Below are 46224 nucleotides of genomic sequence, written 5' to 3' on the forward strand. Positions count from 1 at the left end.
GTCGGGGAAGTCGGGGGGGGGAGAAAGAATTTTCCCAATGACAACTGACAACTGACAACTGACCAATGACCAATGACTAAGAACCTGTGAGCATCATATAAGCGCCCCAAACTTGGGCAACGACGGCGATGACAGTAGACCAAATAGGATGAGGGCTATGAATTTTTTGGCCGCTTTGGGTTTCTAGGGTTTGGAGATCAATCCAGGGAGTTGCCCCACGTCGTAACCAACCTGTGACAGTGATTTGTCTGCCAATCAAGTCTTGAGGATTGAATGACCTTCCTAACCAGGGAATATGATGTAATTTCATTAAACCTTGGCTAGTTTGTAGAATTAGGTCTTGTGCTAAACAATTACCAATTCCAGGACGACCTAACAGTTTACCAGTAAACCGGATTTTAGCACTATCAATTGGTAAAATTGCCGGATCTGCTAATAGGCTGGTGAAGTTTTCGTCTTTTTGAGCATTTGCAGGTGTAATGTCGGGAAATAAGGCATTGATGCGGATGACTATGCCAATGCTAAAACCAATTAACATACAACCTGTTACAAAAGACCAATCGTCATAAATCCATTTTAAGTTTAATAAATGTAGGGTGTATGCTGTTTGCCAAACTAACCAAATCAGACCAGCGAAGACAATACTAAGGGGGATGCCCAACCAAGGGGCTATTTGTAAACAGAAGGTTTGGGGTTTGATGAGGATGGGTTGTGATGGGGTTGTTTGATACAGTTCAGTGTCTAAATGCCAATGGCGGGCTATGTCACAAAGACGTTCGAGGCGATCGCCTATGGCTGGATGACAACTGTTGATTGTTAACCATTGACGGTAGGGATGAAAATTTTCCCATTTTAAGAATGATTCAAAAGGTAGATGACCAGCGGTGCTACCCAAAACCATGCTGTGCTGGTATGCGACGGGCGAAAGCAGATTTAGACTTTCTAACTGCCAGCAGGTCTGTTCTTTTAGTCCAATATCATGGGCTACACCAATGGATATTTTTAGCAAGGCGCGAATTAGTCCATTGGGATTACCAGTAATTTCTGCAGATAGGCGATCGCTATGGTAAAGTCGTAAGCGAGAATTAAGTAAGGCTGTGCCTGTGAACAGACACCAAATTCCGTAGTTAATGGCGGCTAAAACTGTACCTGGCCAACGCCAAATTTTACTCTGATGTTGATTTCCCCAAACTGACACTTGCTGATATATGCCATAAAATGGCATGGTTACAAGTAGCACTAGAGACATCACTGCAAAGTCCCAACGCCCAATTTGCCCCAAGGATAAAGCATAAATGGCGGCTATTTCATCATCTGCCAATTGTTCTAATAAGCCTTGACTAACAGTTATTCTGGCTGTGCGGGGCAGGTTGCCATAACTGATAATCATGGGGGCAGCAATTGGTAAAATTCTCAGTTGGGGGATAGTCCAGCGTCTCTGTTGACAAGCCCTTTGTAATACTCTGAGTGTTTCCCGACTGTAGGAGTTTAATTTCTCTTTGGGTAACTCTTCTTGACCGGAAAATCTCGTTAGCGCCCAGTCGAGTAACCAAGGGGACGATACCATTAAGATTATAAATAACCCTAGAATCAAGTTACTAGAATCATGATATAAAATCTGAATGGGTTCTAAGTATGGCAGTTGATATAGAATTTGATTAATTGAATCCAGGACGAATTTCAGCACTTCTCGGCACGTCCAAAATAGTGCCATGAATGTGAAGAGGGCAAGCAGTCGGGAGGGGATAATATTAGGCTTGCGTAGAGGTTGCCAAACTTTAGCGCGTCTAGCATTTCGCCAATAAATACTAACGGGTTGAATATTATTATTACCATCAGCCCCAACATAGGCGGTTTGTGGCTGTTGTGAGGAATTGGTTAAACCGGAGATAAGTCCAGTCTTAGGTTTGCGGGGTTTTTTCTGCTGGTTTTTGCGTTTGTGCAGGTGTTCAAGAGCAAGTTTTGACCACTCTTGAACTTGAGGATTACTATTGGCAATCAAATTGTGGCACAGGGCGATCGCTTTGGAGACTTCGCCAGTGCGAGCATAGGACATAACTAACCCCACTCGTGCCTGTAAACAAATCTTTTCTTCGCTTTGATTTTTGGCTAGTGGTTCAAGGTTAGCGATCGCTGTATAGTAATTCCCCTGCTTGAGGGCAGCTAAACCAGCCTCTAAACATGATTCAGCATAGGAAGGCATACAAACTTTGATAATTTGTCAGTTGTTGGTTGTTAGTTGTCAGTTGTTAGTTGTCAGTTGTCAGTTGTCAGTTGTCAGTGGGAAGAAATATTCCCCCTGCCTGTTGCCTATTGCCTGTTGCCTATTGCCTCTTGCCTCTTGCCTCTAACTCTCTACTGATGGTTGATGGGAAAAGACGGGGGCGATCGCACTTAATTTCAACTCTGGATGATCACCTTCTAATTGTTGGCAATTCCATTCATTGCGGAATAACAACACAGGTCGTCCCATGCTATCTTTAACAGTGGTGGTATTAAATAAACGTCCCACCTGTTTTAAAGCTTCCCAACCACCAGAAACCCAACGGGCGACACTGTAGGGTAATAAATCAAGAATGGTTTCCACACCATACTCATTTTGTAAACGGAACTGGACCACCTCAAATTGCAACTGACCAACCGCTGCTAAAATTGGCTCACGCTTGGCTTCATCAGTTGAATACATAATTTGTACAGCCCCTTCCTCTCGTAATTCGGAAACACCTTTTTGGAACTGCTTAAATTTCGATGGGTTAGGGTTTCTTAAAGTAGCAAAAAGTTCCGGTGAGAAATAAGGAATTCCCTCATATTCTAGTTTCTGCCCTGTATAAATAGTATCGCCAATTGCGAAAACACCCGGATTATTTAAACCAATCACGTCCCCTGGATAAGCGACATCAATAGATTCTCTTTCTTGGGCAAATAGTTTTTGCGGACGAGAGAGACGAACAACTTTACCAGTTCGAGCATGATTTACTGTCATATCTTTTTCAAACTTACCTGTGCAAACCCGGACGAAAGCCACTCTATCCCGATGTTTGGGATCCATGTTGGCTTGGAGTTTGAAAATAAATCCGGTAAACTCTGGATAGGTAGGGGGAATATCGCCGACGCTGCTGCTATGTGTACCTGGTTTGAGGGCAAAGTCGAGGAAGTTTTTCAGGAATAATTCCACCCCAAAGTTGGTCATGGCGCTACCAAAAAACACTGGGGTCATTTTGCCGGCGTGTACCAGGTCTAAATCCAGTTCTGGACAAACTCCTTCTAAGAGTTCTAATTCGTCTTGTAGTTGGTGGTAAAGTTCTTTTTCTAGTAAGGTTTCCAGTTGGCGATCGCCTATATCGAGGATAGTATTTCGCGCTTCTTTGCTACCATGAGAACTGCGTTCAAATAAATGAACTTGCTGTTGTTGGCGGTCAAAAACTCCTTTAAAGCGATCGCCCATACCAATAGGCCAATTCACTGCATAAGTCTGTAATCCCAGTTCTTTCTCAATTTCATCCAACAAATCTATGGGTTCTCTACCTGGACGGTCAAGTTTATTCACAAAGGTGAAAATGGGAATCCCCCGCATTTTACAAACTTCAAACAATTTCCGGGTTTGCGGTTCTAAACCTTTAGCCGCATCAATCAGCATAACTGCATTATCTGCTGCTGCTAAAGTCCTATAGGTGTCTTCACTAAAATCTTGGTGTCCAGGAGTGTCGAGTAAATTAATTTGACAGTTACGATAGGCAAATTGTAACACGGTTGAAGTGACGGAAATTCCCCGTTGTTGTTCCATTGCCATCCAGTCAGAGGTTACTTTTCGCTGGTCTCTACGGGCTTTGACTGCTCCAGCTTCGTGGATAGCACCCCCGTATAATAGTAGTTTTTCGGTTAAGGTAGTTTTACCAGCATCAGGATGAGAAATAATCGCAAAGTTGCGACGCTGTTCCACTGCTTGACCTAGTTCTGTTTGCAGTTCAATGGACATATTTGTTATTTGTTTTTAACTTCATTCAATGTAATCTTTTTCAGGAGCAGGGAATAGGGAATAGGGAACAGGGAATAGGGAATAGGGAATAGGGAATAGGGAACAGGGAATAGGGAACAGGGAATAGGGAATAGGGAACAGGGAACAGGGAACAGGGAATAGGGAACAGGGAACAGGGAACAGGGAATAGGGAATAGGGAACAGGGAACAGGGAACAGGGAACAGGGAATAGGGAATAGGTAATTGGTGAAAACAATTCTTCTTTCTTCTTTCTTCTTTCTTCTTCCTCCTGAACTCCTGACTCGGTGACTCCTAAATTAATTAAAGTTTTCCCAATAGTTTGTAAGTTCTCAGTAACTTGGCATTTTCATCTGTTAGTAATTCCTGTAAGCTACTTATCTCATTTAATATCTCAATTTCTCGTTTACATTCTTCCTGTAATATCAATAAATATTTTTCTCTATCTTTTTCGTTATCAACCTGTTTGAGCATACAAATTGCCATGTTGATATTAGAAAGTGGATTGCGTAAGTCTTGAGAGACTTTATCGAGGAGACTCCCTCGCATTTGCGCTAGTTGCTGACAGTCTTGCAGTTCAGACCGATTTTTTTTGATTTCCTGTTCGAGTATTTCTAATTTTTGGGACTCTTGTAAATATGCTTGATTGGAAATTGAATGTCGTTTTAAACGAGAGTTAACTGCTTCTAATATCTCATGAGGCTGAAAAGGTTTGGTAATATAATCATCCGCACCTAATCCCATGCTTTGACGGAAATCATAGCGTTCTGCTTTAGCGGTGAGAAAAATGAAGGGGATATCAGCTAAGTTAGGATCACCTCTTAAATAGGGTGTGGTGAAAAATCAGGAGTCAGGAGAAATAAGAAAGAATAAGAAGGAGTAAAAAGGAGAATCATCAGACCTTGCGGTAAGTGGGAAACTCAGTTTACTTAATGCAAATGTAGTAAATTACACTTTTCATTAAAATAATTGTAGTATATCAAATTTAGTGTATACTGAGTAAAGTAAATGAACAAAAAAATTAACTACGGGGACATAGTGGCTCTAGAAGTATCTCTAGGGGAAGTATTACAGGCTTAATTGTTTATTAACCGCGATCGCTATGATTTTGCTCTCTCAGTATATACTGATTTTATCAAAAAATCATAAGTTAATATCCGACAGAATTTAACTGGATTGAGTTAGGGGATAAGGAAAAAATTTTGGAAAAATTGCCTAAGTGTACCACAATTTTAGTAATTGATGATGATCCGACCAATTTAGAAATTCTGGATTATACCCTGAGCGCGGCAGGTTACAATGTGCATACTGCAACCAACGGAGCAAATATAGTCCAGCAAATTCATTTCAGTATTCCTGATTTAATACTGTTGGATATTTTGTTGCCTGATATCAATGGATTTAAGCTGTGCCAGGGACTTAAATCCGACCCTGTAACTGAGTCAATTCCGATAATTTTCATGACAGCCTTAGCTGATACTGTAGATAAGGTTAAGGGGTTACATCTAGGCGCAGTAGATTATATTACTAAGCCATTTCAGAAAAAAGAATTGCTGGCTCGTGTACAAACCCATTTGCATTTACGGGAATTAAGTAAAACTTTAGAAATCAAGAATCAACAACTCACAGAACTGATAGAGGATTTAGAGCATAGAGTTATAGAACGAACAATAGAATTAAAACAAGCACTAGAAAAAGAAAAGGAATTAAACCAATTAAAATCCCGGTTTATTACAATGGCATCCCATCAGTTTCGCACACCTTTAGCTATTATTTCTTCATCTTCAGGGATTTTACAAGAATTTAGCGATCGCCTCAATGAAGAAAGAAAACAAGAACATCTACAAACAATCCAACACACCATTAAGCATATTACCCAAATCCTTGATGACGTTTTAATGATCAACCGTGCTGAAGCTGATAAAATAGAATTACATTTAGAAGCAGCAGATATTGTTGATTTTTGCCATCATCTCCAATCAGCAATAGCAGAGAGTAACAACCAACATACTATTAATTTTTCTGTAGATTTAGGCCAAGAAACAATTACCAATTCTCTAATTATCCAGTTTGATAAAAAACTCTTACAGCAAATTATTACTAATCTGCTAAATAACGCGATTAAATATTCGCCCAATCACAACTTAATTAAGTTTAGTTTAACTAAAGCAGATGATAAAATTATATTTAAAATTAGTGATCATGGCATCGGTATTCCAGAAGCCGATCAAGATAACTTATTTGCATCTTTTCACCGCGGCTCTAATGTCGGTAATATTGCTGGAACTGGCTTAGGACTTTCCATCGTGAAAAAATGTGTAGATTTGCACCAAGGGGAAATTAATATAGATAGTCAAATAGGTAAAGGAACAATAGTTACAATTACCATTCCTTATTTAATTGCCTAGAAATCTGTAATTTATTTTAAGTAGGTGAACACAATAAAACCAATCTGTGTAAAGAAAAGTAAAATCGCCCAAACCCTGTTCACTCTTGCCTCTTGCCTTTTGCCTTGCCATAACAACGATTTTCAATGCTAACCTACTTAGATGAAACTTATTAATCACAAGGAAGAAAATTTGAATACTTTACCTAATGGTGCCACAATTTTAGTAGTTGATGATAATCCAGTGAATTTAAAACTTTTGAACCATACCTTAAGCAGTGCTGGTTACAAGGTCAAAATAGAGGTAAATGGGCTAAATGTTATCCCACAAGTGAAGACTAGTATTCCTGATTTAATCGTACTAGATATTATGTTACCTGACCTTAGCGGATTTGAAATTTGCAAGCAACTTCAAGCTGATCCTCTGACTCGGAGTATTCCGATAATTTTTATAACAGCTTTAGCTGATACTGTGGATAAAGTCAAAGGTTTAAGTTTAGGTGCTGTAGATTATATTACCAAACCTTTTCAAAAAGAGGAATTACTGGCGCGTGTGCGAACTCATTTACATTTAAAGAGGTTAATTAAATCTTTAGAAATCCAGAACCAGGAACTTAGACAACTCACACAACAGAATGAGGATTTAGAACATAGAGTAGCAGAACGAACAGCAGAACTAAAGCAAGCACTAGAAAAAGAGAAGGAATTAAACCAATTAAAATCCCGGTTTATTACAATAGCATCTCACGAGTTTCGCACACCTTTAGCCATTATTGCTTCATCTTCGGGCATTTTACAAAAATTTAGCGATCGCCTCAATGAAGAAAGAAAACAAGAACATCTACAAACAATCCAACACACCATTAAGCATATTACCCAAATCCTTGATGACGTTTTAATGATCAACCGTGCTGAAGCTGATAAAATAGAATTACATTTAGAAGCAGCAGATATTGTTGATTTTTGCCATCATCTCCAATCAGCAATAGCAGAGAGCAACAACCAACATACTATTAATTTTTCTGTAGATTTAGGACAAGAAACAATTACCAATTCTCTAATTATCCAGTTTGATAAAAAACTCTTACAGCAAATTATTACTAATCTGCTAAATAACGCGATTAAATATTCGCCTAATCACAACTTAGTTAATTTTAGTTTAACTAAAGCAGATGATAAAATTATATTTAAAATTAGTGATCATGGCATCGGTATTCCAGAAGCCGATCAAGATAACTTATTTGCATCTTTTCACCGCGGCTCTAATGTCGGTAATATTGCTGGAACTGGCTTAGGACTTTCCATCGTGAAAAAATGTGTAGATTTGCACCAAGGGGAAATTAATATAGATAGTCAAATAGGCAAAGGAACAACAGTTACAATTACCATTCCTTATTTACAGCCAATTGCAGATCAATGAGGTACAGGATATAACTGCAAAGCCAGATACCAGGCCAGTTTTACTCTTGACTCGGTGACTTAGTTAAATAATTATCAGCACCAAGTTCCATCCTTCGACGTAAATCAGACTAATCTAGCAGTTAAGAAAATTATTAGCTAGTAAAAAAAATTTCAACTCTTCTATTGGTAAAGGATGACTGAAAAAATATCCTTGAATAACTTCACAATTATTTTGTTTCAACCAATTTACCTCTTCATTTGTTTCTACTCCTTCAGCAATAATATCAACCTTCAAAGTATTTGCTAACTGAATAATACTTTTTAGAATAGACTGTTTATTTTCAACCTTATCAACATTGATAATAAAATACCGATCTATTTTTAAATGACTAAAGGAAAATTCGTGCAAATATTTAAACGATGAATACCCTGTACCAAAGTCATCAATTGATACTTGAACTCCATAATTCTTTAAGGCATTTATTTTGTCTTTCACAAGTTCAATATCTTGAATAAACACCGTTTCTGTGAGTTCTAACTCTAATAGTTCTGGGTTAAAATTTTCCTCGCTAAGGATATCATTAATTTTTTGAACGAAATTTTCTTGTCTAAACTGAAAAGGGGATATATTTATGGCCAATTTAAAATTAGCTAATCCTTCTGCTTGTAAATTTTTTAATTGCTGACAAGCTCTTCTTAAAATCCATTTCCCCAGAGGAATAATGAAACCTGATTGTTCAGCAATAGGAATAAATTCTGCTGGATAAATCATACCATATTCTGGATGTTGCCAACGGATCAATGCTTCAATACCAACCACTTTTTTAGTTGTAACATTGATTTGTGGCTGATAATAAAGTTGAAATTCTTTGTTCTCGATTGCCTGCAAAAAATCAGATTCTAAAATAAGTCTTCTAAAAACAATATCCAGAATTTCTTGATTATAAAAACGACAGAAATTACCATTTTCTAATTTACAATGCTCCAAGGTGACTTCTGCATAAGTTAGCAATTCTCCTAATTGCAGCGCATCATTTGGATAACAAGCAATTCCAATTTTAGCTTGCACAGATATTTCCTGCTCATTAACAATTAAAGGTTGTGACAACCTATCTAAAATTTGTTGAGAAATATCACCAGCAATACTCCCATCTTCTACTGGCTTTAACAACAATGCTAATTGGTCATTTTCTAAATAAGCCATGAAACCAATAATCTGATTGGAAGAGTTTAGCTTATGTAATTGTGCAGCTACATCCTTCATTAACAAGTGTTTAAAACTTGAGTTGAATAATAATTTACTATGATAAACCAAGTTTATATCAATTAGTAACAACGGCAAAAATTGATTTTGATTGTCAGCTTGAAGACGGTTCTGATTAAAATACTCTTCTAAAAAAATTTGATTGGGTAAACCAGTTGAATTATCATGACGCATTAGATTATATATCTCAGTTTCCATTTGCTGAATCTGAGTTTTATAACGTTGGGTTAATAGTTGACGTTTTTCTAATCGTGTAGAAATAGCCTCAAGTAGTTCATTAACCTCAAAAGGCTTAGTTAAATAGTCATCTGCACCCAGTAGCATACCTTGACGCCGATCACGGTGTTCTGCTTTAGCAGTCAGAAAAATAAAAGGAATTTCTGCTGTCAGCGGCTTTCGACGTAGTGCTTCAATAAATCCATATCCATCTAATTTAGGCATCATCACATCGCAAAGAATTATGTCTGGGTGATGTTTATCTACCATGCGTAGTCCTTCTAATCCATCTGCTGCGGTGACGGTAATAAACCCATTTAGCTCAAGAATCTCCTGAATATTTTCTCTGATTTGACGCTCATCTTCAATAATCAAAATCATACTCATATAAGTAAATGGACATTAAAAATTATTGTTATGAGAAGGGAATAGAAAGGAACAGGGAACAGAGAAGAGGTTTTGGGTAACTTTACTTTTCGTTATCTGTCGGGATAGCTAAAACCCGATTTTAACATTTGCCAGTAATTTTTGCATCCTTACAAGTCAGAAATTATTCTATTTATGTAGCTTAGTTAATACTACTATTGCATAGCTCAGAAATTATATTTAATCTATGTATTTTCCAAAAATTAACCGTATAAAATATATAGTATGGGGATTCCTATATAGAGCTTGCTGATAGCGTAGCGTGGCGTTAGTCATATAAAGCCAAAACCGCTTATTAATAAAGGTTTTACAGATTTTTATCTCCAAAAAGTGCCAGGTTTTGGCCGATGGTGTCTCAAAATAGGTGCATTTTTCCTTGTCGGATTTAGAAAATTGAGGATATCCAGATAGTTGAAACTGTCACCTGTCCCTGTGGCGTAGCACCTGTCACCTCCCCTCACAGACAACTTATTCAGCAAACCCTATGTAAGAGCCAAAATTCTGAAAGACAACCATTCTCTGCAACCGTGATCTAAAATAGAGTCTTGTACACAATATTTTTAAAGTTGTCAAAAGTCTGCAACTACAAATACTGTGTGAACAAAAAATAAGTTTATTCTACACATTTCAATTCTATGAAAGCAGAAGTAATTGAATTAATAACAACGGTTTTCCATGTTTTAAAAGTTAATCTGCGCTGGATGACTTGGAATTTATTTTTGGCTTTTATCCCTTTGGCTTTAAGTGTTTGGCTATTTCGCAAAAACCGCGGAGGTTCATGGATTTGGTGGCTAGGATTTTTGAGTTTCTATGCTTTTCTACCAAACGCACCTTATTTATTAACTGATGTTATTCATTTAATAGATGATATTCGGCGAGTTCAGTCAGTATGGATGATTACATTAGTGTTAATACCTGTGTATTTTGTCGTCATTTTTGGCGGATTTGAAGCCTATGTTATATCTTTGATAAATTTAGGTTACTATTTACACCGAACGGGTAAAAGCAAATGGATTTTTTCTGTGGAATTGATGACTCATGCTCTTTCTGCTGTTGGTATTTATTGGGGAAGATTTTTACGGTTCAACAGTTGGGACTTTATTACTCAACCAGATGCGATAATCACCAAAGGTATAGAGGAAATACTTGGTAAACAGCCGTTGGTCATTATTATGATTACTTTTGTAATTCTTTGGGGTCTGTATTGGTTTATGAAACGAATTACTTTGGGTTTTGTTAACAATGGTGCTAACTCACAACTAAATGATCATCATATTCACAATACTAACTAATGACATACAGCAGAATTCAGGAGTCAGGAGTGAAATTGGTTTGCTGTTCCAATACTTGTCAGTTAAGCTCAGAAAATAGAATTACCTAGGTTGGGTTGTGGAACGTAAACGTTTGCGGAGCAATCGGAACGTTCACGAAGTGTGGCGATAGCTTGCGTGGCGATGTAGGAGCCATAGCCATAACCCAACATTTACCAGTATTTGTTGGGTTGCTGTCCGACTTTGAATTTAGATTCTGTAACTTATTAATCTACTGTAAATTGAATATCCCTGATTTCTTAAAGAAGTTGGGGATATCAACAAAAAATTCCTATTTAGATTTAAAATAGAAAAGCAAATATAAAAAACTATAAAAAGTGAAATTGGTGAAACAGCGATTAGATACATTATTAGTAGATTTGGGATTATGTGCTTCCCGTCAACAAGCACAGCGGCTAATTCAAGCTGGAGAAGTAACTGTCAATCAACATAAAATTGATAAAGTCGGGACAGAAGTGGATATTACCGCCCAAATTCAAGTTAAAGAACGTCCTCCTTTTGTGTCTCGTGGTGGGGAAAAACTGGTCAAAGCTTTAGAATGTTTTGGAATTTCTGTAACTGACAGAATTTGTTTAGACGGGGGAATTTCTACAGGTGGATTTACAGATTGTTTATTACAAGCCGGCGCAAAACAAGTTTATGGTGTAGATGTTGGTTATGGACAAGTTGACTGGAAAATCAGAAACAATGAACGAGTAATTTTAAAAGAACGGACGAATTTACGCCAACTACAACCAGCAGAATTATATGCTGAAAATGCCATATTTCCTGATTTGATAGTTGTGGATGTTTCCTTTATTTCTTTAACCAAAATTTTGCCGGCGGTATGGCAATTAACACAAGCTCCCAGAGAGGCTGTATTGCTGGTAAAACCACAATTTGAAGTTGGCAAGTCTCGGATAGGTAAAAAAGGCGTTGTCCGCGATTCTGATGACCAAGGAGATGCAATTTTTAATGTGATGAAAGGGGCGTTAGAATTAGGATGGAAATATCAGGGTTTAACTTATTCACCAATAACAGGCCCTGCGGGAAATATTGAATATCTTTTATGGTTGGGAATGGAAAGCGAAATTATCCCTCCAACTTTAGCAGCAATTCAAGAAATTACTAAACAAGTCATGCAGGAGTTTGGGAAAAAATGATGAATAATCAAGGTTTTAGTTGGTGTTTTGGGTTGGCACTTACTTCGCCTCTAATCTTGTCATCATCGTCACCTCCTAAGTAAAGTTCTAGAGCTAACAAGGTCTTGTATGAGTTGACATAGACCTAATGGCTATTTATCTGTTTTTTATCTGGCTATTAATGTCAGTTGCTAGTTAGGCGACGGGTGAAATCGCTACCATTACACAGAGTAAATGCGTAGTTGTAGCTCTTGGGGGATGGTATCGTTAGGCTCGTTAAAAGAATTGCTCAGTATCAGTACAGGCAAAAAAAGTTGTGAAAATTGACAAATTAAAGCTATGATTTATTACATCAACGTAATATAATAGAAAGTGAGTTGGGAAATAGAATATACGAATGAGTTTGATATTTGGTGGCAAACTCTTAGAGAAGAGCAACAAGATGATATTGTCAGCGTTGTTCAACTACTTGAAGAAAAGGGAACACAATTACCCTTTCCTTATTCATCCGATGTCAAAGGTGCAAAAAACTCTCACCTGAGAGAGTTACGTATTCAAAGTCGCGGTAAACCAATCAGAGTATTTTATGCTTTTGATCCGCGACGAGTGGCAATTTTACTTATTGGTGGAGATAAAACAGGAGATAAGCGATTTTATGAAAAATATGTTCCCATAGCAGATCGTCTTTATGAAGAATATCTGCAAGAAATTAGTCAGGAGGGTTTAATATGACAGGACATAAAAAGTTTAGTAATCTTACTAAAGATTTATCGGCAGAAAGAAAAGCCAAAATTGCTACTCAAACAGCTAAATTAAAAGAGGAAATGGCATTAGCTGAATTACGCCAAGCTTTAAAAATATCTCAAGCTCAATTAGCTGAAAAGTTGCAAATTAAACAACCTGCTATTTCTAGATTAGAGAATCGTACTGATATGTATGTTAGTCATCTCCGACAAGTTATTGAAGCTATGGGAGGAGAGTTGAAAATAACGGCAATATTCCCTGATGTTGAAGTAACAATTACTAATTTTGAAAATTTGGCAATGGATATTGATGAGTAGGAGTTGAAGATAGAGAAAAAATTGAGATTTTTTAATTTTTAGAGTTTTGCTAAAATGTAAATGGCTATAAACCAAGGAAATATTCAGCTATGACACTTGCTAATTTATCAATTCCTCAACAATATACACTTGATATTGAACCAGAAGGACGTTTAACTTTACCTAAAGAAATCCAAACCATGCTGAATTTAGAATCAGGAGATAGATTAATTTTAACTCTGGAAGATAATGGAAGACTCCAATTAGTCAGCCTCAAACAACAAGTTAAAAAATTAAGAGGTTTATTAAAAGATAAATCACCTGATAGAAACTTAGTAGATGAACTTATCCAGGAACGGAGACAGGAGTATTTAAGTGAATAAATCTGTGTTAGATGCTTCTGCCTTTTTAGCTTATCTTAGAGATGAACCAGGAGCGGAAATTGTAGAAAATGCGTTGATTGATGGGTGCTATATCAGTATTATTAATTGGGTAGAGGTATTGTCAAAAGTTGTTGATTTAGGAGAATCACAGCAAAATTAAACTTGTATTGCTTTGAGATAAAGGGCAATAGGGCGATCGCTGACTTGTTAATTCATTTTTTGATTTGTGATAACGGAGTGCGCCACTTTCAATTATTTTAGCCCTACTATACTAAAATTCTCTCAACCAAAATCTGATTCATAATTTGCTGCTTCAAGGAAGCCGCCGCAACTGAAGCAATATTTTCCCAATCGTTTTCTGTCAACATTACCCCAAGCAATTCGCGCAATACCTGATGATTAGAAATAAATTCCTCACCAAAAAGTTCATCACTCTGCAACACAGCTTGAATATGTTCTTTAACAGTAGATGTAGGTAGCCTGAATCTTTCCAGTAACTTCTCTCTGGCGGTAGCAGATACTATAGAAGTGGCAGTTCCTAAATTCCAATCTTTAAGCAACAAACGCACTTCTCGATTCAAAGAAATCCGCAAAGTTTTTAAACGATAAAACAATTCGGGATTAAGCAACAGTTGACTAAAACCAGAACCCCAATCTAAACCAGCACCAATATTACCCCCTACTTCTTCCTCAGCTTGGATACTTTTTCTCAACCATTCTTCATTAAGTAATAAATCCATCGGGGTTGCTAATTCTTGGTTAGAGGTGAAAGGAATATAATTAGATTCTTGCTGACTCATTACTTACCCTCACTGCTTTTGTTATAAGAACGCCATACACCGTACTCAAAATAAACCGTGATTTTTTAGCAGCTTGACAGATAAATGTGTTTGATGGTATAAACAGTAAAGATTCGTTATACCAGATTTTGTTTATGCTTGATAAGGTTGTTGACGCATTAATTGGGGAAACAGTACATAAAGTCTTAGATAAATTAAAGTATAGCGAAATACGATTACGATTGTTAAATAAATTTGGTTTAAAATCAGATACACCACCAAATGATTTTGATGGTGTTTATGTTTATACTTTAATTGAGTATGGTGTAGGTAAACAAAAAGTTATTTTACAGTTAATTTTACAGTTATTTAAAGAAAAAGAAATTAAAGAAGAGTTTCAGCAAGCATTTAGTCAAAATAGAAGTTTTAATATTCAAACATTAGATAATTTTATTCAAAGTTCTGATATTGGCAATAAAATCAAACATCAAAATATTGATTATCGCCGAGAATTGACTGAATTTGCCCGGTTATTTGTAGAAATTGCCAAACGAGCCAGAACAGCAACGGAAATTTTACAAGACCATAAATTAGATAGTTTACAAAATAGTTTAAATCAAATTCGGGAACAAATTAACCAACTTAGTTTACCAGAACTTCAAAAACAAATTGCTCAATTAGTCCAAAGTCAACAGCAATTATTACCACCTGGGGAAATTGTCAGAGAAACAGAATTAGCTAAACAATTAAAAAAATGGTTTAAAGCACTGGGTTATTATTTTGAACCTCACGAAGTCTTAGAAAAAGATTATTTTGAATGGATTATTAATATTCCCAACAACTGGGGAGGATATGACCGGATTTTGATTCACGGAGTCGAAGCAGAAGCGGGAATTAATGATATTAATGCAGTAAAACAAGCTGTAGAAACTCAAAAAGTTGATGGAGGTTGGATTGTCGCACCCCGTCGAGTTAGTAAAGCAGCTATAGACAAACTTGAAAAAGATGAAAATAAACATATTCTTTGTAAGACCTTTGATGAATTAATTGAAGATAAGGCTAATTTTAGTGGTTATTTTGATTGGTTAGAAACAGAAGTCAAAAGCAGAGGAATTGATCAATATTATGTCCCTTTAGCTTGTACCAAAGAAGAAATTAATCCCCAAACTAAGCAGCGAATAGGAATTAGTCATTATGGTAAAGAAGACGATTGGATTGAGGGTTATATTAATCAATGGTTAGATGACCCAGTTAAAGAACATTTATCGGTTTTAGGGGAATTTGGTACAGGTAAAACTTGGTTTGCTTTCCATTATGCTTGGTTGGCTTTGAAAAAATATTTAGAAGCAAAAAAGAAAGGTACTCAAAGACCGCGTATTCCTTTAGTGATTCCTTTAAGAGATTATGCTAAGGCGGTGAGTATTGAATCTCTATTTTCTGAGTTCTTTTTTCGTAAACATAACATTGGTTTATCGGGATATTCTGCCTTTGAACAACTTAACCGCATGGGGAAATTATTATTAATTTTTGATGGCTTTGACGAAATGGCCGCATGGGTAGACCGTCAAGCAATGATTAATAATTTCTGGGAATTAGCAAAAGTTGTGGGAACAGCAGGAACAAAGGCAATTTTAACTTGTCAGACTGAACATTTTCCAGAAGCATTGGAAGGACGCAGCCTGTTAAATGCAGAATTACAAGCATCTACTTCTAATCTAACGGGAGAACCACCCCAATTTGAAGTTTTAGAATTAGAAAAAAAACCTGTGGATATTTCCCGTGTTTATCTCTATGCAGTACGGCACAAAATGGAACGAGATATTAAAGCTGACCGGACTTTTACCTCAATGGCAGATAAATTATATTTCCTGTGTGAATTATCCTGGGAAATGCTGTCAACTGATAAAATGACTCTGAATTATAAAGAATTTCCTGATTTAATTCGTAGTTATTTTGGTGAAACGGTACAGGAACAAAAAGATTTAGATCATTGGCATCATGACATGATGGGACAAACCATGTTAATTACAAATGCTGATGGTGATTATTATCCTGCCCATCGTTCATTATTAGAATTTTTTGTATCCTATAAATTGGGACGAGAATTAGGGATTTTAGCAGCAGATTTTCAGGAAGTTGCGGAGGATCTTCCCTACGACAAAGGAACAACAGATTTAAGTCAAACTTTTGGGAAAACTCTATTAGCCAAAGCCGTCTTAGATTTAATGTTTTCCATGTTGTCAACAACAGCAAATCAACGTTTATTAGAAGTAGTCAAAGCCACTAAAGGTAAAACCGAAACAATCGCAGGTTACTGTGGTAGTAATGCGGTGCAGTTGCTACTCAAAGGTAGTCGGTTTGCTTTAGAAAGACAAGATTTGAGTCAAACGGTAATTAAAAATGTAGATTTCAGCCAGGCTAGTTTATACAATGTAAATTTAACTAATGCCAATTTAAAAGAATCAGTCTTTGCGACAGAATTAACTTCAGTTTTTGCTGTGGCCTTTAGTCCTGATGGTAAAGTGCTGGCTACAGGAGAAAAAGATGGTAAAGTTAGACTGTGGAATGTCATTACTGGCAGGGAGTTTTTAGCCCTAACAGGTCATAGTGATTCCGTTAACTCAGTAGCCTGGAGTAGAGATGGTCTAACATTGGCTACTGGTAGTTGTGATAATACGGTGAAACTGTGGAATGTGCAGACTGGGGACTGTGTGCGGACGCTAGAGGGTCATATTAATTCAGTTTTATCAGTAGCCTGGAGTGGAGATAGTCAGACCTTGGCTAGTGGTAGTGACGATAGAAGCGTGAAACTGTGGAATGTGCAGACAGGAGACTGTGTGCGGACGCTAAAAGGTCATAGGAATCAGGTCAAATCAGTAGCTTGGAGTGGAGATGGTCTGACCTTGGCTAGTGGTGGTGATAATACGGTGAAACTGTGGGATGTGCAGACTGGGAAACGTGTGCAGACGCTAAAGGGTCATACCCGTTCGGTTTACTCAGTAGCCTGGAGTCCAGATGGTCAAACCTTGGCTAGTGGTAGTTTGGATAAACGGGTGAAACTGTGGGATGTACAGACTGGGGAATGTGTGCGGACGCTAAAGGGTCATACTCATTGGGTTTGGACAGTAGCCTGGAGTCCAGATGGTCAGACCTTGGCTAGTGGTGGTGATAATACGGTGAAACTGTGGGATGTGCAGACAGGAGACTGTGTGCGGACTTTACATTGTCATCGCCGTTGGGTTAGGTCAGTAGCCTGGACTGGAGATGGTCTGACCTTGGCTAGTGGTAGTGGTGAAACAGTGAAACTGTGGGATGTGCAGACAGGAGACTGTGTGCGGACGCTAGAGGGTCATAGTATTTCGGTTTACTCAGTAGCCTGGAGTCCAGATGGTCAGACCTTGGCTAGTAGTAGTGATAATGCGGTGAAACTGTGGAATGTGCAGACTGGGGACTGTGTGCGATCTTTAGAGGGTCATAGTATTTGGGTTAGGTCAGTAGCCTGGAGTCCAGATGGTCAGACCTTGGCTAGTAGTAGTGATGAAACCGTGAAACTGTGGAATGTGCAGACTGGGGACTGTGTGGGGACGCTAGAGGTTCATAGTATTTGGGATAACTCAGTAGCCTGGAGTCCAGATAGTCAGACCTTGGCTAGTGTTAGTTTGTATAAAAGGGTGAAACTGTGGGATGTACAGACTGGGGACTGTGTGCGGACGCTAAAGGGTCATAGCGATTGGGTTAACTCAGTAGCCTGGAGTGGAGATGGTCTGACCTTGGCTAGTGGTAGTCGTGATAATACGGTGAAACTGTGGGATGTGCAGACTGGGAAATGTGTGCGGACTTTACAGGGTCATAGCGATACGGTTAACTCAGTCGCCTGGAGTGGAGATAGTTTGACCTTGGCTAGTGGTAGTGGTGATAATGCGGTGAAACTCTGGAATGTGCAGACTGGGAAATGTGTGCGGACTTTACAGGGTCATCGCAGTTCGGTTACGTCAGTAGCCTGGAGTGGAGATAGTTTGACCTTGGCTAGTGGTAGTTATGATGAAACGGTGAAACTGTGGGATGTGCAGACTGGGGACTGTGTGGGAACCCTAGAGGGTCATCGCAGTTCGGTTTTGTCAGTAGCCTGGAGTGGAGATGGTCTGACCTTGGCTAGTGGTAGTGATGATAATACGGTGAAACTGTGGGATGTGCAGACTGGGGACTGTTTCGCTACCTTTGACCATAGGTTATATGCAGGGTTGAAGATTCAGGGGGTGAAGGGGTTAAGCCGTGCGGAAATCTTAACTTTGAAGGCGTTGGGGGCTGTAGAATAGGGGGTTTTATATATGTACTTGAATCTCTTACTTTTACTCTTGACTAAATATCTGGTGAAAATTAAATATGTGTGATCTCAAACCAATGTAGAGACGTTCCATGGGTAGGGATTCTCGTCTCTACATTCTTCTTGATCTCAATCTAAATCAAAGATCGTAAATCAAACACTCCAAAGCATCTGGATACATTTCGCAGTAGTCTTCTAGGGCTGTTTTGCGGTGTTTTGCTTGTTTTTGATGGGCTTTTTCTGCTTGTAATTCTTCGACAATATCCCAAGCTACTGCACAATTAGCGGAATTATTACCATTTTCTGTACAGGTTGTCCGCGCTTCTGTAATGGCTTCAAGAATTGCTGCTTCAATGGGTTTTTTACCATTGATAACTTCGTTTAGGGATACCATGATCATGTTACCTTTGTTGACGAAAATAAAGGTTAATTAGGAATTTTAAGGATTGCTAATGAAGAGAATTACTCATAATTGGTAAACTCTTTTTCAGAGTAACAATTCCAATAATTATTTTTAGTTAATTTATATACTTTTTGATTCTATGATGATATAATCATGGCTTAATTATTCACTAATGAAGTTTTAGCAATGCTAAATTATTAAATAATCCAAATATTTTAGTTATAATTTAAACAGAGTATCTGTAACTTATAATTATGCGTGAATTAGCACTTCAATCTCAATCTTTACGTGAAGCCTGGGAACAAGGGTTACAAGAAGGTTTAACTCAAGTTGCACTCAATATGCTACAAGAAGGTATTGATTTATCTCTAGTAGCTAAACTAACTAATCTACCACTTGAAAAGATTCAAAATTTGCAAGTTAGTAATGTAGATGATTTGGAAATTTTAGTAAAAGATTTTCTTGAGTTAAGTGAATCATCACTCAATAAAGTTTGGCTTGAACCAGAAGAAGACGAAGCTTGGAAGGATTTATAGAATTTATGCTTATGGAAAAATTTGCTAAAGGTGACGTTATCTCTGTACCTTTTCCATTTTCTGACGCATCTGCTACTAAAAGAAGACCTGCCTTGATTATAGCAGAATCAGATAGTAATAATATTATTTTCTGTCCTATTACCAGTAAACCAGGTAGAGAATATGAAATTAAGTTAGAAGACCAGGATTTTATGTTTGGTAAACTTAATTTAAGTCCCTGTTATATTCGTCCTAACATCATTGCAACAGTTGACAAAAGTAATGTTATTAGGAATATCGGAAAATTAAGGGATGAAAAAATAAATCAAGTTATTGCTACCATTATTGAAATTTTACAAAAGCCTTGTGAACCTACACTTCCAGCATCAAAAGCATGGAAAAGAGGTAAAAATCCCAAATCATAAAGTTTGTGATGGTTACTTAGAGGTTGTTTGAAAAGTATCAGATGAAACCCATAATCTCCAAAAACCTAACCCCCCTGCCCCCCTTCCCTACCAGGGAATGGGGTTTTCAAAGCCTCTCCCCGCGTCGGGGAGAGGTTTGGAGAGGGGTCAATTTATACATTCAAAACTTTTCAAACACCCTCTTAGATTCAATCTCTCAAAACTCACCAAAAGTACCGCCTAATTCTTGCTGTAAACGATACAAAATAGTATTTTTATCAACTTGCGACAAAATTTCCTGAATGACGGTGTTAGCGCCCAATTGTCCCCAGGTACAGCCTTTTTCTAGATATAACTGGGCGGCTTTACCGACTGTATAAGCACCATAACCGGCAATTCCACCTTGGGCTATCGCACTCCCGAAAAAAGTAGTAATATTAAAGGGATTATCACCACTGGCGATCGCTGCGGCACTTTTACCTAAGCCTAATATAAAACTACTGCCAATTTCACTTAATAATAAACCACCAGAACTAAATAAAATTGTTTTTAATAATTCACTGGCTTCATAGCCAGTCATGGGTAAACCATACAATTTAGCTAATGCCCGAATTAAGGCTAAATCGGTAATTAAACCACCTATTATATCTAAGAAAGCAATAGGATTTAAGCCAATGGCTAGGGCTTTATATTGGCTAAACTTCCAAATTATATCTTCTGCTTCTTTTTCGCGGATATGAACGGTTTTTTGGGCGATATTTTCTTCGGACTCTCTAGCTTGAATGAGTGCATTTAAAGCTAAAAGAGATCGTCCTTCTCGATTTAATATATTTAAGATTGTTTGCTTTAATTCATCTACTTGCGGTGGCGGTGTTTCCCATTCAGAAGTAACGCTTCCATCTGCATATTCTACTCTCACTTCCATTGGTGCAGGTTCAGCCGATATCATGACAATTTCATCGGGTAACAATGGCTGATTTTGGGTATTTCCTGCCCCTAATTGTTGAAGATTTTTATAAATTGCATTTTTATCTGTATCGGGATATAAATCAATTTTATTAAATACCAAAATTAAAGGTTTTTGGGCTTGACGTAATTCTAATAATCCCTGATATTCAGTTCTCGTAATATCCCCAGAAACCACAAACAAGATTAAATCAGCTTGACGCGCTACGTCTCGTGCCATTTGCGCCCGTGAATCTCCGGCAATTTCATCTAAACCGGGAGTATCAATTAATTCAACTAATACCTTATCTCCGGGTTTCCAAGGTACAGAACGTGGTGATTGAGTGACACCATTTAGGGGTCCGGTTTGCAGAATTTTTTCTCCCAATAAAGAATTTAATACTGCTGATTTTCCCCGACTGACTAAACCAAAAGCCGCAATTCTGATGACATTGGCATCTAATTTATTGAGTGTGGCATTTAAAGTTTCTATTTCTGGTTTTAGCAACCTTGCTAACTCTGGATTTGCTGCCATTTGTCCCGATTTACGGAGATATCCATACCAAGATAATGCTTGTCTAAGACTAGCACGGGCGCGGTTTAAATGAGTTTCTTGTAGGTTACGATTCATAGGATTCTGGATTCTGTATTTTCAGATACCCGACTTCTTTAAGAAGTCGGGTATCTAATTAAGCTGCTGTTAATGACTTGCCGATAATTTGCGGTTCGGGTATTGGTTGTCCGTCTTCTAAATAAGATGAAATCAGCATTTCTAAAACTTCTTGGGCATTTTTTAAAGCCTCTTCATAAGTGTCTCCATGAGTACAAGGCTGCATGACATCTGTAAAATCTGGTAATGAAACTACATAACATTCATCTTCCTTAGACCATTGAATAATAATTGTATATTTCATTCCTCTGATTCCTCCTTTTCTTCTGTTTCTATTTTATTTAATTCGGCTATTGCTTCATTAACTTGCTTCTCTAAATATTGTTTAGCATCACTACCATCTTTACCAGCAATGATAATAGATTTAGATAATTTTGGATGTATCCATTTACTATGACTTCCCTTTGCCGGTTTATATGTAAAACCGGATTGCAGTAATAAATTTTTCAGTTCTCTAATTTTTTTGGGCATATCTAATATAACGTTATTGTCCCAAATATGCTTCTAAAACTTTGGTATTATTTTGAATGCTTGAAAATTATCAATTACACCTTGTCTCAGGACTTATAGCGGTATGCACTTGAGTGAGATAAGTAGGTTGGCGTTGAAAATTGTCGTTATGGCAAGGCAAAAGGCAATACTTCGACTTCGCTCAGTAACCAGAGGCAAGAGGCAAGAGTGAAGAGGGTTTGGGCGATTTTACGTTTCTTTACACAGTTTGGTTTTATTGTGTTCACCTACTTAGAGTCAGCCAATCGCAAAATCTGTAGGGGCGCAGGGTCTGCGCCCTCGATTATATTGCATCCTAGCGATAACCGCTATAGTCTGATTGCAAATTGTGAATAAGTTCACCATCAAAATTACTCTTGCCTAATTCTTACAATTAAGCTGCTGTTAATGACTTGCCGACAATTTGCGGTTCGGGTATTGGTTGTCCGTCTTCTAAATAAGATGAAATCAGCATTTCTAAAACTTCTTGGGCATTTTTTAAAGCCTCTTCATAAGTGTCTCCATGAGTATGACAAAATTCTCCCCATTCAGGAAGACTTACCACAAAGCATTTATCTTCTTCTGACCATTGAATAATGATTGTGTAATGATTATTCATTTTGTGCTTCCTCTTGAGCTTTTTTTATTTCTTCTATTCTTTTGATGGCGTTACTAACATCTTTCTCTTGGTATTCTTTTGCATCTTTTCCGTCTTTACCTGATATAGTAACTCGTCCAGATAATAAAGGATGATACCAGTTAGTATGACTACCTTTTCCAGTCCGACAAGTAAAACCTGATTGCAGTAATAAATTTTTCAGTTCTCTAATTTTTTTGGGCATATCTAATATAATATCATTGTCCTAAATATGCTTCTAAAACTTTGGTATTATTTTGGATTTCTGTGGGACTACCAACGGCTAGATTTTGTCCTTCAGCTAATACCCAAACTCGATCGCATAAGGACATAATTACGTCCATGTTATGTTCAATAATCAAAAATGTCATGCCGTCGTGACGATTCCAGGCTAGAATGCGATCGCATATCTCATCAATTAATCTGGGATTTACGCCAGCAGCAGGTTCATCTAGCAATATTAACTTAGGATTAGTCATCAATGCCCGACCGATTTCTAAAAGTTTCCGCTGTCCCCCAGATAAACCACCGGCATAATCAGCGGCTTTTTTTTCTAAGCCTACAGATTCTAACAAAAACATTGCTCGTTCTTTTAGTTGCTTTTCTTCCTTGGCAACAATCTGGGGTTGAAATTGCACTTGCCAAAAGTTCTCACCGGTTTGTTTTTGCGCCCCCAAAAGCATATTCTCTAATACTGATAACTTCGATAAAACCCGGGCAACTTGAAAGGTTCTCACTAATCCCTGTTGGGCAATTTGGTATGGTTGTAATTGATGAATAGGTTCACCATCAAAAATCACTCTACCTTTATCGGGATGAATAAAATTAGAGAGTAAATTAAATAAAGTAGTTTTCCCAGCCCCATTGGGACCAATTAACCCAGTAATGCTACCCTTGATCACTTCAATATTAGCTTCTTGAACTGCTTTAATTCCGCCAAAATTTTTACAAAGTCCAGTTGCAGCTAAAAGAGGTAGTTGGGGTGATTCGATATTATTTACCATTATAATTTTCTTCTCAACTTCATTTTTAGTTTTTTGTTAACTTTTAATTATTACAATGAACTGATGCGGACAAGATACCTAATATTTTTTTGATATCTTTAATATAATATTCACTAAAGTCAATGTAAACTACTTGATCTTGCAGTTTCAAAAATTTCCACATATTCCCTGTTGTTACAATACCATAAATCAAATCCAGATAATGACCCTCCTTTTGATTAAATAGTTGTGCAGCGATCATTTCGGCGATACATTGACCTAATCCAACTTTAATATTTTCATTTTTTGCTTCAACGATAGTGATAATAGGAGAAGTAATAAATAGTTGTTCTGGTGATTTACTAATTATAAAGTCACAAACTCCATTTAAACCCTGTTCTGGATCAACATTAAAATCAACACCTGAGAACAAACTAATTTCTTCGGTAAAAATATTCTTGATTTCAATTAAAACTGGTGCAATAATCATTTCTGAGCGAGCTTTTTCAGTATTAATTGCTAAGGCTAAAGGAACATTGGTTTTGAGAACAGTATCTAAAATTGCACTGGCTTCTCTTTCTGGTGTGTCAGCAAATAAATCTACTTTTTCGTTAATAGTTAATCCAAATTTTCTCACTACTTCCTGTAGCTTAAAATCGCTATAAGCCATTTAATTTACCTCTTAAAAACTGCTGATATTTTTAATCACAAATGACCAATTATTTACCAAGAGTCAGTTCCTCCTTTTTCCCTAAAATACCTTGAGGTCGCCAAATCATCAATACCATTAACAGTAACCCAATAAACATGATCCGAAATGCACCAATCCGTTCTACATCTAGGGGAACAATTTTGGGTAAAAATTCTCTAGTGATGGCATCATAAGTAAAGAAAATAACTGCGCCTAAAATAGTTCCCAGATTGTTACCAGAACCACCTAAAATCACCATAATCCAGGCATCAAAGGTGAGTTGGGGTTGGAAGTTATCGGGGTAAATTGCGCCTAGTTGCCAAGCAAAAAATGCTCCAGCAATCCCCGCGATCGCCCCACCTAACATTAATGATTGGAGTTTATAGGAAAAAACGTTTTTTCCTAAGGCTTTGGGAATTTCTTCATCTTCACGAATAGATTTTAGCACTCTTCCCCAAGGCGATCGCACTAAAATTTCTAACCGCCAAAAGACAAAAGCTAAAATTAACAATATGAACAACATTAACCCGGCTTTGGGATTATAATTATAGAGTCCAATCACACCAGAAATATAAATTGCAACAGCTAATAACCCTAAAGCAATTCCGACTATTAACCGAGAGGTAAATTCTTGTTTAAGACTACTATTTCTGACTGGATTATTACTTGCAGAAATTTGAGCAGTCCGCAGCCAACGCCATAGAGAAAATAATGTGATTCCTGTTAATAAAGTTAATACCCCAATCATCACCCAGCGGAAAAACAAATTGGGAGTTGTTGATAATGGGATCACATAACTTTGCACACCGAAAGATCCCGATATCCACGTATTACCTACAGGCAAATCCTGATTATTGACTATTAATCGAATTAATTCACCTGTACCAATGGTGACAATTGAAAGATAATCTTCGCGTAACCGCAAAGTTGCAAAGCCAATTACTAAACCAAGCATGGCAGCAACAATAGACCCAATTCCCGCCGATGTCAGTAACGGTACGCCCTTGGAACTTAATAAAACCGTAGTATACGCACCCAAAGTCATGAAAGCAATATGACCAAAGTTAATTAAACCAGTAAAACCCCATTGGAGATTGAGTCCTAGTCCGAACAGGGCGAAGGTGGCGGTAGAAATGGCGAGAAAAATCAGGTATTCGATCATAATTTAGTTACTTGTCATTTGTCATGTTTGAGTTGTCAGTTATCAGCCGTTAATGTAACGCAATGTAAACTGAAACCCCCCTATATCCGTTATTCTATTAAAAACTGTATAAGACAAAGCAGGGATCGCCAAAAGCATACATTAAACTTGTGTTTGACCAACACTTTATTTGAGATTTCCCTATGGATTCTAGGGTACTTTGGCAACGATACCAGGACTGGTTGTATTTTCATCCAGGATTAGGACTATATCTAGATATTAGTCGAATGAGGTTTGATGATGGGTTTGTGGCATCGTTAAAACCTAAATTTGACAAAGCGTTTGCGGATATGGTGGAATTAGAAAAAGGGGCGATCGCCAATCCCGACGAAAACCGCATGGTAGGACATTACTGGTTGCGGAATCCAGACCTAGCCCCCACCCCCGAACTCACCCAAGAAATAGTTCAAACCTTAGAACAAATCGAAGCTTTTGCCGACCAGGTACACACCGGGGCAATTCATCCCCCCAAGGAATGTCGCTTCACAGATATCATTTCCATTGGTATTGGTGGTTCAGCCTTGGGTCCCCAATTTGTCGCCCAAGCCCTATCTCCCGACCTACCACCCCTACAAATTCACTTTATAGACAATTCCGACCCCACCGGAATTGATCGGGTGCTTGCCCAGCTTGGCGATAAACTAGCCACAACCTTGGTATTAGTCATTTCCAAATCTGGAGGCACACCCGAACCTCGCAACGGCATGATTGAGGTTAAACAAGCCTACACAGCCCAAAAATTAGACTTTGCTAAATATGCAGTTGCGATTACCGGACAAGATAGCAACCTGGATCAAGTCGCCAAAGCTGAAAATTGGTTAGCCCGGTTTTCCATGTACGATTGGGTTGGTGGACGTACCTCAGAAATGTCCGCTGTCGGGCTAGTACCTGCGGCATTACAGGGCATAGATATCCGTGCCATGCTGTCCGGGGCAAAAGAAATGGATGATGCCACCCGCGTCCCCAATCTCAAAAACAACCCAGCCGCTTTATTAGCCCTTGCTTGGTATTTCTCTGGAAATGGCAAAGGTGAAAAAGATATGGTGGTCCTCCCCTACAAAGACAGTCTGTTGCTATTTAGTCGCTATTTGCAACAACTCATCATGGAATCCTTGGGTAAAGAAAAAGATTTAGATGGGAAAACTGTATTTCAAGGGATTGCAGTTTATGGCAACAAAGGTTCAACTGATCAACACGCTTATGTGCAACAGTTGCGCGAAGGTGTCCCCAATTTCTTTGCCACCTTAATTGAAGTTTTAGAAGATCGTCAAGGAAAATCCGTAGAAGTTGATCCTGGAGTGACTTCTGGAGATTATCTCTGTGGTTTCTTGTTGGGAACTCGGCAAGCATTGTATGAGAATAACCGCGATTCGATTACAGTCAGCATTCCTCAAGTTAATGCTCGCATGGTTGGCGCATTAATTGCATTGTATGAACGGGCTGTGGGTTTATATGCCAGTTTAGTAAATGTCAATGCTTATCATCAACCAGGTGTGGAAGCTGGTAAAAAAGCTGCTGCTGTGATTCTAGATTTACAAAAACGAGTTTTAGAAGTGTTACAAACCCAGAAAAAAGCACTTTCTATTTCTGAACTGGCAGAGATGTCCGGTGCTGTTGAAGAAGTGGAAGCAATTTACAAAATTCTCCGTCATTTACATACCAATAATCGGGGTATAGTATTGACTGGTGATTTTGCTAAACCTGGAAGCTTAACTGTTTCTCTCGGTTAGAAATTTCAGATCTCCGACTTCAATTTAGATCCCCGACTTCTTAAAGAAATCGGGGATCTTGTTTTTTGGTTTTTATTTTCAAATTTTGTGGCTATAAATTATCAAAAATATTAAAACTACCATTAGATAGAGATAAGAAAATAACATATCAGGTAAATATGATAGATACGCCATAGCAGGAGTCAGGAGTCAGCACAAAATTATTAAATCCATTAATTTATCCATCTTTATCTGCGTTGATCTGCGGTTAATTATTCTTGAAATATTATTTTTTCAAAATAATTTTTAATAAAATTAGTAAATCAAGGAGATTAAATCATGTCTAATATTGTAAAAATATCCCCAGAAGATATTATTTATCATCTAAAAATATCCTGTCAAATCCCTAGTTTACTAGAAGCGATCGCCTCCAGAAGAATTATTACAGAAACTGCCCAAAAGGAAGGCATTACCATCGAAATAGCAGAATTACAACAAACCGCAGATAGTTTACGATTAGTTAACAACCTGATTAAAGCAGAAGACACCTGGGAATGGCTACAAAAACATTATCTTACCTTAGATAACTTTGAAGAAATCGCCAACATCAATCTCCTGTCAGCAAAACTAGCTCATCATTTATTTGCCGAGAAAGTTGAACCATTCTTTTATGCTCACCAACTTGATTATAGCGGAGCAGTTACCTATGAAGTAATATTAGATGATGAAGACCTAGCTTTAGAAGTATTTTATGCTCTCCAAGAAGGAGAAATTAGTTTTCAAGAAGTAGCTCGTCAATATATCGAAAATCCCGAAATTCGTCGCGCTGGAGGATATCAAGGTATCCGCAAACGTAGTGATTTTCGACCAGAAATTGCTGCCGCAGTTTTTGCAGCTAATCCCCCAGAAATTATTAAACCAGTGATTACACCCAAAGGAGTCCATATCATTATAGTTGAAGAAATTATTGCCCCCGAATTGAATGAAAAAATGCGCGTAGCTATTCTCGGAGATTTATTTACTAATTGGTTAAAAGAGCAAATTAATAAATTAGAAATTGTTGCCACATTAGGAGATGAAATAAATTCTCCTCCTTCTCCCATAGAAATGTTTAGTGAAGCTAGTTAAAATTGAAAAGAGTTAGATCCCCGACTTCTTTAAGAAGTCGGAGATCTGAGTGAGTATCATCCATCTAAAGTAGTATAAATATCTTTTGAATCGGGATTAAGATAAGGATATTGTAAATTAATTTTGTGCAATGCAAATTGTTCTAAAATAGCTGTTATTCGACTGTTAGGATGATTATTCCCAACTTGCCAAGCAGCAATTAAACCATTAGCAATTATTTGACAACGATTAGTCCCAAAACTTTCTTTATCTGCCAGTTTATTGGTTGGTTCTTCAGCACAACCTAACCCCGGTGCTAATTGCTTGGTAAATAACGGTACTTGTTGAGAAAAACTATCTTGATTTTCTAAATATATCTTTTGTAAAATCGGGTAAATAGTTTTATATTCATGTTTATTAAAATACAGCACTGCTGAATCATAACGTCTATATTGATCAGGATTATATAGAGCTTTAAAAGAGAAAGGAACTTGCATATTATTGAATTCCTTAGTCACATTCTCCATCACTGATACTGCTCCTTCTGGGGATACATTAAAGTAGATTCTGACAATATCTTGATTACCTTGAGTCCCTAGATTAGATACTGCCATATAAAACCCATTTTGGACTAGATTTTTAGGCATTTTAATCGCCACTGAATTACCAACATGAGCCGATTTATCTAGTTCTGATAAATATAAATCCCGCTCAATATGCAAAGTTAAACCATTTTTCTGTACTGCTAAACAATCATCTTCTTCTTCAACTACCAACCAATTATGACTCCAATAACCTCCACCTGTATTACTTGTATGTAGTCTTTCATAAAACGCCAAATCCATACCAAATAAGCTATTATTACTAAGATTATTTATTTGAGTATCAGCACTAGGGGAGTTATCCCAAGAACCATTGTAATAAGCACTATAAAGAAAATTACGCAATTGGATACTCAAATGTTTTGTTTGAATATCTAAGGATAAATTCTTAAACCGAGCGATTAATGATTCTGGCAATTCTAATAATTTGTAAGTTGGATGCTTAATAGCATAAAATGACTCAATTTCCAAATAATCAACAATATTCTTTAGCGCAGTTTGTAATTCTTTTGGAAGTTGAAAAAGTTGACTGTAAACAGAATCTAATACTTGCATATAATCTTTCCTTCTCTAAACAAGAGATAAATTTTTAGCAGTTATTGTTGACAATTCCATTCCCAAAATTGTCGGAATAGATGCTTGAGGACGACATAGTAAACTCTTAGCAACTTGGAGAATACAAATACCTGAATTATCAAAAGTTTTTTCATGTTGAAGTCTAGCTTGAATAGCTCTAATTAAAGCTAAACCGCTAAATTGCATGACTAATTGTAAGAAATCTGGACGCAGTTCTAAAATTTCTGGAAAAGTAGTTAAATAAGCTGTAACTAATGTAGATAAAGAAGGTTGAATCATTGATAAGGGAATAGCAGCTAAACGCAAACACTCCTCAATTGGTATAGTTTTACTAGAGACTATGCTATACAACCAAATTTGTAGATAACTAGCGATTATTGTCCCTAAATCATTAGCAGGATCTCCCCAATTACATCTTTCCCAATCAATTAGTCGAATGATATTTTTATTTTCAGGTAATTTATCTTCTATTTCTGTTTCCCAGTTCAAAGATACAAGAATATTATTGAGTTTTAGATCATTATGAGTTAGACAACAGGGAGTAAAAGCCTGATTTAATTGTGCAATTGCTTTTCCTAAATTATCATAACGTTGATAGAGAGCAAAAAACTTTAAACCATCAGCGGGAAGTTGTCCAAATATTTGTGGTGTAATTCTATCTAATCCTTTGGTAATATTTTGAAATTTTAGAGAATTTCCCAAGAAATTTTCATAGCTTTTATGGTTTATTGTAAAATGATGAATGGCTGCAATCGTCGTACCAACTGATTGAGCAATCTCAGGAGAAAAATCCTGATTTTTGGCGTAAAATTCCGCCAAATCTTGATAGTTATTGAGATAATTGAAAACGATAATAGAGTTTTCTAAGTCAAAATGAATTACTTCTGATAAAGATGCTCGTAAATGACTTGTTTCTGGAAATTTTTGGCAAAAATCATGAACTTTCCACTCATCTATAAATTCACCTAAAGTTTTGCCATTTCGATCATAACGCTCTTGTTTTACTAAGAGTTGATGACCATCTGATAAACTAATTAATAAATTAAAGTTTTTAGCAGATTTAAGTTCTATTTTACTTAATGACTGCTCTTCTGGCTGACAAATTTTGTTTTCAATCAGGTAGTTGAAAACATTACTAGAACTTATGAGAAATGGCATGATTTCAAATGATAATAATATGTGCAATAAATCCCTATTGTTTAGCGAATTTATAGATTTAGGTAAATGATTGACTTAATAAATGGGAAATTACTTATTTTTTAAATGTCCTTGTTAATAATGAGATAGTATCTATAGCATAGATAGCCAGGAAAAATTCCAACGCCTTCACACCATAATTAAGTATTTGGTGAACATCATTATATTCACCACCAAAGATAGATATAGAATCCATATCATCTAGATTAATAATGAACTTTTTTCCATGAGCATTATGTAGATCAGAAATTGTCACATTAGCCATTTCTTCCCTCTACAAAAGTTAAATTTTTATGTCTGCAATATTTATGTACCCCACCAGTTTGAATATCAGATCCAATTTTATTAACTATCCAGGATTATTAGTAACCAATCTGATGTCAATAACATAGATTTGTTGTTACTTTTTCACCCTGGACGGTTGTATATGGCTTTGTAGTCAACTAACTACAAAGCCAAGTAATTAGTAGCCGTAGCCACCAAAGTGGGAATCATTGCTGAAGGATTTAGCGATATACTTAATACTAGCGATCGCATATCCATCAACCAAGTATTCTAGATATTTAACACCAAAGTCACCATAAGCACTAAAACCGCTGAAATCACTACCACCACCGTTTATTGATACAGAAGCTGCATCATTCAAATCATTTAGATAGCTTTCAGAGTCTTGGAATAATTCAGAACCAGTTACATTTAATTGAGAAAGAGTAATACTTGCCATAATTTCCTCCAAGAAAACTTGTCTTTTGTAAATAGAATTCGTGCATCAGTTAAGTTTGTGTTTCCTTAACCGTTACAACTATTTTTATTCATGAAAAATAGAAAAATCAAGGCTTTGAACCCAGTAAAAAAGACACAAATATCTAAATTCGGTCTTTTATAAAGCTGACGAATTGACCAAGGTTTCTAAATATGAAATATAGATTTTATCTCCTGTAGGGTGCGTCAGACCCGATAATTTAATAAAAAACAGATTTCCTTTATCTGACGCACCTTACTCAATAAATTATTCCCACAGCCGAAAACGACTTAATTTAGTTTCATTAAAAGCTTCGTAAGGGTTTAGCAGTGTCAACTTAAGCCCTGGCGAATGGAATTCACGGCTACACAAACAAAGTCCGCCTGCGCGGACTAAGGAAAAATCAAGGATTGAAACCCACGCAGGTGGGTTTTGCCTGTGTAGACGCGGTTTCTAACCGCCCGTTTTACTACCAAATAAGAAATCGTGCATCTTCAGGTTACTAAATCTGAAAACACACGAAAATCAGTAACATATTGAATTTTCCCACAACAGATATTAAAAATCAAACTTGGTTCTCAAACTATCTGTTGTATCCTTGAGACTGGTTTTCCACTGTTCCATACTACTGTCTAGTTCCTTTAATAATGTTGCAAGATCAGTTGTATTAGTGGTTATTGGCGGATTTCTTCTGTCTTTTCTCATCGTGTAACCACCTTTAAGAGTCTTCATTTCCCAAGGTGTCAGTTCATCCAGAATCGGTTCTGAAATCCTCAGTTCTAATTCAGAAATTGTGATTTTCACTATTAATACACCTCCTTGAATACTCCATTTGCATGGAATCAGGCTAAAAATTTATCCTGCTCTTATATTTTGGAATAGTATCTGACAAAATAAATGATTTGAAACTAATTTATTAGACGGAAATAAGAGTATTTTGTCTATGAAAACAAAAAAGCAAAGGAAGTTTCCTAAAAGTAACTTCCCTTGCCTTAGATAAATTAAAAACTATTAACCTCTGTCAAAAGGTGGAAATTTCTTTCTAGCTTTAGTAATTAACCAACAAAAGCTAAACGGGGTGCGATCGCAGCAGGACGTTCTACACCTTTGAGGTAAGCAAGAACGGTATCAGCATCAGATACTTCAAAGGGGTCACTACCACAGTTATCTTCAAAACCAGGTTCAATGAACATTTTTTCAATTTCGCCGTTATTCACAACCATTGCATAACGCCAAGAACGCATACCAAAACCGATGTTAGATTTATCAACTAACATTCCCATTTTGCGGCTAAATTCTCCGCTACCATCTGGTAACAAGAAAACATTTTTAGCGCCTTGTTGTTTACCCCATTGGAACATTACAAATGCGTCATTAACTGACAAACAAATGATTTGATCAACACCTTGCGCTTTGAATTCCTCAAACAGTTCTTCATAGCGAGGCAAATGTGTAGAAGAACAGGTAGGAGTAAAAGCACCGGGGAGGGCGAATAATACTACTTTCTTACCGGCAAAAATTTCTTGTGTGGTTAGGTCTTTCCAAGTGTAAGGATTGGGTCCACCGATAGATTCATCCCGCACACGAGTCTTGAATACTACATTTGGAACGTGAGTAATAGCAGTCATAAATACCTCTTTTTTAGATGGAAGATTTTAACTCGTGTTGCTGCTTTTGCTTAGGGCATTAGTAGCTCATCTTGTAAATCAGAATAATTCTGATTTAGGAATTAGTCAATAGTCATAAATACTTATTTTATAATGTGTTTTGTAAAAAAGTTTAGTTCCTAAAAAGGAAAAGTTATAATAGGAGTTTATATCTTTATATAGCTAAGTAAATTCTATGCAGCAAAAAGCTAATGATATTATCAAAACCCTTAAAAATAGAGGGTTGCGAGTTACACCTCAGAGATTTGGCGTTTATGCCAACCTCTTAGCAAGAGAAGATCACCCGACAGTTGATCAAATTCTGAGAGATTTGAATCAAGAAGCACCCACTTCTTCTCAAGCCACCGTATATGCGGCACTCCAGGCGCTGCGTGAGGCGGGTTTGGTGCGAGAGGTGCTATTAGAACAAGGTGTCTCCCGTTATGATGCTAACATTGCCCCCCATCATCATTTTCGTTGTAACTGCTGTGGTGCTATTGAAGACATCAACTGGAATACTTTCCCGAATATTGATCTGAGTCAACTACGACAGGGGTTGAAAGTAGAACGGTATGAAGTGACAGTTGAGGGAGTATGCGATGCTTGCAGCGCTGATGTTTGATATAATAATTAACTAGAATTGCATAGGAGCAAACAATGTACGACAGCGATAAACGTAAATTATTATCAGCATTGTGTCATGGAGCAATTTTTTTTAGCACCACCATTGTCTCCATTGGTCTACCCATAGCCATACTATTTGTATCAGATGATCCTGTCGTCAAAGACAATGCCAAAGAATCTATCAATTTCCATTTTAACGTTTGGTTATATGGAACAATTCTAGGAACATTGTTTTTTCTGATTGGTTGGTTGATTATACCATTATTCATCCTCTTTCCACTCGCAGGTTTAGGTTATATCCTCCACTGGGGATTGACAATTTGGGCGCTAATTGGTGTTTTTAGTAATCCTGATCAACCTTGTCGTTATCCGTTTATTTTTCGCGTTCTTTAGATCAAATCTGGGAAAATATGGTAATTTAATTAATCATAGACTTTTGATTAAACAACTTACCAAAATTAATTGCATGATTTTTTAAGATTGTTTTTTGCAAATTTGTTATAAGCAAATGTCTATCAAGTTGTAAAATATAAAATTGCCCCACAGCTTCATCAACAGTAGGGCAAAAGACAGTTAAAGCACTGCTTGTAGTTTGTCTGAATAGAGCAAGCTAGAAACCTGCTTTTGTGACGCTTTATTCTGTGTCCATTGCATTCTTTTTTGTTACATTCAGTCAAAAAACAGTTGATCTACAGCACACTATTCGCATTTAAACAGGAATTTAACCTCCTTTATTTACGAATACTTGGAAAAGAATTCAACCTGCTTTACCTACAAAGACAACTCTTAATCCGTGAAATCCTTCAATCCGTCAAATCAGTGATCAAAAAGGAATTTAAACTCCTTTATTTACGAATACAATCCTTCATTCCGTGAAATCATTAAATCCGTCAAATTAGTGATCAAAATTTATGTTTCCTATACATCGCCCTCGTCGTCTGCGTAGCCATACCCAATTACGCCGTATGGTTCGTGAAACAGTTTTAACTACTAACGATTTGATTTATCCATTGTTTGCCGTGCCAGGAGAAGGTATTGCCAAGGAAGTTAAATCTATGCCCGGTGTTTATCAACTTTCAGTAGATAAGATTGTTGAAGAAGCTAAAGAGGTTTATGACTTAGGAATTCCGGCAATTATCTTATTTGGAATTCCGGCAGATAAAGATATAGATGCTACCGGAGCATGGCATGATTGTGGCATTGTTCAAAAAGCAGCAACCGCAGTTAAAAATGCCGTTCCTGATTTAATTGTCATGGCTGATACTTGTTTATGTGAATATACAAGTCATGGACATTGTGGTTATTTACAAGTTGGTGATTTAACTGGAAGGGTTTTAAATGACCCAACTTTAGAATTATTAAAGAAAACCGCAGTTTCCCAAGCTCAAGCCGGTGCAGATATTATCGCACCTTCGGGGATGATGGATGGTTTTGTGCAAGCAATTCGTGCCGGTTTGGATGAAGCGGGATTTGAAGATATCCCCATTATGTCCTATGCTGCTAAATATGCTTCGGCTTATTATGGGCCATTTAGAGATGCGGCGGACTCAACACCGCAATTTGGGGATAGACGCACTTACCAAATGGACCCCGGTAACGCCCGCGAAGCCCTGAAAGAAATTGAGTTGGATATTGCTGAAGGCGCTGATATGCTGATGGTTAAACCAGCTTTGGCATATATGGATATTATCTGGCGCGTTAAGGAAGCTAGTAATTTACCTGTGGCAGCTTACAATGTTTCCGGTGAATATGCAATGGTGAAGGCTGCGGCTTTAAATGGTTGGATTGATGAGCAGCGCGTTGTGATGGAAACTTTGACTGGCTTTAAACGGGCTGGTGCTGATTTGATTTTGACTTACCACGCCAAGGATGCGGCTCGGTGGTTATAGTCAGATAATCTCTCACGCAAAGGCGCAAAGACGCAAAGATGATTTTGAGTGGCTTTGTGTTTGGGCGTGAGATTTTTTGTTATTTTGGATAAAGTACAGGATAATTTTTATGTCTTATGCAATATTCAATTGAACAAATTCCCGTCAACTTCAACAAAATGATTCAGGAAGTTGAACAAGGTGAACAAATCGAAATTACCCAAGCAGGTAAACAAATTGCGGTGATTATTCCTACCGCTGAATATGAAAAATTATTAAATAAAATACCAAGTTTTGGGGAATCTATAGAACGATTTCGTCAGGAATATAATGTAGAGTCAGCAGAAATTAACCCCGATGAAATTTTTGCAGGGGTGCGGGATAAATCACCTGGAAGAGAGGTAATATTTTAATACTATGCTCTTTCTTTTAGATACTAATATCCTCTCAGAACCGTTACGCTCCCGCCCCAATCCAGTTGTTATCAGGATGCTACAACAATATTCTAGTGATATTACTACGGCTACTGTTGTATTACACGAACTTTTATTTGGCTGTTATCGCTTACCAATTGAATCAAATAAACGCCAGATAATTGAGGTTTATTTACAGAGGGAAATCAAACAAAAAATTCCCATTCTTCCCTATGATATCGCCGCTGCTGAGTGGTTTGCGAAAGAGCGAGCAAGACTAACAGCACTCGGTAAAACTCCAGCTTATGCAGATGGACAAATTGCGGCAATTGCTCAGGTAAATGATTTGACTTTGGTAACAAATAATGTTGCAGATTACTCCAATTTTCAAAACTTAAAAATTGAGAACTGGTTAGACCTTTAGCCTCTAATTCAATGTTAACACATCTACTGATTTGATTTTGACTCACCACGCCAAAGATGCGGCTCGGTGGTTGTAAGTTAGGATATTATCTCACGCAGAGGCGCAGAGAGGGTTTTTGTGTTTGGGCGTGAGATTTTTGGCTTTTGGTTGCAAGATGGGAAAAATATTAAGAAAATATAAAATTTATTTTTAGTGATTTTATTATTTTTGATATTTGTGGTACAGACTATCGCCTAATTACTTATATTGATTTCATTGGCAAGAAAGTATACTTAAAATATTTCCTGACTCACGCGGACTATAGTAAAGATGATTAAGAGTTCAGCTAAGGCTCAGAGCTATTAATAAAAGCGTCACCGGCTGTAACGGGTGTTAAGGTAAAAATTATGATTAAGACCTCAGATAAAGCGCCAAGCTACATTAAATTATTACAAACTTTCCCTCCTAGACCTATCAAATCTGATGAGGAACTGCTTGCTACTCAAAATGTAATTGATTCTCTGTTAGACAATACTCCATTAACACCAGATGAGCAAGACTATCTTGATTTACTCGGTACTTTAGTGTACGAATACGAGCAAACAAAAGAACCTGTTCCTGATATTTATGGAATAGAACTGCTCAAAGCTCTTATGGAAGAATATGGCTTTCATCAAAAAGATTTGATTCCTGTATTTAAGACAGAATCTATGGTGTCAGATGTCTTAACAGAAAAAAGCCAACTCACTGTAAGTCATATCCAAGATTCAGCAGAGTTTTTCCATCTTTCACCTGCTGTTTTTCTACCGCTACCTACGCAAAATTTATAAAATAATCTGTGTTAATAATTACATTTGTTTTGTAAATTCCGCCGTGTGTAACAGCTTATTCACATTGATATTGATAATGGGTAATTGTCTCTTTTTTGCTTCTTTGACAAAAGTAATATAAAATGCCCTGTGTTACCAGTACGGTTCACTAGCATCAGAAATTTTTGATCTAGAGAACATTAGTCCATTGGCCAGGTGCGAGATAAAATACTATGAATCCCATTAACTTAAGTTGGAGTAAGCTGGTTGTTGCAGCCGTTTCTGTTGTCGCATTATCGCCAATATTTTCTGCATTAGCAGTATCAAGACTTTCTTCCCCTGTTGCATCAAAATTAGGTAATTCTCCACAAACGCAACTTTTAGTGGGTCAATCTGACGGTGAAGCAATTAATATTCCCGTGAATACGAGTTTTTCACCAGAGAAGAAATCAGCTTTTACCCTTTATATATGGCAACCTGGGGGGACAATCAAAGAAGTAATTGCTCGGATTTCTATTAAGAGTAAATATGGGAATAAATATCGCCAAGAAAGGTTTTTAGGTGATTATAAATATAAGATTAAGCAAAAGGCTAAGTTTGTTAAAGGGTTTAAATTAGGCGATCGCATCGTTGTCCGCTTATACGATACTAATAATCGCTTCATTGGTTACAGTGAATTTGTCTGTTTGCCAGAAAATACGGCGGTTAACTTGATTTTATCGGCTAATCCCAAAGAAAACAAAGTAGTCCGCACCTTTTATGGTTTTGATGTCAATAATGATAGCATTGTTGATAATACCAATGCCTACGATTATTTCACGGAAGTTAATAACCAAAAAGTTACTTTTTTGAATAGTTCGGAAAAGATTAATATCGTCCAATATCAAGCCGCTGGATTTGCTAAAGTTGCCACCACTGGCGCTTATCCTACTTCCTTTAGTGAAGGTGATTTTGCTGTAGCGGGTAAATCTATCAATGCCTTTGATTCTACCTTAGCAAAAGCCTTAACTGCTAATCCTGGTAGTTTGGTCAAGTTGACTCCAATTAGTGCTAACTCCACTTTTGAACTTGGCAAATTATTAAGTGAATATCGCCAAATAGGTGTAGCCAAAGGTATTCAAGTCTCATTTTCTGATATTTCCAAAAACTATTGGGCGAGGGAATATATTTCTGAATTAGCAGCAATGGAAATAATTGGTGGATTTCCAGATGGTACTTTCCGTCCCAATGCACCAGTAACTCGTGCTGAATTAGCAGCATTATTACAAAAAGTTTTTATTAAAACTAAAGTTCGAGAAGCAATTAATTTTAAAGATGTTCCTAAGCAATATTGGGCTTATGATGCCATTCGAGAAACTTACGAAATGGGCTTTTTTACTATTCTCAACAGCAAAAACTTTAACCCCACACAAAAGCTGAATCGTCTAGATATTTTAATAACTTTAGCCAAAGGATTGAATTATAAATTTACAGGTTCAACAGCAAATATCCTTTCAGTTTATAGTGATGCTTCTAGTATTAGAACCGAACATCGGAATTTTATTGCTGCTTTAACAGAAAATAATGTAATTACTAATTATCCCAATAAAAAATTACTAAATCCTAAAAAAGTTGCCACCAGAGCAGATGTTTGTGCTTTATTGTATCGGGCAATGGTGAGCGCTGGAGAAGTGGCAGATTTACCTGAAAAATGAAAATTAAGCACCCGCCAGCCAGGGAATAAATTCCCTGTCTCATAGCTAAATTCCGTTAAAACGGACTAGTACCGCAAGGCGGAAGTCAAAACTAATACTGAGCAAGCTTTTTGGCGATTGATAATGGTTGATTTATTTACGCCGTGTTGTACTAGTAAATTCTCTTAGTGTTTAGTCATCAAAAGACAACTTTCGCTATTAGCAAGGAACTTAAGTTCCTTACACATCTTTACCATTACTGCTGATAGCTGAATGCTGGCATCAAATATTAAATCAAGGTGATAACCGCTCGATTTTCCAGCCGCCATCATCTACACGAGTATATAACAGGCGGTCATGCAAACGACTCGATCTTCCTTGCCAGAACTCAATTTTTTGGGGAATCACGCGAAAACCACCCCAATGGGGAGGACGAGGAACTTCCTGATTTTCATATTTGCGCTTAAATTCTTGTAACTGTAACTCTAAGATTTCTCTGTTCGCAATTATTTCGCTTTGATTAGAAGCCCAAGCACCCAACCGACTATATGCAGGACGGATTTCAAAATAGCTATCAGATTCTGCGGCGGAAATTTTTTCCACAGTTCCCACAATTCTGACTTGGCGTTCTAACTCCGCCCACCAAAAAACCAAAGCAGCATGGGGGTTTACTGTCAATTCTTGTCCTTTTTGGCTATTGTAATTAGTAAATAAGACAAACCCCCGTTCATCAAAATCTTTGAGTAGTACCATTCTCGCTGAAGGCTGACCATCGGATGTACAGGTGGCCAAAGTCATAGCATTAGGTTCAGGTAACTGGGCTGCTAGGGACTGACTGAACCAAATTTTAAACTGTACAAATGGATTTGGATCAATTTCCTTCTCATTCAAATCTTGTAATGTGTAGTCCTTGCGAAGATCAGCTATGCTAGTATCCATGTTTGTTATTTCCTCAAACTTTATCTAAGAGGTTGTTTGAAAACTTTTTCGTGTGGGATCTGACACCAGCAGATCCCCCTAAATCCCCTTGAAAAGGGGGACTTTGAGGAATTTAGCCCCCCTTTGTAAGGGGGGTTGGGGGGATCTAGATTAATCATGATACTTTTCAAACATCCTCTAATGGCTTGCATTTTATTTCATTCTTTGTTTATGATTATGTATATTATACTTAATTAAGTAAGTAAGTCGGCACGATAAAAACGATATATGTTGAGTTTTGTAAACTCCGTAAAATAATCTATTGATAAGGCATTGATTGAATTTACATTTTGTTACATGGTTATAAATTTTCCGACCGACTTACTTATTTGAGTTCATAATGCGATACATTTGGTAGGTTTCGTTAACCCGTTCATTCCACCGTTAACCAACAAAGAGCGATCGTTTATCGCTCGTGCATTTTTGTTATTTTTTAGTCATCTTCTTCATCTATTTCTTCCAAATTTAAAAGTGGTAACTCACTCTGAACTTCTAAAGAATTAGATTTTTCTAACTCTGTTGGTTGTGGAAATTCCGTAGCTGCAAATAATTCACTGTTAATCACTTCCTCAAATAAAGAAGATAACTCAGGATATAAATCTACAGTAGCATCTAAAACCCACAGTAAATCAAGTAATTCATGATCAAATTGCCAAGTTTGAGGACGAATATCATCTAAAGGTGAAGACTTTTTACCAGCACTGTCTCTCATTCTATAAGCTAACCAAGATTTGACAACTTCTAAACCGGAAACACTAAAATTATAAACTTCAGGACGGACATTTTCAAATACACCTAGACCAACTTTTAATTCTTGTGTAACGACATTATAAGAAAATTCTGTAGGATAATCGTTTACTGTATTGGGTATTCCTATTTGACAACGAACTCTACCAATAGGAATTTTACCACTGGGAACAAACCTTTCACAATAGGTATGTAACCAAGCTAAAGTGCGTCCTATTTCTACTACTTTAATAAATAAATCCCTATCTTTTGTAATGGGAATCCTTGGACCAGGTGTTTCTAGTTCATGCCAAAATTCTTTCACATATTTGGGAGTTGCAAGTATTCCATAACAGTAAGCAAATAAGTCCTCTGGGGAAATATTATAATTGAGAGTATTACTAAGAATTTCCAAGAATCCAGTAGTAATATTAGGTTCAGTAGCTTCATAATTTCTCCAAAGGGGAATAATATGTTTAGCACCAAAAGAACCACGAAAATGATCTAAATCAGGAATTAATGAAGTAGCAACTGCTGATTGACCATTACCTAAAACATTAGTTAATAAACTTGTCATATAAACCTGTTTATTACTATGAGAACGTCGTAAATTTGGTCTGGGGCGATCGCACAATCTATTATCTAATAAAGCCCATTGACGATCAAAACTTCGATAAGCATAACGAATTGGTTCTACAGGTAAATCTTTTGATAGTAAATTAGCAATGGGAGCTAATAAATTTGCTCTATCTTCTAATGAAGGATACTGTTTACTAATTTTTCTAGCATCTGTTTCTTTAAACAGCTTTTTCTGTGTTCCTGGGGATTTACTAGCATTAATCAAAGTTTGCCAACGTTCCTGTAAAACTTCCTTATTTTCACCGATAGTCCATTTTCGCTTAAATTGAATCCCGTTTTCTTGCCAAGGAAATAAATCAGTTAACTTTGCCCATCGCCAATAATTGCTATAACTTACAGGTAAAAATAAATCAGTCCAATTTGTAGAACATTCTCGCCATTTTAAATCTTGAAAAGAATGGATATTTTCTAAAGTTGCTAGTTTTTCTTCAGTTGTACCATCAATTCTGGTAAAATGAACCTTAGCAGGAATTTCAGGTTGAGGCTGATTGTAACAAACACCAATAGCAATAGCCACAGGAGTTTGAATTGCAAATACATTTTCGGTTTTTCTTGCCCCTAAATTATCACCTTCCAAATCAATAATCCAAAGTTCATCAAATGTTTGACGCATCACTTTTCGCATTCCCGCAAATCCGGGTCCACGCAAATAGGAAGAAGCAGTAATAAAACTGATAATTCCGGCTTTATTTTCTTCATTAGCTTCAAATACTTTCCATAACGCCCAACGCCAAAAATAAACATAGTCATTATATAAATTTTTAGCATGAACACCATAACCTATTGCTGTTAATGGTTCAAGAAAATCCTCTAAAATAGGACGTTTTCTGATCAATTGCTCATTTTCATCAATTTTTTGTTCATCATCTCCAAATCTTACCCATCCACCTTTTCTTTTCTCATTCATTAAATCATCTTCATCAATTGTTTGACGGTTATAAGGTGGATTTCCTATACAAACCATCACTGGTGTATTTTGTTTAATCTTCTGAGCGCGTTTATATTCTTCACCTAAAGATTTATAAATTAAAGGTAAATTACCACTTAATTTAGCATAGGGAGATTCTAAAGTATCACTTAAATATACATGAACTCCATTTTCTGGTAAAGTCCCCCCTTCACTTAAAATTTGTTGAGTCAAACGTAAATGGGCAACAGCATAAGGACCTACTAAAATTTCAAAAGCGTGAATATTTGCTGCCGCATTTGTAGCAGCAGAAACTTTCATTCCTTTTCCTCGTAAATTACTAATTTGATCCAGTCCATGTTTAATAGCTGTTAAAATATAAGTTCCTGTACCACAAGCAGGATCTAAAGTAATAACCTTATCATCTACAAAAGAAAATTCAGCATCAAAATGTTCTGCTAATAATTTAGCTATTAATCTTACTTGTGTTTTAATCACAGGAATGGGAGTATAATAAACACCTCTTTCTTTTCGCATTTTCGGATCATATTTAGCCAGAAAATCCTCATAAAAATATAACCAAGGATCTTGAGAACCATCTTTATTTAGTGCTGTAATATCAATAGCTGCAATTATTCTTTCTAATAAATTTACAGAAACTTCTATTTGTTCCCGTGCTGCTTCATCACCTAATATTTTTAAAGCATCAGCTAGTAAATTATGACCTGTTCTAATAGTTTTAACAGCTTGTGGTAAAGATAAATCATCTGCACCGGAAAATCTGGCTAATAAAAGTGCATAGGTTAAGGTTTGAGCATAAGCATCTGCAAATTGTTGATTATCTGCATCAGAAAATAAATAATGTCGCCAATCTTTAGCAACTTGACTTAAATTAGATTCAGGATCTTCAAGAGCAGTTAAAACATCTTTTCTTAATAAGCGACAAATAGGAGCAAGCATTTCTGCTAAAGCTTTAGGTGTAGAAGGAACAATAGGTTGCCAATTAAAGAAATCACGTAATAATATTAGTAAATCATTAGCATTTTGAGCAGTGATAGCTGATGCACCCTTAGCAGTAATATCTCCTGAAAATTTAATGATCTTTCCTACTTTTTCACCTGTGCGATAAATTCCCCAACTATTACCATCTGTATAAATCAAATTTGGGAGACTTTTGAACTTTTCCCATTGTTGTTTATCATCCCCTTTCAACTTATTGGGATCTGCGCCTTTTCCTGGTGCTTTTAGTTCAATATGTCCCATTAAAAGACCATTAATTGTTATTCCCATATCTGGCCTTCCTGAAAGTACCTTTTCTCGGACTTCAGTAACTACTACAATAGATAAATTTAAAATATTTGCTGCTGATTTTAACAAATTTTCAATTGGTAATCTTAATTGATCTTCTGCACCAAAGGAGACAGAAGAAAGTGAAAATTTAGTAGTTAAATCTTTTGCATAGTCTTGAAGATGAGATAAAAATTGAATTTCAGGATTACTAGACATATTACAAAAACCCTAATAATGATTGACGCAGGAATACATGTGTCTAATTATCTTAGTGTATATTTTTTAGGTTAATTTTATTGATACAGAGAACTATATTAAACTTAACAATTATATGTATTATAGATAATTAGGTTAATAAAATAAAACCAAACTGTGTAAATAAAGGTAAAATTCCTGGAAACTTCTTCATTCTTGCACTGCTGTACCACAATTTTCAACCCCAACCTTATATCTTAGAAGTGGGCTTTCCCTCCTACATCCTGCTATATGATCAAAATCAGGAATTATTTACACAATAGATAAAGGAAGTGACAAAAGTATGGCAACACCATCCTCAATCATTCCTCTCTTACCCCTGAAGTCCTTACTTATACATTAAATCAGATGCGCCGTTTTGCTTCTTTGCAAACTCTGTTAATTTATGGACTCAGTGGACCAATTATCGCCCTCAATATCTGGCTACTGTCTGTATTATTCCATTTTTTCCAAAATCCAATTACTATTCTTAGCATTGCGGCAATTCTGGCTTTTCTATTGAATTACCCGGTGAAGTTACTTGAGAAAGTGCGAATTACCCGCACTCAAGCAGTAATTATTGTTTTACTGCTGACCTTAACTTTGTTTATTGTTTTGGGTGTTACCCTCGTACCAATGGTCATTGACCAAACCATTCAATTGTTAAATAAGATTCCTGATTGGTTAGCGACTAGTCAAGCTAATTTGGATCACTTAGAAAGTTTAGCAAAGCAGCGACGATTATCTATAGATTTAAAGCTGGTAACAAACCAAATAAATGCTAATATTCAGAATTTAGTACAGCAAATAGCTTCAGGGGCGGTAGGATTTGCCGGCACACTGTTATCAGGAATACTGAACGTAGTATTGGTCATTGTTCTCGCTTTTTATATGCTCATATATGGCGATCGGGTTTGGTTTGGTTTAGTTAACATCCTCCCGTCTAATACTAGTATTCCTTTTAGCCGCTCATTACAGTTAAACTTCCAAAACTTTTTTTTGAGCCAATTATTGCTAGGACTATTTATGATCGTAGCCCTGACACCGATTTTCTTATTTCTGAAAGTTCCATTTGCCCTGTTGTTTGCTATTATTATCGGTATTTCTGGGCTTATTCCCGTTGTTGGTGCAACTTTAGGCATTGGTTTAGTCACATTGTTGGTATTAATCCAAAATTGGTGGTTAGCCTTTCCAGTCGCTACAATGGCAATTATCATGCAACAAATTAAAGACAATTTGTTAGCACCAAAATTGATGGGCAATTTTATTGGACTTAACCCTTTATGGATTTTTATCGCTATTTTAATGGGATTTGAAATTGCTGGATTATTAGGAACACTTGTTGCTGTACCAATTGCCGGAACTATCAAAGGCACTTTCGATGCCATTAAAGGCAGTGATCACAGTGATTTTGTCTCTAGTTTTCGGGCTAATTACGGCTCAGAATTTGAAGAAGATAAATAAATTGGTCAGTGGTCAGTTATCAGTTGTCAGTGGTTAGTTGTCATTGAGAAAATTCTTTTTTCTTCTTTCTTCTGAACTACTGAACTCCTGAACTACTGATAGCGCAGCGTGGCGTTAGCCATACTTCTGACTTCTGACTTCTGACTTCTGATTCCTGACTCCTGACTCCTCATATACTAAATTTTGAACTAAATGGATGCAGTCGAACTATTAGAAACAATTACACACCTCATTGAGCAAGCTGAAAAAGGGGAAATTGACCCTTGGGACGTGCGAGTTATTGAGGTGATTGACCATTACTTAGAATTGATGGCTCCAGAAGCAAGAACTATCAGAGGCTATGAAAGTGACTTGTCTCAATCTGGACAGGCTTTTTTATCAGCATCAATGCTTGTATTATTTAAAGCTAATACATTAATGCAGTTGTCTACAGTATATAATAACTCAGAAGAAGTTGTAGATGATACACTATTAGAAATTGAGGATAGATTGTTATATCCAGCCCATCGTTTGCAACTGGAGCAACACTTACGCCGTCGTCCGGCAGCTATGCCACCCCCAAAACGGCGGGTAACTTTACAAGAGTTAATAGACCAGTTACAAATTATGGCCAGCCAACTAAAGCTGGTAGAAACAGTAGATAAACCTAAGCGACTGAAACGTCAACCTAGTGTGCAAACTATGAGGGAAGCCCTAGAGTTAGCACACCAGGAAAATCTAACGGAAGTCGCGCTAGAACTAGAGCAAGTATTAAATTATGCTGCTAAAGGGCAAAATTTAGAGGAACAATGCTGGAATTTAGAACAACTGATAGATTTGTGGATAAAGACAAAACAACTAGAGAAAAAAGCTTCTCATCATGAATCAGAACACGGTGACATAGTTAGCGTTTTTTGGGCGTTATTACTGCTATCGGCTCAATCTAAGGTAGAACTATTTCAACAAGAATTTTACCAAGAAATTCAAATCCGCCTACTTACTTAAAGGCAGGGAGCAGGGGGCAGGGGGCAGGGG

At 36.9% G+C, this 46224-nt stretch carries 45 protein-coding genes and 1 pseudogene; 24 read left to right on the forward strand and 22 right to left on the reverse strand.

Going from position 1 to position 46224, the window contains the following annotated elements:
- Positions 1-76: 76 nt before the first annotated feature.
- From IQ226_RS13900 to IQ226_RS13910, 3 genes are all read right to left on the reverse strand, one after another.
- A complete protein-coding gene (locus IQ226_RS13900; RefSeq protein ID WP_193896249.1) occupies positions 77-2203 on the reverse strand; it encodes a M48 family metalloprotease in 2127 nt (708 codons plus the stop codon).
- A 144-nt stretch (positions 2204-2347) separates the two neighbouring features.
- Positions 2348-3976 (reverse strand): peptide chain release factor 3, encoded by a 1629-nt coding sequence (locus IQ226_RS13905; RefSeq protein WP_193896251.1) that lies wholly within the window; start codon positions 3974-3976, stop codon positions 2348-2350.
- Between the two features lie 321 nt (positions 3977-4297).
- Entirely contained in the window at positions 4298-4738 is a 441-nt protein-coding gene (locus IQ226_RS13910; RefSeq protein WP_193896253.1) for a histidine kinase dimerization/phospho-acceptor domain-containing protein, read from the reverse strand.
- Positions 4739-5196: 458 nt separating this feature from the next.
- Here IQ226_RS13910 and IQ226_RS13915 point away from each other — a divergent pair, with 458 nt between their 5' ends.
- From IQ226_RS13915 to IQ226_RS13920, 3 genes and pseudogenes are all read left to right on the forward strand, one after another.
- A complete protein-coding gene (locus IQ226_RS13915; RefSeq protein WP_193896255.1) occupies positions 5197-6402 on the forward strand; it encodes a hybrid sensor histidine kinase/response regulator in 1206 nt (401 codons plus the stop codon).
- Between the two features lie 141 nt (positions 6403-6543).
- Positions 6544-6948 (forward strand): annotated as a pseudogene (locus IQ226_RS25960) (response regulator); the annotation flags it as partial.
- Complete coding sequence (locus IQ226_RS13920; RefSeq protein WP_370567147.1) at positions 6934-7800, forward strand: sensor histidine kinase; 867 nt, start codon at positions 6934-6936, stop codon at positions 7798-7800. The pseudogene IQ226_RS25960 and the gene IQ226_RS13920, both read left to right, overlap by 15 nt.
- A gap of 114 nt (positions 7801-7914) precedes the next feature.
- On the opposite strand, the gene IQ226_RS13925 is transcribed toward IQ226_RS13920, so the two are convergent.
- On the reverse strand, positions 7915-9642 hold the full coding sequence (locus IQ226_RS13925) for a bifunctional diguanylate cyclase/phosphodiesterase (protein WP_255539967.1): 1728 nt from the start codon (positions 9640-9642) through the stop codon (positions 7915-7917).
- Between the two features lie 680 nt (positions 9643-10322).
- On the opposite strand from IQ226_RS13925, the gene IQ226_RS13930 reads away from it, so the two are divergent.
- The 6 genes from IQ226_RS13930 (at position 10323) to IQ226_RS13955 (ending at position 13722) form a co-directional block, all read left to right on the forward strand.
- Positions 10323-10979: a DUF1361 domain-containing protein gene (locus IQ226_RS13930; RefSeq protein WP_193896261.1), complete on the forward strand. Its 657-nt coding sequence runs from the start codon at positions 10323-10325 to the stop codon at positions 10977-10979.
- Positions 10980-11341: 362 nt separating this feature from the next.
- Positions 11342-12160: a TlyA family RNA methyltransferase gene (locus IQ226_RS13935; RefSeq protein ID WP_193896319.1), complete on the forward strand. Its 819-nt coding sequence runs from the start codon at positions 11342-11344 to the stop codon at positions 12158-12160.
- A gap of 351 nt (positions 12161-12511) precedes the next feature.
- Entirely contained in the window at positions 12512-12871 is a 360-nt protein-coding gene (locus tag IQ226_RS13940) for a type II toxin-antitoxin system RelE/ParE family toxin (protein ID WP_027402964.1), read from the forward strand.
- Positions 12868-13200: an XRE family transcriptional regulator gene (locus tag IQ226_RS13945; protein WP_027402965.1), complete on the forward strand. Its 333-nt coding sequence runs from the start codon at positions 12868-12870 to the stop codon at positions 13198-13200. The genes IQ226_RS13940 and IQ226_RS13945 overlap by 4 nt, the downstream gene beginning before the upstream one ends.
- A gap of 89 nt (positions 13201-13289) precedes the next feature.
- Positions 13290-13562 carry an AbrB/MazE/SpoVT family DNA-binding domain-containing protein gene (locus tag IQ226_RS13950; protein ID WP_193896263.1) on the forward strand — a complete coding sequence of 91 codons (273 nt, stop codon included), beginning with the start codon at positions 13290-13292 and terminating at the stop codon, positions 13560-13562.
- Positions 13555-13722 carry a PIN domain-containing protein gene (locus IQ226_RS13955; protein ID WP_370567145.1) on the forward strand — a complete coding sequence of 56 codons (168 nt, stop codon included), beginning with the start codon at positions 13555-13557 and terminating at the stop codon, positions 13720-13722. The genes IQ226_RS13950 and IQ226_RS13955 overlap by 8 nt, the downstream gene beginning before the upstream one ends.
- Positions 13723-13828: 106 nt before the next feature.
- Here IQ226_RS13955 and IQ226_RS13960 read toward each other — a convergent pair whose 3' ends face one another.
- Positions 13829-14362 carry a hypothetical protein gene (locus IQ226_RS13960; RefSeq protein WP_193896265.1) on the reverse strand — a complete coding sequence of 178 codons (534 nt, stop codon included), beginning with the start codon at positions 14360-14362 and terminating at the stop codon, positions 13829-13831.
- A 134-nt stretch (positions 14363-14496) separates the two neighbouring features.
- Here IQ226_RS13960 and IQ226_RS13965 point away from each other — a divergent pair, with 134 nt between their 5' ends.
- On the forward strand, positions 14497-18657 hold the full coding sequence (locus IQ226_RS13965) for a WD40 repeat domain-containing protein (RefSeq protein ID WP_193896266.1): 4161 nt from the start codon (positions 14497-14499) through the stop codon (positions 18655-18657).
- A 147-nt stretch (positions 18658-18804) separates the two neighbouring features.
- Here IQ226_RS13965 and IQ226_RS13970 read toward each other — a convergent pair whose 3' ends face one another.
- Positions 18805-19065: a Calvin cycle protein CP12 gene (locus IQ226_RS13970; protein ID WP_035082515.1), complete on the reverse strand. Its 261-nt coding sequence runs from the start codon at positions 19063-19065 to the stop codon at positions 18805-18807.
- A 257-nt stretch (positions 19066-19322) separates the two neighbouring features.
- Here IQ226_RS13970 and IQ226_RS13975 point away from each other — a divergent pair, with 257 nt between their 5' ends.
- Positions 19323-19604: a hypothetical protein gene (locus tag IQ226_RS13975; RefSeq protein WP_027402973.1), complete on the forward strand. Its 282-nt coding sequence runs from the start codon at positions 19323-19325 to the stop codon at positions 19602-19604.
- Between the two features lie 11 nt (positions 19605-19615).
- Entirely contained in the window at positions 19616-20008 is a 393-nt protein-coding gene (locus IQ226_RS13980; protein WP_228039440.1) for a type II toxin-antitoxin system PemK/MazF family toxin, read from the forward strand.
- Positions 20009-20204: 196 nt separating this feature from the next.
- On the opposite strand, the gene IQ226_RS13985 is transcribed toward IQ226_RS13980, so the two are convergent.
- The 8 genes from IQ226_RS13985 to IQ226_RS14025 all read right to left on the reverse strand — a co-directional run bounded on the left by IQ226_RS13985 (position 20205) and on the right by IQ226_RS14025 (position 25564).
- Positions 20205-21563, reverse strand: coding sequence for a GTP-binding protein (locus IQ226_RS13985; RefSeq protein WP_193896270.1), 1359 nt, complete (start codon positions 21561-21563; stop codon positions 20205-20207).
- A gap of 58 nt (positions 21564-21621) precedes the next feature.
- Positions 21622-21846 (reverse strand): type II toxin-antitoxin system HicB family antitoxin, encoded by a 225-nt coding sequence (locus tag IQ226_RS13990; RefSeq protein WP_193896272.1) that lies wholly within the window; start codon positions 21844-21846, stop codon positions 21622-21624.
- On the reverse strand, positions 21843-22073 hold the full coding sequence (locus tag IQ226_RS13995) for a type II toxin-antitoxin system HicA family toxin (protein ID WP_168635908.1): 231 nt from the start codon (positions 22071-22073) through the stop codon (positions 21843-21845). The genes IQ226_RS13990 and IQ226_RS13995 overlap by 4 nt, the downstream gene beginning before the upstream one ends.
- 412 nt (positions 22074-22485) lie before the next feature.
- Positions 22486-22710, reverse strand: a complete 225-nt coding sequence (locus IQ226_RS14005) for a type II toxin-antitoxin system HicB family antitoxin (RefSeq protein ID WP_168503418.1) — start codon at positions 22708-22710, stop codon at positions 22486-22488.
- The gene (locus IQ226_RS14010) at positions 22703-22933 is read right to left on the reverse strand and encodes a type II toxin-antitoxin system HicA family toxin (RefSeq protein ID WP_148763401.1); all 231 of its coding nucleotides are present in this window, start codon (positions 22931-22933) and stop codon (positions 22703-22705) included. The genes IQ226_RS14005 and IQ226_RS14010 overlap by 8 nt, the downstream gene beginning before the upstream one ends.
- A 13-nt stretch (positions 22934-22946) precedes the next feature.
- Positions 22947-23732, reverse strand: coding sequence for an ABC transporter ATP-binding protein (locus tag IQ226_RS14015; RefSeq protein WP_193896274.1), 786 nt, complete (start codon positions 23730-23732; stop codon positions 22947-22949).
- Positions 23733-23775: 43 nt separating this feature from the next.
- On the reverse strand, positions 23776-24381 hold the full coding sequence (locus tag IQ226_RS14020) for a hypothetical protein (RefSeq protein ID WP_193896276.1): 606 nt from the start codon (positions 24379-24381) through the stop codon (positions 23776-23778).
- A 49-nt stretch (positions 24382-24430) separates the two neighbouring features.
- Complete coding sequence (locus IQ226_RS14025; protein WP_193896278.1) at positions 24431-25564, reverse strand: branched-chain amino acid ABC transporter permease; 1134 nt, start codon at positions 25562-25564, stop codon at positions 24431-24433.
- A 182-nt stretch (positions 25565-25746) separates the two neighbouring features.
- Between IQ226_RS14025 and IQ226_RS14030 the strand changes: the two genes are divergently transcribed.
- Both IQ226_RS14030 and IQ226_RS14035 read left to right on the forward strand, forming a co-directional pair.
- On the forward strand, positions 25747-27333 hold the full coding sequence (locus IQ226_RS14030) for a glucose-6-phosphate isomerase (RefSeq protein ID WP_193896280.1): 1587 nt from the start codon (positions 25747-25749) through the stop codon (positions 27331-27333).
- A gap of 318 nt (positions 27334-27651) precedes the next feature.
- Positions 27652-28440 carry a peptidylprolyl isomerase gene (locus tag IQ226_RS14035; RefSeq protein WP_193896282.1) on the forward strand — a complete coding sequence of 263 codons (789 nt, stop codon included), beginning with the start codon at positions 27652-27654 and terminating at the stop codon, positions 28438-28440.
- A gap of 56 nt (positions 28441-28496) precedes the next feature.
- Here IQ226_RS14035 and IQ226_RS14040 read toward each other — a convergent pair whose 3' ends face one another.
- The 6 genes from IQ226_RS14040 to IQ226_RS14065 all read right to left on the reverse strand — a co-directional run bounded on the left by IQ226_RS14040 (position 28497) and on the right by IQ226_RS14065 (position 33164).
- Entirely contained in the window at positions 28497-29576 is a 1080-nt protein-coding gene (locus IQ226_RS14040; protein ID WP_193896284.1) for a T3SS effector HopA1 family protein, read from the reverse strand.
- Positions 29577-29591: 15 nt separating this feature from the next.
- Positions 29592-30755 carry an aminoglycoside phosphotransferase family protein gene (locus tag IQ226_RS14045; RefSeq protein ID WP_193896286.1) on the reverse strand — a complete coding sequence of 388 codons (1164 nt, stop codon included), beginning with the start codon at positions 30753-30755 and terminating at the stop codon, positions 29592-29594.
- A gap of 94 nt (positions 30756-30849) precedes the next feature.
- Positions 30850-31059, reverse strand: coding sequence for a hypothetical protein (locus IQ226_RS14050; protein ID WP_193896288.1), 210 nt, complete (start codon positions 31057-31059; stop codon positions 30850-30852).
- Between the two features lie 198 nt (positions 31060-31257).
- The gene (locus IQ226_RS14055; protein ID WP_193896290.1) at positions 31258-31518 is read right to left on the reverse strand and encodes a hypothetical protein; all 261 of its coding nucleotides are present in this window, start codon (positions 31516-31518) and stop codon (positions 31258-31260) included.
- Positions 31519-32094: 576 nt separating this feature from the next.
- Positions 32095-32340: a hypothetical protein gene (locus IQ226_RS14060; RefSeq protein WP_193896292.1), complete on the reverse strand. Its 246-nt coding sequence runs from the start codon at positions 32338-32340 to the stop codon at positions 32095-32097.
- Between the two features lie 251 nt (positions 32341-32591).
- Positions 32592-33164 (reverse strand): peroxiredoxin, encoded by a 573-nt coding sequence (locus IQ226_RS14065; RefSeq protein ID WP_193896294.1) that lies wholly within the window; start codon positions 33162-33164, stop codon positions 32592-32594.
- Positions 33165-33378: 214 nt separating this feature from the next.
- Between IQ226_RS14065 and IQ226_RS14070 the strand changes: the two genes are divergently transcribed.
- From IQ226_RS14070 to IQ226_RS14105, 8 genes are all read left to right on the forward strand, one after another.
- Complete coding sequence (locus IQ226_RS14070; protein WP_193896296.1) at positions 33379-33804, forward strand: Fur family transcriptional regulator; 426 nt, start codon at positions 33379-33381, stop codon at positions 33802-33804.
- Between the two features lie 35 nt (positions 33805-33839).
- The gene (locus IQ226_RS14075) at positions 33840-34199 is read left to right on the forward strand and encodes a DUF4870 domain-containing protein (RefSeq protein WP_193896298.1); all 360 of its coding nucleotides are present in this window, start codon (positions 33840-33842) and stop codon (positions 34197-34199) included.
- Between the two features lie 518 nt (positions 34200-34717).
- A complete protein-coding gene (hemB, locus tag IQ226_RS14080; protein ID WP_193896300.1) occupies positions 34718-35695 on the forward strand; it encodes a porphobilinogen synthase in 978 nt (325 codons plus the stop codon).
- A gap of 116 nt (positions 35696-35811) precedes the next feature.
- Complete coding sequence (locus tag IQ226_RS14085; RefSeq protein ID WP_193896302.1) at positions 35812-36087, forward strand: type II toxin-antitoxin system Phd/YefM family antitoxin; 276 nt, start codon at positions 35812-35814, stop codon at positions 36085-36087.
- A 4-nt stretch (positions 36088-36091) separates the two neighbouring features.
- Positions 36092-36511 carry a type II toxin-antitoxin system VapC family toxin gene (locus IQ226_RS14090; RefSeq protein WP_193896304.1) on the forward strand — a complete coding sequence of 140 codons (420 nt, stop codon included), beginning with the start codon at positions 36092-36094 and terminating at the stop codon, positions 36509-36511.
- Between the two features lie 185 nt (positions 36512-36696).
- Positions 36697-36828, forward strand: coding sequence for a type II toxin-antitoxin system HigB family toxin (locus IQ226_RS25965; protein WP_370567148.1), 132 nt, complete (start codon positions 36697-36699; stop codon positions 36826-36828).
- A 69-nt stretch (positions 36829-36897) separates the two neighbouring features.
- Entirely contained in the window at positions 36898-37320 is a 423-nt protein-coding gene (locus IQ226_RS14100) for a type II toxin-antitoxin system HigA family antitoxin (RefSeq protein ID WP_193896306.1), read from the forward strand.
- A 212-nt stretch (positions 37321-37532) separates the two neighbouring features.
- A complete protein-coding gene (locus IQ226_RS14105) occupies positions 37533-38993 on the forward strand; it encodes an S-layer homology domain-containing protein (protein WP_193896309.1) in 1461 nt (486 codons plus the stop codon).
- A 273-nt stretch (positions 38994-39266) separates the two neighbouring features.
- On the opposite strand, the gene pdxH is transcribed toward IQ226_RS14105, so the two are convergent.
- Together pdxH and IQ226_RS14115 are read right to left on the reverse strand one after the other, a co-directional pair.
- On the reverse strand, positions 39267-39911 hold the full coding sequence (pdxH, locus tag IQ226_RS14110) for a pyridoxamine 5'-phosphate oxidase (protein ID WP_193896311.1): 645 nt from the start codon (positions 39909-39911) through the stop codon (positions 39267-39269).
- A 472-nt stretch (positions 39912-40383) separates the two neighbouring features.
- A complete protein-coding gene (locus IQ226_RS14115) occupies positions 40384-43728 on the reverse strand; it encodes a type ISP restriction/modification enzyme (protein WP_193896313.1) in 3345 nt (1114 codons plus the stop codon).
- A gap of 387 nt (positions 43729-44115) precedes the next feature.
- Here IQ226_RS14115 and IQ226_RS14120 point away from each other — a divergent pair, with 387 nt between their 5' ends.
- On the forward strand, positions 44116-45210 hold the full coding sequence (locus IQ226_RS14120; RefSeq protein WP_193896315.1) for an AI-2E family transporter: 1095 nt from the start codon (positions 44116-44118) through the stop codon (positions 45208-45210).
- A 192-nt stretch (positions 45211-45402) separates the two neighbouring features.
- Positions 45403-46194 (forward strand): segregation/condensation protein A, encoded by a 792-nt coding sequence (locus tag IQ226_RS14125; RefSeq protein ID WP_193896317.1) that lies wholly within the window; start codon positions 45403-45405, stop codon positions 46192-46194.
- Positions 46195-46224 lie beyond the last annotated feature (30 nt).

The sequence above is a fragment of the Dolichospermum sp. LEGE 00240 genome, from assembly GCF_015207875.1.
Taxonomy (GTDB): Bacteria; Cyanobacteriota; Cyanobacteriia; order Cyanobacteriales; family Nostocaceae; genus Dolichospermum; species Dolichospermum gracile.

What these genes read in the sequence shown, in the direction of transcription:
- IQ226_RS13995 (WP_168635908.1), bottom strand. Translation starts at nt 22,073, where the DNA reads ATGCCCAAAAAAATTAGAGAACTGAAAAATTTATTACTGCAATCCGGT.
- IQ226_RS13950 (WP_193896263.1), top strand. Translation starts at nt 13,290, where the DNA reads ATGACACTTGCTAATTTATCAATTCCTCAACAATATACACTTGATATT.
- IQ226_RS13985 (WP_193896270.1), bottom strand. Translation starts at nt 21,563, where the DNA reads ATGAATCGTAACCTACAAGAAACTCATTTAAACCGCGCCCGTGCTAGT.
- IQ226_RS13910 (WP_193896253.1), bottom strand. Translation starts at nt 4,738, where the DNA reads ATGGGATTAGGTGCGGATGATTATATTACCAAACCTTTTCAGCCTCAT.
- pdxH (WP_193896311.1), bottom strand. Translation starts at nt 39,911, where the DNA reads ATGGATACTAGCATAGCTGATCTTCGCAAGGACTACACATTACAAGAT.
- IQ226_RS13975 (WP_027402973.1), top strand. Translation starts at nt 19,323, where the DNA reads ATGCGTGAATTAGCACTTCAATCTCAATCTTTACGTGAAGCCTGGGAA.
- IQ226_RS14035 (WP_193896282.1), top strand. Translation starts at nt 27,652, where the DNA reads ATGTCTAATATTGTAAAAATATCCCCAGAAGATATTATTTATCATCTA.
- IQ226_RS14045 (WP_193896286.1), bottom strand. Translation starts at nt 30,755, where the DNA reads ATGCCATTTCTCATAAGTTCTAGTAATGTTTTCAACTACCTGATTGAA.
- IQ226_RS13980 (WP_228039440.1), top strand. Translation starts at nt 19,616, where the DNA reads ATGGAAAAATTTGCTAAAGGTGACGTTATCTCTGTACCTTTTCCATTT.
- IQ226_RS13965 (WP_193896266.1), top strand. Translation starts at nt 14,497, where the DNA reads ATGCTTGATAAGGTTGTTGACGCATTAATTGGGGAAACAGTACATAAA.
- IQ226_RS13945 (WP_027402965.1), top strand. Translation starts at nt 12,868, where the DNA reads ATGACAGGACATAAAAAGTTTAGTAATCTTACTAAAGATTTATCGGCA.
- IQ226_RS14055 (WP_193896290.1), bottom strand. Translation starts at nt 31,518, where the DNA reads ATGGCAAGTATTACTCTTTCTCAATTAAATGTAACTGGTTCTGAATTA.
- IQ226_RS14075 (WP_193896298.1), top strand. Translation starts at nt 33,840, where the DNA reads ATGTACGACAGCGATAAACGTAAATTATTATCAGCATTGTGTCATGGA.
- IQ226_RS14040 (WP_193896284.1), bottom strand. Translation starts at nt 29,576, where the DNA reads ATGCAAGTATTAGATTCTGTTTACAGTCAACTTTTTCAACTTCCAAAA.
- IQ226_RS13930 (WP_193896261.1), top strand. Translation starts at nt 10,323, where the DNA reads ATGAAAGCAGAAGTAATTGAATTAATAACAACGGTTTTCCATGTTTTA.
- IQ226_RS14065 (WP_193896294.1), bottom strand. Translation starts at nt 33,164, where the DNA reads ATGACTGCTATTACTCACGTTCCAAATGTAGTATTCAAGACTCGTGTG.
- IQ226_RS14020 (WP_193896276.1), bottom strand. Translation starts at nt 24,381, where the DNA reads ATGGCTTATAGCGATTTTAAGCTACAGGAAGTAGTGAGAAAATTTGGA.
- IQ226_RS13900 (WP_193896249.1), bottom strand. Translation starts at nt 2,203, where the DNA reads ATGCCTTCCTATGCTGAATCATGTTTAGAGGCTGGTTTAGCTGCCCTC.
- IQ226_RS13960 (WP_193896265.1), bottom strand. Translation starts at nt 14,362, where the DNA reads ATGAGTCAGCAAGAATCTAATTATATTCCTTTCACCTCTAACCAAGAA.
- IQ226_RS13925 (WP_255539967.1), bottom strand. Translation starts at nt 9,642, where the DNA reads ATGATTTTGATTATTGAAGATGAGCGTCAAATCAGAGAAAATATTCAG.
- IQ226_RS14030 (WP_193896280.1), top strand. Translation starts at nt 25,747, where the DNA reads ATGGATTCTAGGGTACTTTGGCAACGATACCAGGACTGGTTGTATTTT.
- IQ226_RS14120 (WP_193896315.1), top strand. Translation starts at nt 44,116, where the DNA reads ATGCGCCGTTTTGCTTCTTTGCAAACTCTGTTAATTTATGGACTCAGT.
- IQ226_RS14105 (WP_193896309.1), top strand. Translation starts at nt 37,533, where the DNA reads ATGAATCCCATTAACTTAAGTTGGAGTAAGCTGGTTGTTGCAGCCGTT.
- IQ226_RS14025 (WP_193896278.1), bottom strand. Translation starts at nt 25,564, where the DNA reads ATGATCGAATACCTGATTTTTCTCGCCATTTCTACCGCCACCTTCGCC.
- IQ226_RS13905 (WP_193896251.1), bottom strand. Translation starts at nt 3,976, where the DNA reads ATGTCCATTGAACTGCAAACAGAACTAGGTCAAGCAGTGGAACAGCGT.
- IQ226_RS13970 (WP_035082515.1), bottom strand. Translation starts at nt 19,065, where the DNA reads ATGATCATGGTATCCCTAAACGAAGTTATCAATGGTAAAAAACCCATT.
- IQ226_RS14115 (WP_193896313.1), bottom strand. Translation starts at nt 43,728, where the DNA reads ATGTCTAGTAATCCTGAAATTCAATTTTTATCTCATCTTCAAGACTAT.
- IQ226_RS13990 (WP_193896272.1), bottom strand. Translation starts at nt 21,846, where the DNA reads ATGAAATATACAATTATTATTCAATGGTCTAAGGAAGATGAATGTTAT.
- IQ226_RS14100 (WP_193896306.1), top strand. Translation starts at nt 36,898, where the DNA reads ATGATTAAGACCTCAGATAAAGCGCCAAGCTACATTAAATTATTACAA.
- IQ226_RS14070 (WP_193896296.1), top strand. Translation starts at nt 33,379, where the DNA reads ATGCAGCAAAAAGCTAATGATATTATCAAAACCCTTAAAAATAGAGGG.
- IQ226_RS14050 (WP_193896288.1), bottom strand. Translation starts at nt 31,059, where the DNA reads ATGGCTAATGTGACAATTTCTGATCTACATAATGCTCATGGAAAAAAG.
- hemB (WP_193896300.1), top strand. Translation starts at nt 34,718, where the DNA reads ATGTTTCCTATACATCGCCCTCGTCGTCTGCGTAGCCATACCCAATTA.
- IQ226_RS14090 (WP_193896304.1), top strand. Translation starts at nt 36,092, where the DNA reads ATGCTCTTTCTTTTAGATACTAATATCCTCTCAGAACCGTTACGCTCC.
- IQ226_RS14125 (WP_193896317.1), top strand. Translation starts at nt 45,403, where the DNA reads ATGGATGCAGTCGAACTATTAGAAACAATTACACACCTCATTGAGCAA.
- IQ226_RS14010 (WP_148763401.1), bottom strand. Translation starts at nt 22,933, where the DNA reads ATGCCCAAAAAAATTAGAGAACTGAAAAATTTATTACTGCAATCAGGT.
- IQ226_RS14015 (WP_193896274.1), bottom strand. Translation starts at nt 23,732, where the DNA reads ATGGTAAATAATATCGAATCACCCCAACTACCTCTTTTAGCTGCAACT.
- IQ226_RS14085 (WP_193896302.1), top strand. Translation starts at nt 35,812, where the DNA reads ATGCAATATTCAATTGAACAAATTCCCGTCAACTTCAACAAAATGATT.
- IQ226_RS14005 (WP_168503418.1), bottom strand. Translation starts at nt 22,710, where the DNA reads ATGAATAATCATTACACAATCATTATTCAATGGTCAGAAGAAGATAAA.